A 56,595-nucleotide genomic window follows, 5' to 3' on the forward strand; every position below is an offset into this window, starting at 1 on the left:
GCGGCATCGTCGACCGCATCGGCGGCACCCCATACCGCGTCGGCGACAAGGCTTTCCACGTGCGCAGCTCGGTCGGCCTGATCGAGGTCGCGCCGGGCATGCCGATGAAGGATGCGGTGTCGACCGCCGACCGTGCCTGCCGCGAAGCCAAGGACGGCCACAGCGACGGGCTGGTGGTCTACGAGCGCGGCTCGACCGCCTTCCAGGAACGCGAGGCCGAGCTGAACCTGGTCGAGCGCCTGGCCGGTCCCAACGCCACCGAAGGCATGTTCCTGGAAATGCAGCCGATCATGTCGCTGAACGCGCCGATGGAATCGCTGAACTTCGAGGTGCTGCTGCGCATGCGCGAAGCGGACGGCCGTGTGTCGCCGGCCGGTCCGCTGATCGCCGCCGCCGAGAAGAGCGGCCGCGCCGGCGTGATCGACCGCTGGGTCCTGAATACGACCCTCGGCTGGATCGAGGACAACGTCGAGGGATTGAAGAACACGCGCTTCGTCTGCATGAACCTGTCCGGCGCCTCGCTCAACGATGAGCGCTTCGTGCAGGACACGCTGGAGATCCTGGCGCGCTACACCCACGTGGCGTCGCGCCTGTGCATGGAGATCACCGAGAGCGTGGCGCTGCACGACCTCGACAACACGCGCCGCTTCATCGACCAGGTGCGCAACTTCGGCGTCAAGGTCGCGCTGGACGACTTCGGCGCCGGCTACACCTCGTTCTCCTACCTGAAGGAACTGCCGGCCGACGTGCTGAAAATCGACGGCAACTTCATCGTCAACATCAATGCCCATCCGGCCAATGTCGCGATCGTCGAGGCGATCGTCAACCTGGCCGCCAACCTGGGCATGAAGACGATCGCCGAGTGGGCCGAGGACGCGGCCACGATCCGAACGCTGGCCGAGATCGGCGTCGACTACGTGCAGGGCTTCGCGATCGCGCGCTCGCAGCCGCCGGAAAAACTGCTGGCGGCCAGCTCGTCGGCCAGCTTCATCAAGGCGGAAGACGTGCTGCAGCTGGTACGCACACTGGGCGCGCCGGCCAACGAGCCGGCACTGCCCGAGTATTCACCGCGCTGGGACCGGCACTGACGCTCAGCTATGATGTTTAGTTGAGGCCCGCCAGCGCCGGCTTCGCATCCAGCATCAGCAGGGTCTGGCGCGCCGCCTTCAGGGTCGCGACATCGCGCGACAGCGCTGCCGGGCGCTCCACGGCAGGCCGCTTCCAGGCTTCATGGCGTAGGTCGACCGCCGGCAGCACGTAGCGCCGCGGCGTGGCCTGCTGTGCATTCTGCGCCATTTCCTGTCCCAGCCGCACCGTTACCGCACCGGCGTCGCAGGGCTGGTCGGTCAGGGTCACGTGACCGCTCGCATCCACGCATTTGACGATGTCGGCGCCGGCCATCGCGGCCGGTGCCGCCAGCACGGCGGCAGCGATCATGCTTATCAACTTGGCGGTACGCTTCATGGCAATCTCCTTATCGAAATTACATCGTGCGCCGCCAGGGCGGGGTGGTCTGTTAGGTGCCTCACCCTTTTTCGGGAGTCGGGCTGGTTCGCCAGAGGAAAAAACAGGCCGTACGACTGCGCCTACCGATCGGCGCGCCATCGATAACCCGTCGGGGTACTTGTAGATGTCCCGGCTGTCCCAATCTCTGTTTCGTAGCCATGCAGTGATGTGCTGGCTTTATCTCTGTCTCCTCCGGGCTTCTCCCGCCTGGATTATCGCCAGCCTTCGGGCTGGCGTTTTTTTTTGAATTTGAGGCAGACTACGGCATCGATGAACAGTCGGTTGCTGCTCTGCAACATGCAGGAGTAATTACCTTGCTTGTCAGTGGCTTTGTGGCGGACTATGCAGCTTGCACAACAAGCTGTGTAAAACTGAACAGTCGCATGGGTCGTTCATTGCATGGGAGCTTGTGCCTGGTTAGCCATCGCAAGCCCGTTTCAGTTTGACAGTGCAATGAATATCGATGAACCCACCCTGATGGTCGTGCTCGGCGTGACCTCGATCACGGCCAGCGTCATGTTCTTTACGCTGCATGCGGCGGCGCGCCATATTGCTGGCGTGCGCTTATGGGCTTTGGCCTGCCTGTCGGTGGGGTGCGCGGTGCTGCTCGATGCCCCGCGCCTGGTCGGCGACTGGCAGTGGGCTTCGCTGCTGTTCAACATCCCGTTCGATGCCGGCCACGCCTTGTTCCTGGCCGGGACCGCGCAGTTCGTAGGGCGACCACTTCGGCGACACAGCCTGTCCCTGCTCATCGCCATTGCCGTACTGCTGACCATCGCATTTACGCTGGTCGTGCCTGACAGCGTGACGCGCATCTTCACCCAATCGTTGTACCAGGCGGGCGTGAACGGGCTGACGGCATGGTATCTGTGGCGGTACCAGGAGCGGCAGTCCTCGCGCGCCTACCGGACCGCTTCCCTGGTCCTGCTGGCCGAAGCCGCAGCCTCGCTGGCACAGGGGTGCTTCGTCATCACGGCTGCCGCCCCCATCACCTACGCTGCGCCCGAGCTGCCGTTTGCGAATATCGTCACCTGGCTGGGGGTGATGGCGAATGCGCTGATCGGCAACTGGATACTTTTCCTGCTGGTGCTGCTTCGCCTGGTCGGCGAGTTGAAGGCCGTTGCCGGCCATGATCCGCTGACCGGACTATGCAATCGCCGCGGCCTTCGCGCCCACATCAATTCGCTGCTGGCGCCGGGGCGGCCGATCGGCTCGCTGGCCGTCCTGTTGCTCGATATCGACCATTTCAAGGCACTCAACGATCAGTACGGGCATGACGTCGGCGACAGCGTCCTGGTCATGATGGGAGACGTCATGCGCACGCTCGGCAGTCCGCACGTCATGCCATGCCGCTGGGGAGGCGAGGAGTTCTGTGTCGTCGTCGATGGCCATTCGGGTGCATCGCTCATCCAGCTCGCCAAGCGCGCCAGGCAGGAATTTCACCGGGCCAGCTGCGCCCATCCCGGCTTGCTTGCCGGCGCAACGGTCAGTATCGGCGTAGCGGTGATGCCGGTCGACGACAGCTTCGAGTTTTCCAGACTGGTTGCCCTGGCCGACGCCCAACTCTACCTGGCGAAACGCGGTGGCCGTGATCGGGTGTGCAGTGCGACCGAAACTGATTGTGCGACTACGCTGACAAGTTGACGCGCCCTGCATAACCTCGATAAGGACTTGTGGGAAAAGACCCCGGCCCAATGTGGAGCGGGTAGGGCAGCGCAGGGGTGTTGCCTGTCTCTCTGTCTCCTCCAAGTGAAAACTTGGATTCATCCGCCTGTTGCAGCAATGCGCAGGCGGTTTTTTTTGAGAAGCGCAAATAAAAAACGCAGTCCGTCGGACTGACAGGACTGCGTTCGTGCATGCGGCCCGTGCTGGGCGCACTCAGGGCAAGGATCAGCTGCGGTTCGGATTGTTCGGCCGCGCATCGTAACGGTTCGGCACGCCGTCGCCGTCACGGTCGCGCCGGCCGCCGCGGTCCCAGCGGCCGCCTTCCATCACCCAGCGGCCGTCGCGCTGGACCCAGGCCGGGGCCTGGTAGACGTAACCCGGACGTTCGCGATACCACTGGCCCGGCGTCCAGACATGGTGGCCGCGGCGCCATTCCCAATGGCCGGGCGACCAGACGTAGCCGTGGCGCGGGGCCGGCATGCGTTCGGCGCGTGGCGGCGGGGGCGGGGTGTCCACGTAGACGACCTGGGCGCCGGCCGGCACGGTGATGCTGCCGAAGGCGCCGGCCACGAGGGCGGCAAGAAGCAGGTGTTTCATGTTGGCCTCCTTGATCGAGTTATTGACGACAAGCTCACTCTAGATCAAGGAGGCAGGCACGACTGTGCGGCGCCTAACGCCGTTCAGGCGACCAGCTTGGCGAAGCGCGCCAGGTCGACGTTGCCGCCGCTGATCAGGATGCCGACCTTCTTGCCGGCCACCGGATAGACACCCTGCAGCGCCGCGGCGGCGGCCAGGCAGCCGGTCGGCTCGGCAACCATCTTCATGCGCTCGGCAAAGAATTTCATGGTCTCGACCAGCTGGTCATCGCTGACGGTGACGATGTCGTCCACCAGGCGCCGGATCACTTCGAAGTTGTGCTGCCCCAGGTGGCTGGTCTGGGCGCCGTCGGCGATGGTCTGGGGCACGCCGATGTCGACGATCTGGCCGGTGCGCAGCGATTGCTGGCCGTCGTTGCCGGCTTCCGGCTCGACCCCGATCACTTGACAGTTGGGCGACAGCGCGGACGCGGACAGCGCCGAGCCGGCCAGCAGGCCGCCGCCGCCGAGCGGTACCAGCAGCACGTCGAGTTCGCCGACGTCATCGAACAGTTCCTTCGCCGCCGTGCCCTGGCCGGCGATCACGTCCGGGTGGTCATAGGGCGGGATCAGGGTCATGCCGCGTTCCTGGGCCAGGCGGCGGCCGATCTCTTCGCGGTTTTCGGTGTAGCGGTCGTAGAAGATCACTTCGCCGCCGTATTCCCTGGTCGCGGCCACTTTCAGCGCCGGGGCGTCGTTCGGCATGATGATGGCGGCGCGGATGCCGGCCAACCGGGCCGACAGCGCGATCGCCTGTGCGTGGTTGCCCGACGAGTAAGTCAGGACGCCGGCACGGCGCTGTTCCTCGGTAAACCTGGCGATGGCGTTGTAGGCGCCGCGGAACTTGAACGCCCCCATGCGCTGGAAGTTCTCGCACTTGAAGAACAGCGTGGCACCGACTGCGGCATCGGCGGTGCGCGAGGTCAGGACCGGCGTGCGGTGGGCCGCGCCGTCGATGCGCGCGGCCGCCTGTTCGACGTCGCCGTACTGGAGTGGGGTTGCGTTTTCAAGCATGTCTGTCGCCCTCAGTTTGTAAAACGAAAGGCGCCAGTATACCGGGAGCTGCCTTGAAACGGACAGGGCTAGGCGCAGTGCCGAAGACAGTGCGAACGCATGGCGAGGCGCTGCAACGACGCCATGTCCGTTTTAAGGCAGCTCCTAGGCTGCCAGCGGCAGGGAAAAGGCGATGACCAGACCGCCGCCGTCGCGGTTGCGTACCGACAGCTCGGCATTGTGGCGCGTCACCACCCGCTCGACGATGGCCAGGCCCAGGCCGGCGCCGTTGGCCTGGCCGCGCGCGCTGTCCAGCCGCGTGAAGGGGCGCAGCAGCAGCTGGATCTGGTCTTCCGGCACGCCCACGCCGTGGTCGTTGATCTCGACCACGGCGCGCCGGCCATGGCCGCCGAGCTTGACGTGGCAGGCGATGTCGATCTCGGTAATGTCCTGACCCGGCGTCTTGCCGTAGCGGCGGGCGTTCTCGATGATGTTGTTGATCACGCGCCGCAGGTCGGTCGAATTGGCCGGCACGTGGATGTCGCCGTCGATGTCGGCGCTGACGCGCACGTCCTGCAGGCGCGCCGCTTCGCGCGCGCAATCCTCGAGCAGCTCGGACAGGTTGATCGGCACGAAGGTCGCGGCTTCGGTCGGGCGCGCGAAGTCGAGGAACTGGCCGATGATGGCGTCCATCTGCGCGATGTCCGACTGCATGCCGTCGCGTGCCTCGGTCGACAGGTTGGCCATTTCGAGTTCGAGCTGCATGCGCGCCAGCGGCGTGCGCAGGTCGTGCGAGATGCCGGCCAGGATCACCGCGCGGTCCTTTTCCAGCTGCTGCAGGTCGTCGATCATCTGGTTGAAGCTGCGGTTGGCCTCGACGATCTCCTTCGATCCTTTTTCCGGCAGCGGGGCAGGGCGCTTGCCCTGGGCGATGGCGCGCGCCGCCGCGGTCAGGCGCGCCAGCGGCAGGTTGACCAGGCTCGAGATCAGCGCCGCGCCCACCAGCGACAGCACGCCGACCAGGGTGGCCCAGCCCAGCCACTGGACGCCGGTCAGGCTGGCAATGCGCTCGCGTTCCAGCATCAGCCAGTACTTGTCGCCGTCGATGTCGAAGCTGACCCAGAAACCCGGCATGTCGTTCACGCGGCGCGAGAAGCGCGTGTCCTGGCCCAGCCGGCCACGCACCCTGGCCGCGATCTCGGGCAACAGCCAGGCCGGCGGCGGTTCCACGTGGTCGGTCGGTTCCAGGGTCAGCACGCGGATGCCTTCGTTCGACACCAGTTCCATCAGCAGTTCCAGCCGCAGGTCGGGCGCCGAGTGGGTCAGCGCCGCCTTGGTGATGGTGACCACGGACACCAGCAGCTCGGCGGTCTGCTCGGCCTGCGAGCCGCGCTGGAACACGCTGAGCATGCCGATCCAGGACGCCATCGACAGCGCGGTCAGCACGGACAGGAGGAAGAAGGTGCGCCAGAACAGGCCGCTGCGTATCCAGCCGAGGCGGCGCGGTGCGGCGCGCCGCTCGGTGCGCCCGTTGGCAAACATCGTCGACACTAGCGCGGCTGGCCTTCAGGAATGAACACGTAGCCCAGGCCCCAGACGGTCTGGATGTACAGCGGGCTGGATGGATCGGGCTCGATCAGCTTGCGCAGGCGCGAGATCTGGACGTCGAGCGAACGGTCGAAGACTTCGTATTCGCGGCCGCGCGCCAGTTCCATCAGCTTTTCGCGCGACAGCGGCTGGCGCGCATGGCGCGCGAACACCTTCAGCACCGAGAATTCGCCGGTGGTCAGCGGCACGGTCTCGCCGTTCTTCTTGAGGGTGCGCGTGCCCAGGTCGAGCACGAAGTCGCCGAACTCGAAGGTCTGCGGCGTCTCGCTCGGCGCGCCCGGGATTTCGTCCGGACCCTTGCGGCGCAGGACCGCGTTGATGCGTGCCACCAGCTCGCGCGGGTTGAACGGCTTGGGCAGGTAATCGTCGGCGCCCATCTCGAGGCCGACGATGCGGTCGACGTCTTCGCCCTTGGCGGTCAGCATGATGATCGGGGTCTGGTCGCCGGCGCCGCGCAGGCGGCGGCAGATCGACAGGCCGTCTTCGCCGGGCAGCATCAGGTCGAGCACCAGCAGGTCGTAGCGCTCGCGCAGCCACAGCTTGTTCATGGCCGGCGCGCTTTCGGCGGTGACGACCTGGAACCCTTGTTCGGTCAGGTAGCGGCGCAGCAGGTCGCGCAGGCGGACGTCGTCGTCGACGACCATGATCTTGGAGGCGTGGCCGCCGTTGTTGGCGGTACCGGGAGTCGGGCTTGTGGCGTTCATGATTCTGTCAAGATTTGTCAGATTAATGTCGCTATGGTAACTTCATATGGCCAGCTAGACAGGGCTTACTGTTGAGGCATTACATTGTGTTACAAACTTTACCCAATTGGGCTTATACCCACAGCGGAATACACATAAACTGACCTCATCGAATCACGACTTATCACCATCGTTTTACGCAGTACAGCTTAACTTTTAAATTGGCATCGCGGAAGAGGAACACCAATGAATAGCGCGTTCATCGACAACCAGGCAGCAACGAAGGCAGTGCGCATTGCGCGCGTCGCCCTTCGCGGTGCGCTGGCATGCGCTCTGGTCTTTGGCGCCGGCACCGCGTTCGCACAGCAATACGGCGGCGACCGCCGTGACGACCAGCAGCACCAGTCGGGCGGGCGCGAGCGGTTTTCGCTGCCTCAGCAAGACCGTGGCCAGCGCGACGCCGAGATGCGTGCCTACGAAGACCAGCGCCGCGCCCAGCAGCAGTATCAGCAACAGCAGGCGCAGCAGGACGGCCAGGGACCGCGCGACGACGGCCGCCGAGGCAGTGGCCGCCTGACCCCGGACGAGCGGCGCGACCTGCGCCGGCAGATCAACGAAGCCGGCATGGACCTGTACCAGCGTCGCCGCTGACTCCCTCCACACGGCCTTTCCCGGGCCGTTTTCAGTTCCACTTCAGCTCTACCGTTCCTTTAAAACAACGTTGTTGATCGATATTTATTTATCGTCAGCAACGTGATACGCTACCAAGCTTCTGTCCTGGCCCAAACCCCGCCTGCGTGACTGGAGCTTACCGTGTCCCCTGAACATTGCATCGTCAAGCGTGCCGATGGCGTGTATGCCGATCCCGCCGTGGCGGCCAGGCTGCTGGCCGACGCCGTCGACGGACTCTATCGCAGCGGCAGCCTGCTCGCCGGTCTCGATTACGCCGCCTTCCTGCAGGTCCTGTTCGGCGCCGGCGCGCAGGAAGGCGCCGCTCCCATGGTCCGCATCGCCGCCGACATCCGGCCCTTCGCGCCGGCGCGGCGCGCGCTGTACCGCCCGCTCAAGCTCGGCGGCGAACGCGCCGAATACTATGTTGAGCCGGTCTGGCTGCCCAATCCGGAGGAGCCCGGCGCGCCGGGCGAGCCGACCCGTCTCGACTTCGACGAATTCGTCGCCGACCTCTGGCTCAAGGGCATCCGCTTCGGCATCGAGGCCGCCGCCGTGCGGGCCGCCATCGCCTCCCCGAAAGCCGACCGCATCGTCGCCGCGCAGCGGCGCGAACCGGTGCCCGGCGTCGACGCCCGCATCGTCGAAGTCTCCGACGACATCCACCGCAGCAATGCGCCGCGCCAGCTGGCCAACGGCCGCCTCGACCTGCACAGCTTCCAGAACCGTTTCCCGCAGATCCAGGCCGGGGTGCGCCTGCTGCAGAAGATCGCGGCCGGCGCCGGCACCTACGGCATCGACCTGTCCGGCACCCGCCTGCCGGCCACGCCCGGCGCCGATACCGACCTGGCGTCGTACGCCGGCGCCGGCACCAAGGTCGAACGTGCCCGCGACGGCGAATTCCTGGTGGCGCAGCGCGCCGGCTTCCTGTCGGTGGACGCCAAGACCAGCCAGATGTCGATCGGCGACAAGATCGTCAGCCGCGACGGCGTCAGCGCCCGTACCACCGGCAACCTGCAGCTGACCGGCGACTACGAGGAATTCGGCGAGGTGCAGGAAAACCGCTCGATCGAAGGCGAGGGCATCACCGTCCACGGTGACGTCTATGGCCGCCTGGCCTCGCGCGGCGGCCGCATCCTGCTGCGCGCCAACCTGGTCGGCGGCAGCGCCCGCAACAAGCGCGGCGACATCCGCGTGTGCGGCGTGGCCTCCGGCGCCCTGATCCAGGCGCTCGACAGCGCCGTGGTGCTGGAGCGTGCCGAGAATTGCATCGTGGCCGGCACCCGCGTCACCATCGCGCACGCGGTCAATTGCGAGATCATCGGCGACGAAGTCGCGGTCGGGCAGGCCGAGGGCAGCGCCATCGCCGGCCGCCGCGTGACGGTGGACGGCGCCGCGCCGCGCAAGCAGGGCGAGATGCTGGTATGCGTGCTGCAGCCCGAGGGCCCCCCGGTGGCCGAGCTGATCGCGGCGGTAGCGCAGCGCATCGCCCAGTTCGGCGAGCTGGCCGCGCGCCACAAGGAAGAGATGGCGCGCCTGGCCGGGCGCCCCGACGTGCGCCGCTACCTGATGGTGGCATCCAAGGTGCGCAAGAAGGAAATCACCCTGTCGCCCGAGCAGGCGCGCCAGTTCCAGCACATGGCGCAGGAGGTGGCGCCGGCGCTGAAGGAAGTGGCCGACGCATCGGCCAGGGTCAAGGCGGTCGAGGCCGAGCAGCAGAAGGGCGCGCAGATGCTGGCCTGCCTCGAGGCGCAGCGCCTGGACGCCGCCTGCGTGGCCCAGGTCGAGGTAAAACACGTGCAGGGCGAGACCCAGGTGCGCGTGCTCGGCTTCAGCCCCACCGGCGGCAGTCCCTACCTGATGGCGCCGCGCGAAATCCGCGCGCGGCTGCGCGGTCCGCAACGCGGTGCGCAGCTGTTTGCCGGACAGGCGGGCAGCTTTGCGTGGAACAGCGAGTCGGCGGCCGCGGAAACCGTATAAATCATTACTACAGAAGAGAGATGTGAGGACCATGCTTCAGATTCGCCCCGGTATTGCCTTGATGCCTGCCCTGATCGCCGCCCTGTTCGCCGGCGCTGCGCTGGCTGTGCCAGCTTCCGCCGCCACCAGGAGCGGTGCCAAACCCACCGTCGCCGAAGCCGAGCGCTTCATCCTCGACGCCGAGCAGCGCCTGGAGCGCCTCGGCCTGGATGCCCAGCGCGCCGAATGGGTGGCCGAGAATTTCATCACGCTCGACACCGAGACGATGACCGCCCAGTCCAACGAGCAGTTCCTGACGCTCAGCGGCGAAGTGGCACTGCAGGCACGCCGCTTCAAGGACCTGAAGCTGCCGCAAGCCAGCGCGCGCAAGCTGCTGCTGATGCAGCGCACGCTGATGCTGCCGGAAGCCGCCGACAGGAGCAGCTACGCGCGGCTGGCGGCCGGCATGACCGGCGCCTACGGCAAGGCCAAGTACTGTCCTCCGGCAGCCGCCGGCGCCGCCAAGCCGGCATGCATGCCGCTCGGCGAACTGGAAAAAGTGCTGGCCACCAGCCGCGATCCGGCGCGCCTGAAGGAAGTCTGGCTCGGCTGGCATGCCCAGTCGCCGGCCTACAAGCAGGATTACGCGAAGTACGTCGCCGTGTCGAACAAGGGCGCGCGCGCGATGGGCGCGGCGGACACCGGCGCGCTGTGGCGTTCTTTCTACGACATGCCGCCGGAAACCTTCTCCGCCGAGATGGAGCGCCTGTGGCAGCAGGTCAAGCCGCTGTACGATTCGCTGCACACCTACACCCGCTACAAGCTGCGCCAGGCTTACGGCGCCGCCGCGGTGCCGGCGGATGGTCCGATCCCGGCGCACCTGCTGGGCAATATGTGGGCCCAGAACTGGGATAACCTGTATCCGCTGCTGAAACCCGCCGGCCTGGAAAAGAGCGAAGACCTGACCGCGCTGCTGGAAGAGCGCAAGACCGGCGCGGTCGACATGACGCGCTATGCCGAAGGTTTCTACACGTCGCTCGGCATGCGCGCGCTGCCCGCCACCTTCTGGGAGCGTTCGCTGCTGACCAAGCCGCGCGACCGCGACGTCGTCTGCCACGCTTCGGCCTGGGACCTGGACGGCAAGGACGACGTGCGGGTCAAGATGTGCATCACGCCGACCGCCGAGGACTTCCGCGTCATCCACCACGAACTCGGCCACCTGTACTACGACCTCGCCTACAACGTCCAGCCGCCGCTGTTCAGGAACGGCGCCAACGACGGCTTCCACGAAGCGATCGGCGATACCGTCGCGCTGTCGATCACGCCGGCCTACCTGAAGCGCGTGGGCCTGATGAAGAGCGAACCGGATCCTGCGCAGGACATCGGCCCGCTGCTGTACACGGCGCTGCAGAAGGTCGCCTTCATGCCGTTTGCCTACAAGGTCGATAAATGGCGTTGGCAGGTCTACGGCGGCCAGGTCCAGCCGGCCGACTACGACAAGGCCTGGTGGGCGCTGACCGAGCAGTACCAGGGCGTGGCGCGTCCGGCGCCGATCGACGGCGAGCGCGGCTTCGACGCCGGCGCCAAGTTCCACGTCGCCAGCGACACGCCGTACGCACGTTATTTCCTGGCCCATGTGCTGCAGTTCCAGTTCCACCGCGCGCTGTGTCGCGAAGCCGGCGACACCGGCCCGCTGTACCGCTGCTCGATCTACGGCAACAAGCAGGCCGGCGCCAAGTTCCAGCAGATGCTGGCAATGGGCACCAGCAAGCCGTGGCCGGAAGCCTTGAAGGCGGTGACCGGGGAAGAGCGCATGGATGCGACGGCGATGCTGGATTACTTTGCGCCGCTGAAGGCTTGGCTGGATGCGCAGAACCGGCAGTTGGCGGTGACGGACGGCGCCATCAAATAAAGAGCTTCAGTCGGCCTGCTCCGGCCATCGAACAACGTCGCCCCTGCGTAGGCAGGGGCCCAAGTCGTACGCGTAACGTTAGCGCCGGCAAACTTGGGCCCCTGCCTGCGCAGGGGCGACGGTCTTGAGGGTAACGCTGCAATTGCCGTGCTTGGCTCTCAGGCCGGAGCGGCTTGTTCGCGGCTCGCCGCAAAAGGGGAATTGGCGGCGAGCGGCTCTCAGGCCGGGGCGGCCTGTTCGCGGCTCGCCACAAAAGGGGAATTGGCGGCGAGCGGCTCTCAGGCCGGGGCGGCCTGTTCGCGGCTCGCCACAAAAGGGGAATTGGCGGCGAGCGGCTCTCAGGCCGGTGCGGCCTGTTCGCGGCTCGCCGCCAGTGCCGAATAACACTGCGCGGCATTCGGCGGCAATCCGGAGAACAGTTCCGGATTCGATTCGTCCAGCAACTCGTTTTCCACCAGCAGCCGCACCTTGCCGAGGTAGTCGGTGAGCTTCAGCAGGCGCCCGAGCGGCGACATCGGGGCGCCTCTGCGCATCTCGTCCTGTTCCGACAGCGCCTGCACCACGGTCTCGGGGAAATGCCATTCGCGCGCGATGCTGCAGGCCAGGCGGCGGGTGTCGCGTCCCAGCTGGGCCAGGAAGATGTCGGAGCCCAGCCGGCGTTCGCCACGCGCCATCTGGTCCATCAGGCGCAGCGAGACGATCAGGCCGACGTTGTGCAGCAGCCCGGCCAGGAAGGCATCGAAAGGCTCGATGCCCATCTCCGTCGCCAGCGGACGTGCGCTGATCGCGCAGCGCTCCGCATGCTCCCACAGGCGCGGCGCCAGCCGGCGCGTATAGAAACCGGAGTTCACGTCGATGATGGGGCGGAAGGCCACCGTCGTGATCAGCTGGCGCAGGCCTTCCTGGCCGATCAGGATCACCGCATGCTCGACGCTGGCGATCGCATTGGCCGCGCCCTGGTGGCTGCTGTTGGCGAGCCGGATCACGGCCGCGACCAGCACCACGTCCGACGAGATGGTGCGCGACAGCGCGGCGCCCGAGAAGCTGTCGCTGCGCAGGCTTTGCAGCAGCTGCGGTACCAGCCCGGGCATGCGCCGCACCAGTGCTGCCCCCGACTGCTGCGAAGACAGGATGGTGTCCAGCGACTCCAGCACGCGCGCCTCGGTATCGTTCATGTCCAGGCCGTGCTGGTCGTGGCGGTCGAACAGCCAGCTGTTCCAGGCGCCGTTGATATAGTCGAGCTGCTCGAAAGAGACCGGCGGCTGGACCCCGCGCGCAGCAGCGCCGGACAGCAGGGTAGCCGGTGCGTCGTGTTCGGGAATGCCGAGGGGGACGCCGGGAGGCGCCGGAATGGGTAGGCGCGCCGGTGACACATGTGGTCCGGCAGAGTGGGAAAAAAGCCTTTTCAGCCACCGAAACATTGTCGGCGTCCCTATAGTGTTAAATATGTTTATTGTAAGCCGACGCCGCTTGAATGCAAGGGTAGGAATGCATGCGCGAGGGTAGGAATGTATTTAGGAAAATTGACTGTACTCAAGATTTCTTTGCGGCATCTATCTTAGCATGGGGAACCCTTAGGAGAGAAATCGCCATGCACGACATGACCAGCAATGCAATCGAAGGCGGCACGCGCGCGACGCAGTACCTGAGCTTCACGCTCGGCGGCCTGGAGTACGGACTCGACTTCGCCAAGGTGCAGGAACTGCGTGTGCTCAAGGCGCTCGAGCGCTTCGCTTCCAGCGGCGAGATCATTGGCGGCGTGGCGGTGTCGCGTGGCGTGATCATGCCCCTGGTCGACATGCGCGCCGCCTTCGGCAGCACGCCGCGCGCGCCCGATCCGATGCTCGATGTAATCATCCTGCGTCTCACCAGCTGCGTGATGGGGATGGTGGTGGATGGCGTGACCGGCGTCGTGACCCTGCACCCGGACCAGATCGCGCCGGTGCCGGGCACCGAGTGCATCGATGTCGATTACCTGATCGGGATTGCGCAGAAGGGGGAACGGCGCCTGATCCTGGTCGATATCGACCGCTTGATGTCGGTACGGAAGGACGGGGCGCGCCAGGTGGCTTGATACTGCGCCTCATGGACGTGACCCGCGCCCATGAACGTCGCCCCCGCGAAGGCGGCGGCCCAAGTTGCACGCATGCCGATGATGCAAGCAGAACTTGGAGGTAAATAGCCCAGTGGGCTATTTACCGCCTGCGCGGGGGCGACGTTTACGGGCTAACGCTCATTCAAGCGGCCCGGTTTTCCTATAGCCGGTTTGCCAGCTCAAGCAGTCAACCCCTCCAGTTGCTCCTGCAGCTCCAGCCATTCATTCTCCAGGTTCCCCAGGTCGCGCGTCAGGAAAGCCTGGTCCGCCACCAGGTTCTTCAGCTCGTCCTTCTTGTCGGCCTCGTAGATGCCCGGCTCCAGCAGGCGCGCATCCACATCCGCCTTTTTCGCGTTCAGCTTGGCCATCTGCTCCTCGATGCGCTTGATGCGGTTCTCGAGCGGTTTCTTCAGGCCCGCCACGCGCTGGCGCTCCTCGGCATCCTGGCGTTTCTGTTCCTTGCGGTCGGCCGGCGCGACTGCCGCCGACGATGCGGCCGACGGTGCGGCCGGCGCCGAGGGCACTGGCGCCGGGGCCGCCGCCTTGGGTTCCTTGACCGGCAGCGCGGCTGCGGTCTTGCCGGCTTCGACGGCCTTCAGCTTGGTCTTGAACAGCCAGTCCTTGTAGTCGTCCAGGTCGCCGTCGAAGGGTTGCAGGCGGCCGTCGGCCACGATGATGAACTCGTCGGTAGTGGCGCGCAGCAGGTGGCGGTCGTGGGATACGACCACCAGCGTGCCCTCGAACTGGGCCAGGGCCAGCGTCAGCGCTTCGCGCGTTTCCAGATCCAGGTGGTTGGTCGGTTCATCCAGCAGCAGCAGGTTGGGGCGCTGCCACACGATCAGCGCCAGCGCCAGGCGCGCCTTTTCGCCGCCGGAGAAGGGCCGGATCGGGCTGGTCACCATGTCGCCCGGGAAGTTGAAGCCGCCCAGGAAGTTGCGCAGTTCCTGGTCGCGCACGGTCGGCGCGATCTTCTGCATGTGCCACAGCGGCGATTCGTCGTGACGCAGCATCTCCACCTGGTGCTGGGCGAAGTAGCCGACCACCAGGCCTTTGCCGAGGGTGGATTCGCCGGAGAGCGGCGCCAGTTCGCCGGCCACGGTCTTGATCAGCGTGGATTTACCGGCGCCGTTCACGCCCAGCAGGCCGATGCGCTGGCCGATCTGCAGCGAAAAGTTGATGCCGTGGACGATGGTCTTGGTATCGACCTTGTCGCCATGCTCGTCCACGATCGGGTAGCCGGCATCGACGCCGTCCAGTACCAGCAGCGGATTCGGCGCCGACACCGGGTCGCGGAACTCGAACGAGAACTCGGCGGCGGCGCGCAGCGGCGCCAGCTCTTCCATCCGGGCCAGTGCCTTCATCCGGCTCTGGGCCTGGCGCGCCTTGGTCGCCTGGGCCTTGAAGCGGTCAACGAACGACTGCAGGTGGGCGCGGGTGCGCTGCTGCTTCTCGAAGGCGGCGGCGGCCAGCACCAGGGCGGCGGCGCGCTGGCGCTCGAAGCCGCTGTAGTTGCCCGAGTAGCGTTTCAGCTTGCGGTCCTCGATGTGCACCACCACGTTCACGACTTCATCGAGGAAGTCGCGGTCGTGGGAGATGATGATCAGGGTGCCCGGATAACGCTTCAGCCAGTCTTCCAGCCAGATGATCGCGTCCAGGTCCAGGTGGTTGGTCGGCTCGTCCAGCAGCAGCAGGTCGGAAGGGCACATCAGGGCCTGGGCCAGGTTCAGGCGCATGCGCCAGCCGCCCGAGAAGCTGGCCACCGGCTGCTGCATCTGGGCCAGCGTGAAGCCCAGGCCCAGCAACAGCTGCTCGCCGCGCGACTGCACGGTGTAGGCATCGGCGTCGGCCAGCTGGCCGTGGATCTCGCCGAGGGCGATGCCGTTTTCTTCCGTGTATTCCAGCGCCTCGACCCGTTCCAGTTCGGCCTGCAGCTTGCGCAGGTTGACGTCGCCGTCGATCGCGTACTCGAGCGCCGGACGATCCAGTGCGGGCGTTTCCTGGGCCACGTAGGCCATGCGCCAGCGCTGCGGGAAGTCGATCGCCCCCTGGTCCGGGTGGAGTTCGCCCCTCAACATGCCGAACAGGCTGGATTTGCCGGCGCCGTTGGCACCGATCAGGCCGATCTTGTCGCCGGGGTTGAGGGTGAGGTCGGCGTCCTGGAGCAGCGGCTTGGTGCCGCGCATGAGGCTGACGTTGGAGAATCGGATCATGTGAAAACCAGGTTATCGTATGAGCCGTCGCCCCTGCGCAGGCAGGGGCCCAATTTATGCGATATGCCGCTAACTTGGGCCCCTGCCTGCGCAGGGGCGACGGTTTTTAAGCAAACTTATTTTGCCAGTTGATCGGCAGTCAGCAGGAATACCGTATCGTCCCCGGCACTGGTGGTCAACCAGGTCAGCCCCAGCGCCCCGAACGCCGCTTCCGCGAATTCGCGCTCGTTGCCGATCTCGACCACCAGCACGCCTTCCGGCGTCAGGCGCTCGGCGGCGCCGTCGACGATTTTGCGCACCAGGTCCATGCCGTCCAGGCCACCGGCCAGGGCGATCTGCGGCTCGCGCAGGTATTCCGGCGGCAGCTTGCCCATCGAATCCGCATTCACGTACGGCGGATTGCTGACGATCAGGTCGTACTTCTTGAACGGCACGTTCTCGTACAGGTCGGACTCGACCGGGTTCACGCGGCCTTCCAGCTTGTAGTCGCGGATGTTGCGCTCGGCCACGGCGAGGGCGTCCTTCGAGATGTCGATGGCGTCGACCACCGCGTTCGGGAAGGCGTCGGCCAGCATGATCGCCAGGCAGCCGGAACCGGTGCACAGCTCGAGCACGTTCTCGACGCCGTCCGGATCGGCGATCCACGGGCTGAACTGGTTCGGGATCAGCTCGGCGATGAAGGAACGCGGCACCAGCACGCGCTCGTCGACATAGAAGTTGTAGCTGCCCAGCCAGGCTTCATTGGTGATGTAGGCGGCCGGCACGCGCTCGTTGACGCGGCGTTCGATCACGGCCAGCACCTGCAGCACCTCATCCTGCAGCAGGCGCGCATCCAGGAAAGGGTCCAGCTTGTCGAGCGGCAGCTTGAGGGTATGCAGGATCAGGTAGGCCGCTTCGTCGAAGGCTTCGGCGCTGCCGTGGCCGAAGAACAGCTTGGCGGCGTTGAAGCGGGTAACGGCGTAGCGCAGCAGGTCGCGCGGCGTGGAAAAATTCGTCGTGGTCATGTCGTATCCTTTAGGCTGCCGGCGTGGCCGCCAGCAGGCGTTCCAGCGTGCGGCGGTAGATGTTCTTGAGCGGATCGATGTAGCGCAGTTCGATGTGCTCGTCGATCTTGTGGATGCTGGCGTTGGGTGGCCCGAATTCTATCACCTGGGGGCAGATGCGGGCGATGAAGCGCCCGTCCGAGGTCCCGCCGGTGGTCGACAGTTCGGTCACCACGCCCAGCTCGTCGTGGATGCTGCCGCAGATCGCATCCGACAGCGTGCCCTTCGGGGTCAGGAAGGGCTGGCCCGACAGCGTCCATGTCAGGTCGTAGTCGAGACCGTGCTTGTCGAGGATCGCATGGACGCGCGCTTCCAGCCCGTCGGCGGTGCTGGCGGTCGAGAAGCGGAAGTTGAAGTCGATCTTCAGCTGGCCCGGGATGACGTTGGTGGCGCCGGTGCCGGCCGCAATGTTCGACACTTGCCAGCTGGTCGGCGGGAAGTACTCGTTACCGTCGTCCCATTTTTCAGCGGCCAGCTCGGCCAGCGCCGGCGCCGCCTGGTGGATCGGATTGCGCGCCAGGTGCGGGTAGGCGATGTGGCCCTGCACGCCCTTGACGACCAGGCAGCCCGACAGCGAGCCGCGACGGCCGTTCTTGATCATGTCGCCCAGTACGTGGCTGGAAGTCGGCTCGCCGACCAGGCAGTAGTCGAGCTTTTCGCCGCGCTCTTCCAGCATCTCGCAGACGATCACGGTGCCGTCCAGGGCCGGGCCTTCCTCGTCGCTGGTGATGAGCAGGGCGATCGAGCCGGCATGGCCGGCATGCTCGGCCACGAATTCCTCGACCGCGACCACGAAGGCGGCGATCGAGGTCTTCATGTCGGAGGCGCCGCGGCCATACAGCTTGCCGTCGCGCCAGGTCGGCGTGAACGGAGCGGAGTGCCACTGCTCGACCGGGCCGGACGGCACCACGTCGGTGTGGCCGGCAAACACGAACAGCGGCGCCTCGGTACCGCGGCGTGCCCACAGGTTGGTCACGCCGTTCGAGGCGATGGTCTCGCATTGGAAGCCGAGCGGCTCGAGCAGCTCGATCAGGCGCTGCTGGCAGCCCTTGTCCTGCGGGGTGACGGAATCCAGTGCGATCAGCTCTTCGGTCAGTTCCTGGGTGCGCGATGGTTTCATGCCGCATCTCCCTTGTCAGCGCCGAACTTGGCGGCGTACTGGTCGGCCGAGAAACCGACCGACAGCGGGCCGCTGCCAACCAGCACCGGGCGCTTGATCACGGACGGATTTTCCAGCATCAGCTCGAGCGCGCTGGCGCTATCGACGATGGCCGCACGGCGCTCGTCGGACAGCTTGCGCCAGGTCGTGCCCTTGCGGTTGACCAGGGTTTCCCAGTCGAGCTGTTCGAGCCAGCCGGCGACCGTGGCGCGGTCCAGGCCCTGCTTCTTGAAATCGTGGAAGTCGACGTCATGGCCGTTGTCGGCCAGCCAGGTGCGCGCTTTTTTGACGGTGTCGCAGTTGGGAATACCGTAGAGGGTTGTTTTCATGAACAGAATCGCTGTGTCGGTCGCGGTGACCGCAGGTGTTGCTGATAAATAAGGCGCGAAGGATAGCACAGGCTGCTTATCCAAACAGCCAGTTTAGCAATCCGGAGGGAGGGGCGGCGTCACCGTGGACGACGGCGCGCCGGGTCGGCGAATCAAGCGATCAGTTATCCAGCGTGAACTCGGTGAACGACGCCCCGGCAGGCGGCTCGGCCGGCTTGGCGGGTTCCTCGGCCTTGGCCATCTGGCTGTCCGGCCCGTTATTGATCAGCCACAGCAGGTTGGTCGCCGAATCGGCATTCGCCAGCGCCTCGTCCTGGGTGATCAGGTCGGCCTGCACCAGTTCCAGCAGCGCCTTCTCGAAGGACTGCGAGCCCGGCGACAGGCTCTTGTCCATCGCTTCCTTGATCTGGCCGATGTCGCCCTTTTCGATCAGGTCGGCAACGTAGCGCGTGTTGACCATGATCTCGACCGCGGCTTGGCGCCGCCCGCCGGCCTTGGCGCGCACCAGGCGCTGGGAGACGATCGCTTTCACGGCGGACGACAGGTCCTGCAGCAGGGCCGGGCGGTTTTCGATCGGGTAGAAGCTGATGATGCGGTTCAGCGCGTTGTAGCTGTTGTTGGCGTGCAGCGTCGCCAGCACCAGGTGGCCGGACTGGGCGTAGGCGAGGGCGGCGGCCATGGTGTCCTTGTCGCGGATCTCGCCGATCAGGATGCAGTCCGGCGCCTGGCGCATCGAATTGCGCAGGGCGATGTCGAAGCTGGCGGCGTCGCTGCCGATTTCCCGCTGGTTGACGATCGACTTCTTGTTCTTGAACAGGTATTCGATCGGGTCTTCCAGCGTCAGGATGTGGCCGGAACGCTGCTCGTTGCGGTGGTCGAGCATCGACGCGATCGTGGTCGACTTGCCGGAGCCGGTAGCGCCGACGATCAGCAGCAGCCCGCGCTTTTCCATGATCAGATCAAGCAGCACCGGCGGCAGGCCGAGTTCGCCGAGGGGCGGGATGCTGGCCGGTACGAAGCGGAACACGGCCGAGACGCTGCCGCGCTGGCGGAAGGCCGACAAACGGAAGCGGCCGAGGTTGGGCACCGAGATACCCATGTTGAGCTCGTTGTCGCGCGCAAGGTCGGCCATCTGCTCGGGCGTGGCGATTTCGGACAGCAGGGAATCGATGTTTTCCGGCTCCAGCTTGTGCTGGTTGATCGGGATCAGGTTGCCGTTGATTTTGATGTGAACTGGGGAATTGACCGCGAAGAACATGTCGGACGCGTTCTTTTCCTTCATCAATTGGAACAGGCGTTCCATGGCCATGGTGGTCGCTCCCTTGCTGTGCGGTAATTTTTTGGTGCTGGGAGGATTCTAACCTGTCGCAGAAACTTAGGGCAGTCGATCGATACTGGCTGTGGCAGAAATGCGTAGGGTGGGCACATTGTGCCCACGCGCAATGTCGACATGATGCCAGCTTCCGCGTGGGCACGGGGTGCCCGCCCTACGATACAGCGTACGTTGACGTATTAAATACCGCGCAGCAGCTCGTTGATACCGGTCTTCGAACGCGTCTGCGCATCCACACGCTTGACGATCACCGCGCAGTACAGGCTGTACTTGCCGTCGGCGGACGGCAGCGAACCCGACACGACGACCGAACCCGACGGCACGCGGCCGTAGGTGACTTCGCCGGTTTCGCGGTTGTAGATCTTGGTCGACTGGCCGATGTACACGCCCATCGAGATCACCGAATTTTCTTCGACGATCACGCCTTCGACGATTTCCGAGCGGGCGCCGATGAAGCAGTTGTCTTCGATGATGGTCGGGTTGGCCTGCATCGGTTCCAGCACGCCGCCGATGCCGACGCCGCCGGACAGGTGGACGTTCTTGCCGATCTGGGCGCAGGAGCCGACGGTGGCCCAGGTGTCGACCATGGTGCCTTCGTCGACGTAGGCGCCGATGTTGACGTAGGACGGCATCAGTACCACGTTCTTGCCGATGAAGGAACCGCGGCGGGCCACGGCCGGTGGCACCACGCGGAAGCCGCCCTTGGCGAAGTCTTCAGCGGTGTAATCGGCGAACTTGGTCGGGACCTTGTCGTAGAACTGGATGCCGCCGCCTACGTCACCTAAACTAAGCGGCACGTTGTTCTCGAGGCGGAACGACAGCAGCACGGCCTTCTTGATCCACTGGTTCACGACCCAGCTGCCGCTGTCCTTCTGCGCCACGCGCAGCGAGCCGTCGTCAAGGCCTTTGATGACGGTGGCGACTGCTTCGCGCACGTCGGCCGGTGCGTTCGATGGGCTGATCTCGGCGCGCTGTTCCCACGCGTTGTCGATGAGGGTCTGGAGTTGTTGAGTCATGATGTCGGTTTCAGGTTCAGTGATGGATAAAACGGTATTCAGGCGGACTCGAGGTCCTTGCAGAACTGGACGATGCGGTTCGCTGCTTCCAGTCCCTCGTCGACGCCGGCGACCAGCGCCATGCGGATGCGGTTGCGTCCCGGATTGGTCCCGTGCGCGTCGCGCGCGAGGTAGCTCCCCGGCAGAACCGTGACATTATATGCGGCGTACAGGCCCTTGGCGAACTCGGTGTCCGACAGCCCGGTACGGCGCACGTCGGCCCACAGGTAGAAGCCGGCGTCCGGCAGTTCGACGTCCATCACCTGTTTCAGGAGCGGCGTGATCAGGCTGAACTTTTCCTTGTACAGGTTGCGGTTCTCCTGCACGTGGGCTTCGTCGCCCCAGGCTGCGACCGAGGCCGCCTGCACGATCGGCGACATCGCGCCGCCGCTGTAGGTGCGGTACAGCAGGTAGGTTTTCAGCAGGGCCGGGTCGCCGGCCACGAAGCCCGAGCGCATGCCCGGCACGTTGGAGCGCTTGGACAGGCTCGAGAACACGATCAGGTTCTTGTATGGCTGCTTATTGTCCCCACTCGCGCTGCTGCGGCCGAGCTGGTGCGCGGCTTCGAGCGCGCCCAGCGGCGGCGTGGCGCCGAAATAGATCTCGGAATAGCACTCGTCGGCCGCGATCACGAAGCCGTGGCGGTCGGACAGCGCGAACAGTTCGCGCCAGTCGTCCAGGGTCAGCACGGCGCCGGTCGGGTTGCCGGGCGAGCAGACGAACAGCAGCTGCACGCGCTGCCACACCTCGTCGGGCACGCTGCCGTAGTCGCAGCCGAAGTTGCGCGCCGGTTCCGAATTCACGAAGTAGGGCTCGGCGCCCGACAGGTAGGCGGCGCCTTCGTAGATCTGGTAGAACGGGTTCGGGCACACCACCAGCGCGCCGGCCTTGCTGGCGTCGATGGTGCAGTGGGCGATCGCGAACAGCGCTTCGCGCGAGCCGTTGACCGGCAGCACCATCGTGGCCGGATCCAACGGCGGGACGCCGTAGCGGCGCTCCAGCCAGCCCGCGATCGCGCCGCGCAGCGCTTCGCCGCCGTGCGTGGTCGGGTACACGGCCAGGCCGGCCAGGCTGTGCGTCAGCGCTTTCTGGATGAAGGCGGGCGTCGGATGCTTGGGCTCGCCGATGCCGAGGCTGATATGCGCATGCTCTGGGCTGGGCGTGACGCCGGCAAACAGTTGGCGCAGTTTTTCGAACGGGTAGGGGTGGAGGCGGTCGAGATGTGGATTCACGGTGGTCCAGACTGGTCGATGTGGGCGAGCAGGATCAAATAAGGTTGTCAATTATAGCCACGTGAACGAGAAGGCGCTGTTGCCGTTCAATGTCCGGTCCGATTGGATTAGTATTGACAATATGCACTACGTCCATACCCTGACCGCCCACGTGCGCACTCGCCGCGCCGACCGCCACCTCGGCCTGGCCCTGGCCTTCGTGGCCGGCGCCATCAACGCCGGCGGCTTCCTGGCCGTGCACCGCTATACCTCGCACATGACCGGCATCGTTTCCGGCGCGGCCGACGACCTGGCGCTGGGGGCGGCCGGGCTGGCGCTTGACGCGCTCGGCGCGATGCTCTCGTTCCTGGCCGGCGCCGCCTGCACCGCGCTGATGGTCAACCACGCGCGCCGCCACGCGCTGGCCAGCCTGTACGCCTTGCCGCTGCTGCTGGAGGCGCTGCTGCTGCTGGTGTTCGGCCTGCTGGGCGCGCGCCTGGCCGGCGTCGACGGCCTGTTCGTGCCGGCCACGGTGATGCTGCTGTGCTTCATGATGGGCCTGCAAAATGCGCTGATGACCAAGCTCTCGCACGCCGAGATCCGCACCACGCACATGACCGGGATCGTCACCGACATCGGGATCGAGCTGGGCAAGCTGCTGTACTGGAATGCGGACGGCGAACGCCTGCCCAGGGTCGGCGCCAACCATGCGCGGCTGGCGCTGCTGTGCGGGCTGCTGGGCAGCTTCTTTGCCGGCGGGGTGGTGGGCGCGCTGGGGTTCAGGCAGGTGGGGTGGATGGCGACGGTGCCGCTGGCGGTGTTGCTGATGGTGCTGGCGCTCGGGCCGGCGCTGGAGGATGTGCGGGCGCTTCATAAGCGCTTGTCACGTCGTTGGCTTTGAGACCGTCGTCCCTGCGCAGGCGGAATGGCGCCACTGGCGCTATTCCCCTAGGTTTTGCGCATGCCGCCGGCGTACACAGGCCTAGCGTCAGCGCACCGAACTTGGGCCCCTGCCTTCGCAGGGGCGACGTTCATCTGGCGCAGGGCAAGGGCATTGCGCGTAGCCTGCCTAGATGACAGCCGCGTCCTTGACCACGTCCCAAGCCGCCCCCACCAGCGTCGCTTCCACCCGGTTGCGACCACCCGCCTTGGCCGCATACATGGCGCGGTCGGCGCACACGAACAGGTTCTCGATCTCGTCCAGCTGGGTCGGCACGATGGTCGCCACGCCCACCGACACCGTCAGCCACGGCGAGCTCGGCGAGCGCGGGTTCGGCAGTTGCAGCGCTTCCACCGCGCTGCGGATCATTTCGGCCAGGCGGGTGGCGGCGTCGAGCGGGGTTTCGCCGAACAGCAGCACGAATTCCTCGCCGCCGTAGCGCGCCGCCAGGTCGGTCGGACGGGCCGCGTGGCATTGCAGCGCCTGCGCCACCTGTTGCAGGCAGGCGTCGCCGGCGGCGTGGCCGAGGGTGTCGTTGTACAGTTTGAAGTGGTCGACGTCGAGCACCACCAGCGACAGCGGCTGGGCGTTGCGGATCGCGCGCTGCCACTCTTTTTCCAGGAAGGCGTCGAACTGGCGGCGGTTGGCGATCTTGGTCAGCGGGTCCAGCATGGCGGCGCGCTGCAGCGCATCCTCGGACTGCTTGTGGTGGGTGATGTCGTGCAGCAGGGCGACGAACAGGCCGGACTCGGCGTGCATCGGGGGCAGGGTCAGCGGGGTGACAGTCAGGTCCATCGCGCGCAGGCTGCCGTCGTGGTGGCGGATGTTGACTTCGCGCGTGCCCTGGCCGATGGCCTGGCCGGCCACGGCATCGGCCTGCACGTCGGTCTGCTCCAGCAGGTCGGCCAGGCGGCGGCCGACCAGGTCTTCCGGCTTGCAGCCCAGGTAGCGGTCGCAGGCCGGGTTGGCGTACTGGATGCGCCCTGACGCCTCGACGATCAAGAGGCCCTGGTCCATGCTGTTGACGATCATGCGCAGGCGGTCGGCCTGCGCGGTCTGGGTCTCGCTGGTGGTGCGCATGCGCAGCTGGGCGCGCACGCGCGCGCAGACTTCTTCCATGCGCAGCGGCTTCGGGATGTAGTCGGCGGCGCCGATGTCGAAGCCGGCGACGATGTCGGCGGTCTCGTCGCGCGCGCTGATGAAGATCACCGGGATGCGCGCGGTGGCCGGATGCGCCTTCAGCCTGCGGCAGGCTTCCAGGCCATCCATGCCGGGCATGACGATGTCGAGCAGCACCAGGTCCGGTTTCACGCGCAGCGCAATGTCGAGCGCGCGCTCGCCGGAGGTGGCGACGAAGGTTTGATAGCCCTGGCGCAGCATGATCGTGCGCAGCGCACCGAGGCTGTCGGGCGCGTCGTCGACGATCAGGATGGCTGGCTTGTGCGTGTCGGACAAGGACACGCTGACGGTGTTGGTCATACTTGGCCTGCAGCTGCACGAGGGAAATCGAACAAAATGATACACCTGTTGTGATTTGCTGTGTAACAATTGTTGATCATTAGGAAAAAAATTGTGCCTTCGATGCAACCGACATTTGTTTGCCTCTTTAGACAATTGTTCGAGAGACGACGACACATGGCGGCGTAAAAAAGGCCGCGCAAGTGGGCGCGGCCTTGTCGGCGGTGTCCGCATGCAGGCCTGTTGGCCTGCACGGATCACATCTGCTCTTTGATCAGCTTGCCGAGGATGGCGATGCCTTCGCGGATGCGTTCCGGCGGCACGGTCACGAAGGACAGGCGCAGCGTGTGGGTGTCCGGGTCGTTGGCGTAGAACGGCGCGCCCGGCACGAAGGCGACGCGCGCGGCGATTGCCTGGTCGAGCAGCTTGGTGGCGTCGATCTGCTTCGGCAGCTCGACCCAGATGAACATGCCGCCTTCCGGACGGGTCCAGGTCACGCCGGCCGGGAACTGCTCCTCCATCGCATCCAGCATCGCCTGGCACTGGTTGGCGTACAAGGTGCGGATGGTCGGGATGTGCTCGTTCAGGAAACCGTCCTTGACGACTTCGTGCACCACCATCTGGGTGAGTGTCGCGGTGTGCAGGTCGGCGGCCTGCTTGGCCAGCTCGAGGCGGCGCACCAGCGGCAGCGGGGCGCACACGTAGCCGAGGCGGATGCCCGGGGTCAGCACTTTCGAGAACGAACCCATGTAGATCACGCCGTCCGGGTTCATGTTCAGCATGCGCGGCATCGGCTCACCCTTGTACGACAGCGCGCCGTACGGGTCGTCTTCGATCAGCGGCAGGCCGAGGCGGGCGCAGGTTTCCACCAGTTCCTGGCGGCGCTCGAGCGACAGCGAACGGCCGGTCGGGTTCTGGAAGTTCGGCAGCGAGTACAGCAGGCGGGCGCCTTCGGCCAGGCCTTCGATCGAGGACGGCACCAGGCCGTGGTCGTCGGTCTCGACCGAGTGGAATTCGGGACGGTACACCGAGAACGCCTGCAGCGCGCCCAGGTAGCTCGGGGTCTCGACCAGCACCTTGCTGCCTTCGTCGATCAGCACCTTGCCCAGCAGGTCGAGCGCCTGCTGCGAGCCGGACACCATCAGGATCTGCTCGGGCACGATCTTGCAGTCCGGCGTGGACAGGTAACCGGCAATCCATTCGCGCAGCGGCGCGTAGCCATCGGTCGGGCCGTATTGCAGCGCCTGCTTGCCGGTTTCGCTCAGCACCTTGTCGTATGCCGCCTTCATGCGCTCGACGGGGAAGGTCAGGGGCGACGGCAGGCCGCCGGCAAAGGAAATGATTTCCGGGCGCTGGGTAATCTTCAGGATCTCGCGGATCGCCGAGCTTTGCAGCTGCGATGCGCGTTCCGAAAACTGCCACTGGATGGGGTTTGGATTTTCGATTTTCATACTGATCTCACGTGAAGGACCGCTAGTGGGTGCGTCGGTCATTATAAAGCAGTCGGGTAGACTGCTCCTCTATATAAGAGTCCGCCGGGTAGGCGGACCCGTAGGGTGGGCACACTGTGCCCACACGAATGTTCGCGGACTGCTACGTCTGCGTGGGCTCAGGGAGCCCACCCTATGCAATCAGGCTACCTCGACGATCATCTCGATTTCGACGCAGGTGCCGCGCGGCAGCGAGGCGACGCCAAAGGCCGAGCGCGCATGCTTGCCGGCGTCGCCGAACAGCTCGCCGATCAGTTCCGAGGCGCCGTTGGTGACCAGGTGCTGTTCGTTGTATTCCGGGGTCGATGCCACCAGGCTCATCACCTTGACGATGCGCTTCACGCGCGACAGGTCGCCCCCTACGGCTTCCTGCAGCGTGCCGACCAGGTCGATCGCGACCGAGCGCGCCGCTTCCTGGCCCTCGGCGGTGGTCTTGTCCTTGCCCAGCAGGCCGGTGTTCGGCGAACCGTCGGCGTTCTTGGCGATGTGGCCGGAGATGAAGACCAGGTTGCCGGTCTGTACGTACATGACATAGGCGGCAGCCGGGGTGGCCGGCGCGGCCAGCGTGATGTTCAATTCTTTCAGTTTGTCGTAGACGGACATGGAATCCCCTGGTTGTGTTGCTTGAAAAAGAGCCGGTATTGTACGACTTGAAAGCCGGCCCAGCCATGCGATTTTAACGATCCGTCGCCGCTGCCAGCACCGGCGCGAACAGCGCGGCGTCGATGTTGCCGCCGCTGAGCGGCAGGCCGAGGCGGGCGCCGTCCAGCCGGCCCGCCGCGCGCAGCTGCAGCGCCCCGGCCAGCGCCCCCGCCCCGGCGCCCTCGGCCAGGTTGTGCGTGCAGCGGTAGTACAGGCGCATTGCCGCGGCCACCTCGTCGTCGCTGACGGCGATCACGTCGTCGGCATGGGCCAGCACGACCGGCAGCGACAGCGGATCCGGGGTGCTGCACGCCAGGCCGTCGGCCAGCACCGTGGTCGCCGGCGCCGCCACCGCCTGCCCGGCCTGGAACGACAGCCGGTAGCCTGGCGCATGCGCCGACACCACCCCGATCAGGCGCAGGTCGCGGCCGAGCGCGTTGCGCGCCGCCACCGCCGCGCAGAAGCCGGACCCCTGGCCGATCGGCACCAGCAGCGTGTCCAGCTCGGGCTGGGCGCGCAGCAGCTCGAGCCAGCCGGTGGCCACGCCCGCCACCAGGTCCAGATGGTAGGAGGGGACCATGTGCAAGCCTTCTTCCCTGGCCAGCGCATGGGCGTATTCGCGGCTGGCCTGGTAATCGGCGCCGTGTTCGATCAGGCGGGCGCCGAAGGCGCGCATCGCCGCATTCTTTTCGCGGCTGTTCCCGTGCGGGACCACGATCGTCGCCGCGACGCCATGGCGGCGCGCGGCCAGCGCCACCGATTGGCCATGGTTGCCGCGGGTGGCGGCAATCACGCCCTGCACATCCGGCTGGCGCCGCAGCAAGGCATCCAGGTAGACCAGGCCGCCGCGCACCTTGAAGGCGCCGGTCGGCGCATGGTTCTCGTGCTTGATCCAGGCTTCGATGCCGAGTGCTTCGTTCAGCAGCGGCCAGCTGTACTGGGGCGTGGGCGGCATGGCCGCATACACCACGCGCGCGGCGGCGTCGATGTCGGCGAGGGTGGGCAATTGCATGTAACAGGTCTCCAGTGGGTCGACGAATCCGGTGAATCGGGCATCAGCGCTTTACTTGCATGCGGCGTCCCAGCGCCACCACGGCGATCACGGCCAGCGCAAACGCGCAGTTGGCCAGGGTAAGCGGCTCGCCCAGCAGGAGGGCGGCGCCGGCCAGCGACAGGAAAGGCTGCAGCAGCTGCACCTGGCCGACACGGGCGACACCGCCCAGCGCCAGGCCGCGGTACCAGAAGATGAAGCCGACGAACATCGAAAATACCGTGACGTAGCCGAAGGCCAGCCAGGCACCCGCGCCGGCCGCCGCCAGGCGCGCCGCCTGGCCGGCATCGAGCGTCAGCGCCAGGGCCAGGGCGATCGGCGGCGCGGCCAGCAGCAGCGCCCAGCCGATCGTTTCCGGGCCGCCGATGCGGCGCGCCAGGCGCCCGCCTTCGGCATAGCCGGCCGCCGCCGACGCGACCGCGCCGAACATCAGCAGGTCGTCCAGGAGCAGGCTGCCGCCGCCCTGGGCCAGCGCGAAGCCGACGACCAGCGCGGCCCCCGCTGCGGCCAGCAGCCAGAACCCGCGCGACGGCCGTTCGTGGCCGCGCAGCGCCGCGTACAGCGCCGTGCACAGCGGCAGGACGCCGACCAGCACCGCACCGTGCGACGCCGGCAGCGAACGCAGCGCGATCGAGGTCAGCAGCGGAAAGCCGATCACGCAGCCGCCCGCCACGATGGCCAGGCTCGGCAGGTCGGCACGGGCCGGCAGCGGCGCCCGGGCCCGGCGCAGCCAGCAGGCGGCCAGCAGCGCGGCACCGAGCGCGCGGCCGAGCGTCAGGAACAGCGGGTCGAAGGCGGCCACCGCCATCCGCGTGAACGGCAAGGTCAGGCTGAAGATGGCGACGCCGGCCAGCCCGAGCAGCAGGCCGCGGCTGTCGTCGCTCATCCGCAGGGAGGGTACGAGAGTGGACAAGGCAGGGTGGCGCATGGCGGCTCCGAGGTTGATGGTGAGGTGATTGCAGCAGGGGATGACCAGGGGTATGCTAGACCTGGCTGTCGATACAGTCCCGATACACTTCACCCGATAAATATTGCACTGTTATGGCGAAATGACCAACACACCCACGCTGCATCTGCTGTCGCGCGAATCGGGCGAAGCGCTGCCCGACCAGATCGTGCGCTCGATCGCCGCCCGCATCGACGACAGGCAGTTGCGCGCCGGCGCGCGCATGCCCTCGATCCGCAGTTTCGCCGCCAGCTGCGGGGTGTCGCCGTTCACGGTGGTGGCCGGCTACGACAAGCTGGTGGCCCAGGGCTACCTGGAATCGCGCCGCGGCGCTGGCTTCTTCGTGCGCGAGCGTTCGGTGCTGAATGCCAGCCTGCATATCGGTCTGAAGGCGGCGCAGGACGCCGCGGCCGTGCCCGAGACGCGTACGCTGGACGTGGTCTGGCTGATCCGTAACATGTTCCGCCAGTCGCCCGGGCAGCCGTCGAGCGGGTCGGGCGTCATGCCGGCCGACTGGCTGGACGGTCCCGGCATCGCGGGCGCGCTGCGCGCAGTCAGCCGCCAGCACAGCAGCCTGCTGCTCACCTACGGCACGCCGCAGGGCTACGCGCCGCTGCGCCAGCAGCTGCAGCGCAAGCTGGCCGCACTCGACATCGAAGCGCCGCCGGAACAGATCGTCACCACGCTCGGCGCAACCCAGGCGCTGGACTTGGTGGCGCGCGAATTCTGCCGCCCCGGCGACACCGTGTTCGTCGACGACCCGGCCTGGTTCCTGATGTTCGGATCGTTCGCGGCGATGGGCCTGCAGGTGGTGGGCATCCCGCGCCTGGCCGACGGTCCCGACCTGGAACGCCTGGCGCTGCTCGCAGCCGCGCACAAGCCGCGTCTGTACATCATCAATTCGGTGCTGCACAACCCGACCTCGACCACGCTGTCGGCGGCCAAGGCCTTCCAGCTGCTGCGCATCGCCGAGCAGCACGACATGATCGTGGTCGAGGACGACATCTACTGCGACCTGCATCCCGGCCCCGCGGTGCAGCCGGTGACGCGCCTGGCCGCGCTCGACCAATTGCGCCGCGTGATCTACATTGGCGGCTTTTCCAAATCGCTGTCGCCCAACCTGCGCGTCGGCTTCATCGCCACCTCGCCGGACTATGCGGAGCGCCTGGCCGACCGCAAGATGCTGTCCACGCTGACCACCAGCGACATCGGCGAGCGCGTGGTCTACAAGATCCTGTCGGAGGGCCTGTACCGCAAGCACCTGGAGCGCATCCGCGCGCGCCTGGACGCGGTACGGCCCGGCGTGCTGCGCCGCCTCGAAGGGCTGGGACTGCGGATGGCGCCGGCGCCGGCGGCCGGCATGTTCGCCTGGCTCGATGCCGGCCGCGACACCAACGTGCTGGCGGCGCAGGCGATGGAGCAGGGCCTGCTGCTGGCGCCGGGCAGCCTGTTCTCGCCGCGCCAGCTGCCGACCACCATGATGCGGGTAAACATCGCGTCGATGGAGGACGAGGCGCTGTGGACTTTCCTGGAACAGGCGCGTTAGGACCTGGCCGGGCCTGTGCCCATTCCTGCAGCACCGCCGAAGTTGGCGATGGTTTCCAGCAGCACCTTGGCACGGAAGGGTTTCAGGATCACGCGGCTGATGCGGCGTTCGCGTAGCTCGGCCAGCAGGTCGGGTGTAGCCTGGTCGGCCATGATCGCGATCGGCATTCCTTGCCCGCCCGGCGTTTCGGCAGCGCGCAGCTGGTCGATCAGGCCAAGGTCGTAGCGGCGCCCGGCGCCGATGCCCTTGCACTCGACCGCGATGACGGCGCCGTGGAAGGTCCGCTGGCGGGCCATACGCAGCGCCACGTCGGCGCCAACCGCCTCGTGCACCTGGCTGATCCCGAGGCTGCGCGCCGTCATCGCCACCGTGCGGCGCAGCAGCGCTTCCGGTTCCACCAGCAGGATGTGGCAGTTTTCAGCCATAGTTACCCGCGCCGCTGCCGCTCAGTTCCATCACTGCCAAGTCGCGCAGGGTGCCGAGGATGCCGAGGTCGAAGGCATCGAGAGTGCGCGGCTGGTGGTCGATCAGGCACAGCGTACCCAGGCGCAGGCCGGACGCCATCGCCAGCGGCGCGCCTGCGTAGAAACGCACGTTCATCGCGCCCGTGACCAGCGGATTGTCGGCGAAGCGCGGGTCTTCCAGCGTATTCGGCACGACCATGATGTCGGGTCGCAGGATCGCGTGCGCGCACATCGAGGTGTCGCGCCCGGTCTCGCATATCTCGACGCCTGTGCGCGCCTTGAGCCACAGGCGGTCGGCGTCGACCAGCGAGATCATCGCGATCGGGACGTCGAACTCGGTGGCGGCGAACTGGACGATCTTGTCGAAGCGTTGTTCCGGCGGCGTATCGAGGATCAGCAGCGCGTGCAGGGCGGCCAGTCGTTCCGCTTCGTTGTCGGGAATGGGCGCAGCTTGCATCGATGCGGGCCGGATGGCCCGGCGGACAGTGAATGTGCAATAAATATAGCAGATTCAGTGGGTACATTACCCAGCGGTGTTTGCGGGTGCCGGATGACAATGCGCGTATTTTCGTAGGGTGGGCCGGTGTTACATTAGGTGTTCCACTGTCCGTCGAGCGCACCGGTGGGTATCTTCAAGAGAACATGTCAGATGCACCTGGAAAAATTCCTCCTATCCGCACTGTTGACCTGGCCTTTGCTCTCGCATGCCTGTTTATTCGCGCCTGGATACAAGCCATTCAAACCTGCCGTCGCTTCATTCCAGGCCAAACTGGACGGTGACAGGATCGCGCCGCTGCCGGCGCCACGGGTCGGTGCCATTCGCCTCCGGCGTGGCACGGCATCGCCCGGATCGTCCTGCGACGATGCCGGTTCGCTCGTGCTGGAACTGCACTGGCCAGAATTCAGCGTCTACAAGCTCAAGGACATCGGTTTTTACTTCCGTGTGGTGGGCGGCAAGCAACCGGACCGGATCTTTCCTCGCGGACCTGTTACCGGAACGATCGATGGCCGGACCGCGCGCTTTTTCTTTGCCTGGATCGACGGTCATCCCTCGGCCCAGACCCCGCTCAAGCTCGACGTGGAAGTCTTTGCCGTGAATAAGGCGCGCCGGACCGGCGCGGTGCGGCGGTTCCGGATCGACGAGGCCGTGCACAAGGCGGACCTGGCCGAATCGTTGCCGGGCACCGAATATCGAGCGGCAAGGACGAAGATCGTCGCGGCCGGATGGCAACCGGATTATCGAAAGGCGACCATGGAGTGGAACCGGCTGCTGCAGGAATGGTATCCGGAGCTGCACGACTGTGCGAGCGACCGCCCGGTCTGCGCGATGTTCTTCAGGCGGGAACAAGGAAGCTGCCTGAAAGTGGTCGTCCGCGGCGAAGTGCCGGCGCTGTACTGGGTGGACCACGTCGCGCGCGAATGCGATGAGGCCGGATAGACAGGCTAGCGAACCGCCCGCGCCAGCAGCAGCGCCCGTTCCCGTTCATTGCGCGTCATCCCCGCCGCGCGCCGGAACTCGGCCCGCGCTTCCTCATGCCGCCCCAGCTTGGCCAGCAAATCCCCGCGTACGCTGGGCAGCAGGTGGTAGTTGCGCAGCATCGGCTCGGCCAGCAGCGTATCGGCCAGCGCCAGCCCTTCGGCCGGTCCGTACGCCATCCCGACCGCCACCGCGCGGTTGAGTTCCACCACCGGCGAGGGCAGCAGCTGGGCCAGCGCATCGTACAGCGCGGCGATGCGCACCCAGTCGGTCGCTTGCGGACTCAGGGCGCGCGCATGGCAGGCGGCGATGGCGGCTTGCAGCGCGTACGGTCCCAGGCTGCCGCAGCCGGCCGCGCGCTCGAGGGCGTCGAGGCCGCGCCGGATCAGCAGCCTGTCCCAGCGCGTGCGGTCCTGTTCCAGCAGCAGGATCGGCGCGCCATCCGGCCCGGTGCGCGCCCGCTCGCGCGAGGACTGGATTTCCATCAGCGCCACCAGGCCGTGGACTTCGCCCTCCTCGGACATCAGCTCGGCCAGCACGCGGCCCAGGCGCAGTGCCTCGCGGCACAGGGCGGGACGCAGCCAGTCGGCGCCGGCACTGGCGGCATAGCCTTCGTTGTAGATCAAATAGATCACCTGCAGCACCGACGCCAGGCGTGGCTTGCGCTCAAGGCCGGACGGCACCTCGAACGGCACCTGTGCCGCCCCCAGCGTGCGCTTGGCACGCACGATACGCTGGGCGACCGTGGCTTCGGGCACCAGGAAGGCGCGTGCGATCTCGAGCGTGGACAGGCCGCCGACCAGTTTCAGCGTGAGCGCGGCGCGCGCCTCGCTGGAGAGCACCGGGTGGCAGGCGACGAAGATCAGGCGCAGGACATCGTCGGCGATGCCGCCGCGCGCTTCCTGCGCCAGTTCCGCCAGCTCGTCGGGCTGGCGCTGGCCGGCGCGTAGTTGTTCGTCGAATTCCCAGGATAGCTCGCCTTCCTTGCCGGCGCGCATGGACTGGTGGCGCAGATGATCGAGTGCGCGGTGCTTGGCCACCTGCATCAGCCAGGCGCCGGGGCGGTCCGGCAAGCCGTCCGCCGGCCAGGATTCCAGCGCCTGCAGCATGGCGTCCTGGGCCAGCTCCTCGGCCAGGCCGACGTCGCGCAGCATGCGGGTCAATGCCCCGACGATGTGCGCCGACTCCATGCGCCAGACCGCTTCGACGGTGCGGCCGACGCTATGGCCCGCAGCGGCTTCGCTCATGCGCCGACCAGTTCATCCATCGTCAGCACTTCGCGGATCTCGACCTCGACCTCCGTCCCGGCATCGAGGCGGGTGGGGTAGGGCAGCTTGCGCGCCCACGCGATCGCTTCGTCGAGGGAGCCGGCGCGGATCATCCAGAACCCGGCGATCAGCTCCTTGGCTTCGGCAAACGGGCCGTCGATCACGTTGACGTCCACCTTGCCGCCGCTACCGGACAGCGTGACCCGCGCCCCACGCGCGCTCGACATCAGGCCGTCGCCGGCCAGCAGCACGCCGGCCGCCGCCTCGGCCATGTTGAAGGCGTCCAGCGCATCGAGCTTTTCCTGCGCTGACACGGCGTCGCGTTCGGAGCCGGCGTTGGAACGCAGCAGGATCACGTAGCGGCCGGCGCTGTCGTCGTTGCCGGCCAGGCTGGACGCGACTTCGGCGCAGCCGCCCGGGCAGCCGGTCTCGCGCAGCTCCAGCGTGACCTGGCCGGTGGCGTCGGCGTCGGCCGCCGGCCACCGGCGCAGGCGCTCGATGGCGGCTTCCTTCGAATCCGCCTCGATGATGGTGAAGCCGGCCACCAGCTCCTTGGTCTCGGCAAACGGACCGTCGGTGATGCGCTCGCCGCTTGGCCCCATCTTCAGGCGCACGGCGTGCCCGCTCGGACGCAGCCCCAGCGCCAGCCCGAGCCGGCCCTCGTCGGCGAACTGCTGGTGAAAATGTTCCATGTCTTCGATCAGCCCCGGTGCCGGCGGCAGGAGGGCTTCGGTGGCGGCATCGGCCTTGCGGATGATCATGAACTGCATGGCCGGCCCCTTAGCGCGCGTGTTGTTCGCGCATGGTGCGCATTTGCTCTTGCTCCTGCGCGCGCAGCTCGGGCGTGAACGCCTCGCCGAAGTCGGCTTCGCTGAAGACCTGGCGGATTTCGATCTCGCTGTCGACGCCGTCGTGCGGGTTCGGGGCGCGCTTCATCCACTCGATCGCTTCTTCCTTGGAGCTGACCTCGATCAGCCAGTAGCCGGCGATCAGCTCCTTGCTCTCGGCGAAGGGACCGTCGATCACGCTGCGCTGGTCGCCCTTGAAGCCGATGCGCGCGCCCCGGCTGCTGGGGTGCAGGCCCTCTGCGGACAGCAGCACGCCGGCCTTGACCAGCTCGTCGTTGAACTTGCCCATGTCGGTGAGCAGTTGGGTGCTCGGCATGACGCCGGCTTCGGAGGCCACACTGGCCTTGACGATGACCATGAATTTCATTGTGCGTTCCCTCCGCATGCCGATGCCGCCATCTCTTTCAGCGCTGCCTGCATGTCTTCCACGGGGACCTCGCGCTGGTGGGTGGCGATCGACCAGCGATGGCCGAACGGGTCCTGGACCTGGCCGTAGCGGTCGCCCCAGAAGGCGTCGGACAGCGGCATGATCGGCGTGGCGCCGGCGGCGGTGGCACGCGCCCAGGCGGCGTCGGCGTCCTCGACGTACAGATGGATCACGACCGGCGACCCCTTCAGTACCAGTGGGTCGTTGCTGCCGTATTCGGGAAAGGCGTCGGCCAGCATAAGGCGGGAATCGCCGATGCGGAGTTCGGCATGTCCGATCTTGCCGTTGGGCATGTTCATGCGGCCGATTTCGGTGGCGCCGAAGGCCTGCTGGTAGAACGCGATGGCCGCCGCGGCGTCGCCGCACACGAGATGGGGCGTGACGGTGCGGAAGCCTTCGGGGATGGGACGGACTGCTTCACTCATGATAGATCTCCCTGGTCTGGTTTTGTGGGTGCTGCTATCACTACGACGAATGGCGCTTGCAGGTTTCGACACCGGGCACGAAAAAAAATCCACTGCGCCGATACGGTATGTCGACTGCGTCATGAAGTCGAGAAAAATATCAAAAGATTATGTATATGGCATACGACAGCCATGCAATATTGCTTATCAAAAAGACCCTTGAAATAATTTTCGTTATCCCAATATTGGCCCGGTCTGTTCAACCAACGCACTAAACGAGGACACAAGATGGCTGTTGCCGAAAAAGAAACCCTTGGATTCCAAGCAGAAGTCAAGCAGCTGCTGCAGTTGATGATCCATTCCCTGTACTCGAACAAGGAAATCTTCCTGCGCGAACTGATCTCGAACGCGTCCGACGCGGCCGACAAGATGCGCTTCGAGGCCATCAACAACGATGCGCTGTACGGTAACGACCACGAACTGAAGATCAAGGTGGCGTTCGACAAGGATGCCAGGACCGTCACCATCTCGGACAACGGCATCGGCATGAGCCGCGACGAAGTCATCTCGCACCTGGGCACGATCGCCAAGTCCGGCACCAAGGAATTCTTCAGCAAGCTGTCGGGCGACCAGCAGGCCGACGCGGCCCTGATCGGCCAGTTCGGCGTCGGCTTCTACTCGGCCTTCATCGTGGCCGACCGCGTCACCGTCGAGACCCGCCGCGCTGGTGCGCCGGCGTCGGAAGCGGTGCGCTGGGAATCGGCCGGCGAGGGCGACTACACGCTCGAACCGATCGACAAGGCCAGCCGCGGCACCGACATCATCCTGCACCTGCGCGAAGGCGAGGACGAGCTGCTGTCGTCGTGGAAGCTGAAGTCGATCATCCGCAAGTACTCCGACCACATCTCGCTGCCGATCGTGATGCAGAAGGAAGAGTGGGACGAGGAAAAGAAGGAGACCGTCGTCAAGGATGAATTCGAGACCGTGAACCAGGCGTCGGCGCTGTGGGCGCGCTCGAAGTCGGACATCACGAAGGAACAGTACGAAGAGTTCTATAAACACGTCTCGCACGACTTCCAGCCGCCGCTGGCCTACACCCACAACCGCGTGGAAGGCCGCAGCGAGTACACCCAGCTGCTGTACGTGCCGAGCGCCGCGCCGTTCGACCTGTGGGACCGCAACAAGCGAGGTGGCATCAAGCTGTACGTCAAGCGCGTGTTCATCATGGACGACGCCGAGCAGCTGATGCCGATCTACCTGCGCTTCGTGAAGGGCGTGATCGACTCCGCCGACCTGCCGCTGAACGTCTCGCGCGAGATCCTGCAGGAGTCGCGCGACGTGCGCGTGATCCGCGAAGGCTCGACCAAGCGCGTGCTGGGCATGCTGGAAGAAATGGCCAACAGCGACGAGCAGGAAGGCAAGGACAAGTACGTCACCTTCTGGAAGGAGTTCGGCCAGGTGCTGAAGGAAGGCATCGGCGAGGACGCCACCAACAAGGACCGCATCGCCAAGCTGCTGCGCTTCGCCTCGACCCACGTCGATTCGGATGAGCAGACCGTTTCCTTCGCCGATTACGTGGCGCGCATGAAGGAAGGCCAGGACAAGATCTATTACGTCACCGCCGACAGCTATATCGCGGCCAAGAACAGCCCGCACCTCGAGATCTTCCGCAAGAAGGGCGTCGAAGTGCTGCTGCTGACCGACCGCGTCGACGAGTGGATGCTGTCCTTCCTGACCGAATTCGAGGGCAAGGAACTGGTGTCGGTGGCCAAGGGCGGCCTCGACCTCGGCAAGCTCGAAGACGAAGCCGAGAAGAAGGAACATGAAGAGACCGAGACCCAGTACAAGGACCTGGTCGAGAAGATGAAGGGTGCGCTGGCGGACAAGGCCAAGGACGTGCGCGTGACCTTCCGCCTGACGGATTCGCCGGCCTGCCTGGTGGCGGACGAGCACGAACTGTCGGCCAACCTGGTGCGCATGCTGAAGGCGGCCGGCCAGAACGCGCCGGACAGCAAGCCTATCCTCGAGATCAACCCGAACCACCCGCTGGTGACGCGCCTGAAGTACGAAGACGCGGCCAGCCCGCGCTTTGCCGACTGGGCGCACATCCTGTTCGACCAGGCCATGCTGGCCGAAGGCGGCAGCCTGCTTGATCCGGCGGCGTTCGTGAAGCGTCTGAACGAGATGCTGCTGGGTGGGGCGAAGTAAATAGTAAGGTACGAGTCTGCATACCGACACGTCATCCCCGCGCAGGCGGGGATCCAAGTTTAGCTGAGTCTCCGCCAGCAACTACCCGTGGCCCGCGACGAACTTGGGTTCCCGCCTGCGCGGGAACGACGGGGACGGGGCGCGGGGCTAGGTCCAGGTGCGTTGCAAATCAAACGGCCGGTGCAGCAATGCCCGGCCGTTTTTTTCATCCGCATCAAACTTCATGCATGCTGGATGACTGTCCAGCTGCCCGTGAGTGTTAGCGAACAGACCACACGGCCCAGCTGCGTTTAGATGAGGCACTCACGAAATTCTTGCTTCAGACGCACATGGACAACGATAAACGCAGCGCGCAGCCCACGGCCGCCTGGACCCGTGCCCAGGACCGGTTATGGCTGCTGGCGCGCGAACTGCTGGTGGTCGCGCTCCCGGATGGGACGATCGAGACCGTCAACCCGATGTGGACCGAGCTGCTCGGCTATGAAGCGCACGAGATCATCGGCACCACCTTCCTCGCCTACACCCATCCCGACGACCTGGATGCCACCGTCGACGCCTTCGCCGGCATCTTCGAACAGCCCCTGCACGTGCCTTTCGAATACCGCTTCCGCCACAAGGACGGGTCCTACCGCTGGATCGCCTGGACCGGCAACTGCAGCGAGGGCCGCGTGTATGCGGCCGGGCGCGACCTGGCGCCCGAGCGCCTGCGCGAAAAAGTCGTCAGCGATCCCGAGGAAGTCTCGCGGCTGGCCTTCAATTCAGTGGGCGGCATCGGCGCCTGGCGCGCCGACCTGGTGCAGGGCCGCTACGTCGCCGACGCCGCCATCGCCAAGCTGTACGGCCTCGATCCGGTGCGCGCGGCCGCCGGCGTGCCCACCGCCGAATTCCTGGGCAACGTCCATCCGGACGACCGGCCGGCGCTGCAGGCCGAGATCGCGCGCAGCCTGGTGTCGGGCAGGGACATGGCGCTGGAATACCGCCTGCGCCATCCGGACGGCACGGTGCGCTGGGTGCTGTCGCGCTGGCGCACCCACCTCGATGCCGAGGGCAAGCCGGTGCGCCGCACCGGCGTCGGCGTCGAGACCACCGCCCAGCGCAACATGGAAGAACAGCTGCGCCAGGCCCAGAAGATGGAAGCCGTGGGCCAGCTCACCGGCGGCCTGGCGCACGACTTCAACAACCTGCTGGCCGGAATCACCGGCGCGCTCGGCCTGATGCAGATCCGCATGCGCCAGGGCCGCATCGACGACCTCGAACGCTACATGACGGTGGCGCAGGGCGCGTCGCGGCGGGCGGCGGCGCTGACCCACCGCCTGCTGGCGTTTTCACGGCGCCAGACGCTCGACCCCAAGCCGACCGACGTCAACGGCCTGATCGCGGGGATGGAAGAGCTGATCCGGCGCACCATCGGGCCGCACATCGCGCTGGAAGTGGTGGGCGCGGTCGGGCTGTGGCCGTCCCTGATCGACCCGGGCCAGCTCGAGAACGCGCTGCTGAACCTGTGCATCAATGCGCGCGACGCCATGCCGGACGGCGGCCGCATCACCATCGAGACCGCCAACAAATGGCTCGATTACGCGGCGTCGAGCACCCACGACATCCCGGAAGGCCAGTACCTGTCGGTGTGCGTGACCGACACCGGCACCGGCATGACGCCCGAGGTGGTGGCGCGCGCCTTCGAACCCTTCTTCACCACCAAGCCGCTGGGCGAGGGCACCGGGCTCGGGCTGTCGATGATCCACGGTTTCGCGCGCCAGTCCGGCGGCCATGTGCGCATCTATTCGGAGGTGGGCGACGGCACCACGGTCTGTTTGTACCTGCCGCGCTACTACGGCGACGTCGAAAGCGAGGACGTGGCGCAGCGCGCGGCCGAGGTGGCGCGCGCGGGACAGGGCGAGACCGTGCTGATCGTCGACGACGAACCCTCGGTGCGCATGCTGGTGACCGAGGTGCTGGCGGACCTCGGCTATGCCGCGATCGAGGCGACCGACAGCGCGGCCGGCCTCAAGATACTGCAGTCGGAGGCGCGCATCGACCTCCTGATCACCGACGTCGGCCTGCCCGGCGGGATGAACGGGCGCCAGATGGCCGATGCCGCGCTGGTGCGCCGGCCCGGCCTGCAGGTGTTGTTCATTACCGGCTATGCCGAGAACAGCCTGATCGGCAATGGGCGCCTGCAGCCGGGCATGCAGATACTCACCAAGCCGTTCGCGGTGGAGACGCTGGCGATGCGCATCCGCGACCTGATGACGATTCAGAGGGTAAATGGATCGTTATAATAATGCTTCAAGACATTAACCTGGTCGGGCGCCCGGCCGTCCTGCGAGTAACGCCATTTTTATGCACAGTTTTACATCTGAGCAACGTTATCAGCTGCTGGCCAGGCATGCCGTCGAACATGCCATGATTGTGATGGATCGCCACGGCAACATCCTCGAATGGTCCGCCGGCGCCGAACGGCTGCTGGGGTGGCCTGCCGGCGAAGCGGTCGGCCAGCCGGCCGCCATCATCTTCACCGAGGAAGACCGCCGCGCCAACGCCCCGGCCGAGGAGTTGCATGTCGCGCTGACGATGGGCCGCTCGATGGATGCGCGCTGGCATCTGCGCAACGATGGCAGCACGGTGTTTTGCGACGGCGTCGTCAGCCGGATCATGGACGAGGACGGCGGCACGGTGCTCGGCTTCGGCAAGGTCGTCCGCGAAGCGTATGCCATGCGCAAGGCGCCGCCGGACGAGCCTGCGCATGCGCGCTCAGAACAGCGCTCCTTCCTGGCCGCCGTGCTGGAAAGCGTGGACAACGGGATCGTTGCCTGCGACCGCCAGGGCAAGCTGACCTTCTTCAACGACGCCGCCCGGGAAATCCATGGCCTCGAGGAACGGCCGCTGGGCTTCGACCAGTGGGCCGAGCATTACCGGCTGTACCGCGCCGATGGCAGTGCGCTGCTGGCGGTCGGCGAGATGCCACTGTACCGCGCGCTGCAGGGCGAGCTGGTACAGGACGCCAAGCTGGTCGTGCAATCGGCGGATGGACGGCGCCGCCACGTCGAGGTGTCGGGGCGTCCGCTGACGGACGGCGCCGGCCAGGTCCTGGGGGCGGTGATCTCGATGAACGATGTGACCGCGCTGCACGAGGTCCGGGCGGCGCGTGACCAGATCGCCCATGAACAGGGCAAGCGGGCCGCGCTCGAGGCGGCGCAGCTGCGCCTGCGCAGCGCGGAAGCGCAGCTGCGCCTGGCCACCGAAGCCGCCCGTCTCGGCATCTGGACCTGGGATGTCGAATCCGACCAAGGCACCTGGGAAAACGAGGAGATGTACCGTATCTTCAACCTCGCGCCGGGCGCGGAGATCGTCAACGCCGCCAGGCTGATGGCTGACTACCTGCACCCGGACGACGTCGGTGGGTTCCACGACGCGGTGCACAGCACGATGCGCGACGGCGCGCGCTTTTATTTCATCGGCCGTTTCTACCGCCTGCCCGATCGCGAACTGCGCTGGATCGAACTGACCGGCATGATGCAGGCGGCGCCCGCCGGCGGGTCGGTGGCCATGACCGGCACCGCGGCCGACGTCACCGAGCGCAAGTGCACCGAGGAAACCCTCGAGGAAGCGCGGCTGCGCCTGGCGGCGACGCTGGCGGCGGGCGAAGTCGCCACCTGGATCTGGGACCTCCACGACGACCGCGTCATCGGCGACCACAACCTGATTCAGCTGTTCGGCTTGCCCGCGGCGTTCGTGAGCGGGGCGCCCTGGCTCACGTATGCGCAGGCGATCCACCCGGACGACAGGCCGGAGGTCGAGCGCCAGCTCGCCCGGGCGCTCGACGGCGACGAACCGTACCGCGCCACCTATCGCATCGTGCTGGACGGCGGCGGCCAGCGCTGGGTCAGCGCCCGCGGCCGGATCGAGCGCGATGGCGCGGGGCGGCCCGAATTCCTGGCCGGCGTGATGCTCGACATCACGCGCCAGAAGGCGGCACAGGATGCGCTGCGCGTGACCGAGGAACGCTACCGTACCCTGATCACCTCGATCGACGAAGCCTTCGCCATCGTGCAGGTGCTGCTCGACGACGAGGGCCGGCCGCGCGACTACCGCTTCGAGGAAGTCAACCGCGGCTTCGAGCAGCAGTCGGGATTGGTCGAGGCGGCCGGCAAGACCATCCGCGAGATGGTGCCCGACATCGAGCCGCGCTGGATCGAGCTGTATGGCCGCGTCGCCCTGAGCCGCGAGCCGGCCCGCTTCGTCGAGCACTCGGCCGCGATGGGCTATTGGTGGGACGTGTACGCGATGCCGATGGGGGCGCCGGAGGAGCGTCGTATCGGCATCCTGTTCACCGACATCACGGCGCGCAAGCAGGCCGAGGAAAACCTGCGCCTGCTGGCGGACGACCTGTCCGAGAGCGACCGCCGCAAGACCGAATTCCTGGCGACCCTTGCACACGAGTTGCGCAACCCGCTGGCGCCGATGCGCACCGGGCTCGACCTGATGCGCATGGGCGCCAGCCCGGCGCCCGGCGGCGGCCGCGTGCTGGACATGATGGACCGGCAGCTCAGGCAGATGGTGCACCTGATCGACGACCTGATGGACGTCTCGCGCATCAACAGCGGCAAGATCGTGCTGCAGAAGGCGCGCGTCGACCTGAAGGCAGCGATCGCCAACGCGGTCGAAACGGCCCTGCCGGCGGTCGAGGCGGCGCATCACCGGCTGCAGGTGGATGCCGGCACCGAGCCGCTGGCGGTCGATGCCGATGCGACGCGGCTGGCGCAGATCCTGAGCAACCTGCTGACCAACGCCGTGAAGTACACGCCCAAGGGCGGCGAGATCGTGCTGGCGGCGCGGCGCGAGGCGGGATCGGTGGTGGTCTCGGTGACGGACAACGGCATCGGCATTCCGCTCGAGGAACAGGGCAGGGTGTTCGACATGTTCAGCCAGGTATCGCGCAACATGGGCCATGCGCAGGGCGGACTGGGCATCGGCCTGTCGCTGGTGCGTAGCCTGGTCGACATGCATGGCGGGTCGATTGCGGTGGCCAGCCGGGGCGCCGGGCAGGGCAGCACCTTCACGGTGACCTTGCCGGCCGCCGCCCAGGCCGATGCCGAAAGCGGGACGGCCGGCGGCGCTGCCGGCGCGGTGGCCATGAAGCGCCTGCGCATCCTGCTCGCCGACGACAACGTCGACGCCGCCGAGATGCTGGCCAGCCTGCTGCAGGCGTCCGGCCACGAGACCGACACGGTGCACGACGGCCTGCGCGCCGTCGACCGCATTCGCGCGACCCGGCCGGACATGGCGATACTGGATATCGGCATGCCGGGCATGAACGGCCACGAAGTGGCGGGCGCGGTGCGCGATACGCCGGGGTTGCAGGATGTGGTGCTGGTGGCGCTGACCGGCTGGGGCGGTGAGCTCGACCGCGAGCGCTCGAGCGCAGCCGGCTTCGATGCCCACCTCACCAAGCCCGCAGGCATGGACGAGATCAACCGGCTGATCACCGGCGTGATGGGGGCTGAATCACGCCGCACCCCGGGCCGCTGACAGGCCGCTCCCGGCTCAGGGAATCGGGTGCAGCGTGCGCCCGCGTGCGGCGAACAGCGCGGACAGGCGCGCGTGCAGCACGCGCTGCAGCGCCTCGGTGAGGGGCTGCAGGCACAGCGTGGTGACGGCGATGGCGAACCCGATGGTGGCGATATCGAGCCAGTGGCCGCGTTCGACCGGCAGCGCGGCCATCCAGGCGCCGATCACCAGCGCGTGCGACAGGTACAGCGTGAAGGTGTGCGCCGACAGGCGCCGGATCGCGGGCCCGACGCGCAGCAGCGCGCCAAAGCCGGCATGGCGCGCGCAGGCGAAGTTCACCAGCACCATGATGCAGACCGCATAGTCGGCCAGCACGCGGTCGGCGCTGCCCATGCGGATGCCCGGGAAGGGCCAGGCGGCATTGGCCAGCGTGCGCAGGTAAGGCTCCGGATCGAACCAGCCCCACAGCGCGACCGCCAGCACCGACAGCAGCCAGCCGGCGCGGGCCAGGCCTGCCGGCAGCGTGGCGGTCTTTTGCCAGCGGTACAGCATGACGCCGCTCAGCCAGATCGGCAGCAGCAGCCACAGGCGCGGCCCGACCAGCGCCAGCACGGCGGCCAGCGCCAGGGTGCGGCGGCGCCCGCGCAGGTAGCAGGCGGCGCCGAACAGCACGTAATACCAGGCTTCGTAATCGAGCGACCAGTATGGCAGCAGCCAGGGCGGGCGCTCCGAGAAGCCCCAGGCGTCGCCCAGGAACAGCAGGTGGAAGGGCAGGTAAGCCCATGGCTTGTGAAACTGGTAAGCATCGTCGAGCGGCGTGTGGGTGATGCCCGCGGCGAGCGGCGCCAGCAAGAAGGCCAGCAGCAGTACCGGCAGCACCACCGAGTACAGGCGGGCGCAGCGCGCCGCCGCGTAGCTGGCCAGCGTCGTGTTCTTGGTATCGGCGCTGTACGCGATCACGAACCCGGACAGCACGAAAAAGGCAATCACCGCCTCGCGCCCGAAATCCGGCAGCTGCGCGACCTGGCGCGCATCGAAGATGCGGAAATAGCCGAAGTGGGCAACCACCACCGCCAGCGCCGCGGCGATGCGCACCAGGTCGAGGTAGAGCGAGAACCGCTGGTCGAGGGCGGGCGCGGGGCGCATGGCGGGCGGGGACGGGTCAGGGCGTCAGCACGCGGCAGAATTCCTCGAGCAGCGCTTCGCCCTCGGACCATTCGCCGTAGCCGGTGTCGGCGTTGATGTGGCCGGCCGCGCCGATTTCCACCACGCGGCTGCCCCAGGCCGCCGCAAAGGCGTGCGCGCGGTCGAGGGTGACAAAGGGATCGTCGCTGCTGGCGACGACCAGCGATGGGAAAGGCAGCGGCGCCATCGGGATCGGCTTGAAGCCGTTGGCGTCGATCGGGTAGGAAGGCGCTTCGGTGTCGCTCGGCGCCACCAGGAAGGCGCCGGCCACCTTCAGCGCCGAGCCGGATTGCGCCCACTGCGCCACCAGCATGCAGCCCAGGCTGTGTGCTACCAGGATCGGCATGCCCTGGCAGGCGGCGATGGCGGCGTCCAGCTCGGCCACCCACTCGTCGCGCTCGGGATTGTTCCAGTCGCGGTGTGCCACCCGCTCCCATTTGGAGTACTTGCCTTCCCAGTGCGTTTGCCAGTGGTCCGGGCCAGAATTCCACAGGCCGGACAGGATCAGGATGTCGCACTTCATGGGAGGTCCTCGGGTTGATTGATTGGCATGATTGTACATGCAATGTGTGGGGCTGCCGCTTTTTCGGGCAGCCGTGCGCTACAGCTTCGTGCGCAGCGCGAACAGCTCGGGGAACAGCACCACGTCCAGCATCTTGCGCAGGTAGCTGACCCCCGCGGTGCCGCCGGTGCCGGTCTTGAAGCCGATGATGCGTTCCACCGTCGATACGTGGCGGAAGCGCCAGAAGCGGAAGGCGGTCTCGAGGTCGACCAGCTTTTCTGCCAGTTCGTACAGCGCCCAATGGTGCTGCGGGTCACGGTAGACGGCGAGCCAGGCCGCCATCACCGAGTCGTCGTGCGCCGTCGGCTGCGTGGGGTCCGCCACCAGGCGCGCGGGCGCGATGGCCAGGCCTGAACGCGCCAGCAGCAGCACCGCCTCGTCGTAGATCGAGGGCGCGTGCAATTCCCGTTCGAGCGCCGCATGGTGTTCGGGATGCGGCTGGTGTACGGCCAGCAGGCTGGCGTTCTTGTTCCCGAGGATGAATTCCAGCTCGCGGTACTGGTAGGACTGGAAGCCGGACGAGGCGCCGAGATAGGGCCGGATGGCGCTGTATTCGGGCGGCGTCATGGTGGCCAGCACGTCCCAGGCATGCACCAGCTGGTCCATGATGCGCGCCACTCGCGCCAGCATCTTGAAGGCCGGGGCCAGCTCGCCCGCCCGGATCTGGCGCCGCACCGCCTGCAGCTCGTGCAGCATCAGCTTGATCCACAGCTCGCCCGTCTGGTGCTGGACGATGAACAGCATCTCGTTGTGGTCGGGCGAGAGCGGATGCTGGGCCGACAGGATGCGGTCCAGGCCCAGGTAGTCGGCGTAGCTCATGCTGCGGCTGAAATCCATCCGGGCGCCGTGCCACTCGGCTGGCTTGTCCAGGTCGCTCATGGGTTCTCCTCAAGTCACCGCGCCGCGCCTCGCGTGAATATCATAACGTTCGTTGTCGAGGATGTCGCGCAGCACCTCGACCGCATCCCAGACGTCGCTGAAGCGCGTGTACAGCGGCGTGAAGCCGAAGCGCATGATCTCCGGCTCGCGGTAGTCGCCGATCACGCCGCGTTCGATCAGCGCCGCCATCACCGCGTAGCCATGCGGATGGGTGAAGCTCACGTGGCTGCCGCGCTCGGCATGCGCGCGCGGCGTCACCAGGCCGAGCGGATGGCGGGCGCAGCGCGTTTCCACCAGCGCGATGAAGAGGTCGGTCAGCGCCAGCGACTTGGCGCGGATCGCGGCCATGTCGGTCTGCTCGAAGACGTCCAGCCCGCATTCCACCAGCGCCAGCGACAGCACCGGCTGGGTGCCGCACAGGGCGCGCCCGATGCCGTCGGCGGCGGCGAAGCCGTGGTCCATCGCGAACGGCCTGGCGTGGCTCCACCAGCCGGTGAGCGGATGGCTGAACGCGGCCTGGTGCCGTTCCGGCACCCAGATGAAGGCCGGGGCGCCGGGGCCGCCGTTCAGGTATTTGTAGGTGCAGCCGACCGCGAAGTCAGCGCCGCTGTCCTTGCCATCGCCGTGCAGGTCGAGCGGCACCGCGCCGGCCGAATGGGCCAGGTCCCAGACCGCCAGCGCGCCGCGTGCGTGGGCCAGGGCGGACAGGGCCGCCATGTCATGCTGGCGCCCGCTGCGGTAGTTGACGTGGGTCAGCATCAGCACGGCGCAGTCCTCGTCGATCGCGGCCGCCAGTTCGTCGTGCGCATCGACCAGGCGGATGCGGTAGCCCCGGTCCAGCCAGCGGGTCAGGCCGTCCGCCATATAGATATCGGTAGGGAAGTTGGCGCGCTCGGTGACGATGGTCCTGCGCGCCGGGTCTTTCCCTTCCTGGATCGCCAGCGCCGCGGCCAGCGCCTTGAACAGGTTGAGCGAGGTGGTGTCGGTGACCACGACTTCGCCGGCATGGGCGCCGATGAGCGGGGCCAGGCGGTCGCCCAGGCGTTTCGGCATGTCGAACCAGCCGGCGCTGTTCCAGCTGCGGATCAGGTCCTGGCCCCATTCCTGCGCCACCACCTGCTGGCTGCGCGCCAGCGCGGCGCGCGGGCGGGCGCCGAGCGAATTGCCGTCGAGGTAGATAACGCCGTCGGGCAGGTCGAAGTGGGCGCGCAGCGGCGCCAGCGGGTCGCGCGCGTCCATGGTCAGGCAGTCATCGCGGGAATTGAGGTGGGTCATGCGCTTTCCTTCGGGTTTTGAGCGGACGCAAGCGAGCGTAAGATGGCACGTACTGGACTGGCATCCATGCCGGCGAGTTTCAGGGGCAGGGCGATCAGTTCGTAGTCGCCGGGTTCGACCGCATCGAGCACCACGCCTTCCAGGATCGCCATGCGGTGGCGGTGCACGGCGTGGTGGGCGTCCAGCGTCTTGGAATCCTGCGGGTCGAGCGAGGCGGCGTCGGTGCCGACCAGGATCACGCCGTGGGCCGCCAGCAGCGCGATGGTGGCGGGCGCGATGGCGGGGAAGGCCGGGTCCCAGGCCTGCTGCGGGGCGCTGGCGTAAGTCCGCAGCAGCACGCGCGGCGGCGTGCCGTGCAGCCAGTGCGCCACGTGTGCCGGCTCCACCTGCCTGGCGCCGATGCAGTGGATCACGCGGCAGGGGCCGAGATAGGGATCGAGGGCAACGGCGTCGATGGCCGCACCGCCCGGGTCGAAGTGGGAAGGCGCATCGGTATGGGCGCCGAGATGGGTGGTCATCGTCATGCGGCTGACGTGGACCGGGCAGCCATCCTTGATTTCCCAGGTGGGGCCGGCCGCGAACGGCGTATCGCCGGGCCAGACCGGGATGGCAGCCGAGATCGTCGGGCTGATGTCCCAGAGTTGAGGAGTATGCATGGGGCGCAGTGTAGCAAGCAATGCCGGGGTGCTGCTTTTTTGGCATCGAAAAAATTTTTAAAAATATTTTGAAACAACCCTAAAGTTCGCAAAAACCCTTCCGATAACCAACCCAGATGCCCGGGATTGTGTGTCGGACGGGCATCCGGGGAGGTGGTTGGTGCGAAAAAATATTTTCAAACAGCCCTAAAGTTCCCCAAAAGGTTGACGATAACCAACATAAGATGCATTTCTTTACGGCGTCTTGGGGTGGAAAAATCACCCGGTATCACACTTCATCATTCGCCCCTTTTCATAGGGGCGAGACCACTATTCGGAGGCGTTTGTCAGACAAACTCCTACGGATGTCTTCGCCATTGGCGGACGAAAAATACAGACTCCCTCTGATACTCAAAAAGTTTCCTCACGGTCAGAATCTATCTCATCGGCAACACACAACGCTGCCGGAACAGATCAAACGGAGAGAGAAAATGACTGCGAACGACATGATGGCTGAAATTCGTGATGCCAACCTGAGCTACCTGATGCTGGCTCAGCAGATGATCCGCGCCGACAAGGTCACCGCGATTTTCCGACTCGGTATTTCGGCTGACATCGCCGACCTGATCGAAGGCATGAGCAATGCCCAGATCCTGAAGCTTGCCGGCGGCAACATGATGCTGGCCCGCTTCCGCTTCGACGACGCCGCCATCCTGGGCATGCTCACCAGCCACAGCAAGGACCGCGCCCTGGCGCAGTCGCACGCCGCCATCCTAATGGCCGGCCAGCCTGCCGAAGAAATCGCTTGAAAACCGGCGCTGTTACTGGTTTTACCGATTCTCGCTCAACCAGTGTATGCTAGAGACATAGCCCTGAGGCTTTTGCCGAAGATCGGGCGCTGACCCCGGTCTGGCTGTGGGGTCGGAGCGCGAATCTGCCTTTGTGCTCTGACCCCGAATTTAGTTAGCATTGCCGCAGCCTGGCTGGAGTGAATCATGAGTAAGAAAAGCGTCGTCTCGGAAGCCCAGGAAATCCAGCTGGCCATCGAACTGATCCAGCTCGGTGCCCGTCTCCAGCTGCTGGAGAGCGAAGTCTCGCTGTCGCGCGAGCGCTTGATCAAGCTGTACAAGGAACTCAAGGGCGTGTCGCCGCCGAAGGGCATGTTGCCGTTCTCGACCGACTGGTTCCTGACTTGGCAGCCGAATATCCATTCCTCCCTCTATATTAATATCTACCGGTTCCTGGTCGAGAATGCCGGCGCCACCGGCGTGCAGGCGGTGATGAAGGCCTACCAGCTCTACCTGGAACAGATGCCGCCGGAGCCGGGCGAAGAACCGCTGCTGTCGCTGACCCGGGCCTGGACCCTGGTGCGTTTCTTCCAGGGCAACATGCTGGTGCTGGCACCCTGCGCCAAGTGCCAGGGCAAGTTCGTCGTCAATCCGCTCGACCTGAACGACAGCTACCACTGCGGCCTGTGCAACATGCCTTCGCGCGCCGGCAAGACGCGCAAGGCCAAGGATGCCGCGGCCTCCGCATCTTGAGCCGTAACCAATTCCGATCTCTCCCACCGAGGGGCAGGCCATGAACACGCCTGCCCCTCGGCGTTTGCTGCAGCTGCCGGCGATCCGGGCGCTGCTGGTCCAGTTACTCAGCTTTCCGTTGACCCTGGGCGTCGTCTGGCTGCTGGCGCGCGCCGGCGTGCCGATGTCCTACCTGGTCGTGGCGCTGCTGCAGGGTGCCTGGGCGGCGCTGCTGTCGTGGCGCGCCGGCCTGGCGAGCTGGTGGCGCCTCATCGGTTTCGGGTTCGCGCCGGCGCTGCTGCTGGCGCAGTCGCTGCGGCTGCCGCCGGGCCTGTTCCTGGCCGCCTTCCTGGTCTTCCTGCTGGTGTACTGGTCGACCTTCCGCACCCAGGTACCGTACTACCCGTCCGGGCGCGCGGTGTGGGACACCGTTGCCGGCCTGCTGCCGCCCGGCCGGCCCGCGCGGGCGATCGACATCGGTAGCGGCCTCGGCGGCCTGGTGCTGGAACTGGCGCGGCGCCGCCCCGACTGCGAGATCGACGGCATCGAACTGGCGCCGCTGCCGTGGCTGGCCAGCCGCCTGCGGGCGCGCCTGGCAGGCAGCCGTGCCCGCTTTTTGCGCGGCGACTACAACCGTCTCGACTTCGGCCAGTACGACCTGGTGTTCGCCTACCTGTCGCCGGCTGCGATGAGCGCCTTGTGGCGCAAGGCCGAGGCGGAAATGCGGCCGGGCAGTGTACTTGTCAGTTACGAATTCGGCATTGTCGATAGAGAACCGAATCTTAGTTTTGTCACACCAGATAGCACAAAAATGCTCCATCTTTGGCACTTTTGAACCACATCCGGCCAGTTTTACTTGCCCGTAGGCCATTCAACAGCTAATCTATTCCCGTAAGTAAATATTTCTCTCTGGATTTATTAGACCGATCCAGGCCGGGCACACCGCGGTCCGGATTCACGCCATCGGGAGTCCCGTGTTTGTCATTATTGGTTACATCGTCATCGTCGCGTCCGTGCTCGGCGGTTTCGCCCTGGCCGGTGGCCACCTTGCGGCGCTCATGCAGCCGCTCGAAGTCCTGATGATCGGCGGCGCCGCGATCGGCGCATTCTTTGTCGGTAACACGCCCAAGGCCGTGAAGGCCACCGTGAAAGCCCTCCCGAGCGTGCTCAAGGGTTCGGCCTATACACGCGAGATGTACATGGAACTGATGTCGCTGATGTTCGATGTGCTGTCCAAGGTCCGCAAGGAAGGCCTGATGTCGATCGAAGGCGACATCGAGAGCCCGGAGCAGAGCCCGGTGTTCTCGAAGTACCCGATGATCCTGGCCGACCACCATATCGTCGAATTCATCACCGACTACCTGCGCCTGATGGTTTCCGGCAACATGGACGCCTTCCAGATCGAAAACCTCATGGACAACGAGATCGAGACCCACCATCATGAAGGCCATGTCCCGGCCGCGTGCATCAACAAATTGGCCGACGGCCTGCCGGCGTTCGGTATCGTGGCGGCGGTGATGGGCGTGGTGCACACGATGGAATCGGTGGGTGCGCCGCCGGCCGAACTGGGCATGCTGATCGCCCACGCGCTGGTCGGTACCTTCCTCGGCATCCTGCTGGCCTACGGCTTCGTGGCGCCGCTGGGCAGCTTGCTGGAACAGAAACTGGAGGAATCGAGCAAGATGTTCCAGACCGTGAAAGTCACGCTGCTGGCCAGCCTGAACGGCTATGCGCCGGCGCTGGCCGTCGAATTCGGCCGCAAGGTGCTGTACTCGACCGAGCGCCCGACCTTCTCCGAACTCGAAGACCACATCAAGAAAGCGAAGAGCAAGTGATAACGCTGCGCTACGCCGGAGGCTCGCATGGCTGACGAAGGCCAGAAGCCCATCATCGTCAAGCGTATCAAGAAGGGCGGCCATGGTCACCATGGCGGCGCCTGGAAGATCGCGTACGCCGACTTCGTGACCGCGATGATGGCGTTCTTCCTGCTCATGTGGCTGCTCGGCTCGACCACCAAGGGCGACATGGAAGGCATCGCCAACTTCTTCAAGACGCCGCTGAAGGTCGCGATGCAGGGCGGCTCCGGCAGCGGCGACAGTTCGTCGATCCTGCAGGGCGGCGGCCAGGACTTGACACGCCGTAACGGCGAGGTCAAGAAGGGCGACACCCCGGCCGACAAGAAGACCTACGACCTGAAGGCGGCCAAGGCCGCGGTCGAAGCGGCGGAAGCCGAGCGCCTGAACAAGCTCAAGCAGAAGATCGAGTCGACCATCGACGCCAATCCGCAGCTCAGGAAATACAAGAACCAGCTGCTGCTGGACATTACCCAGGAAGGCCTGCGCATCCAGATCGTCGACGAGAAGAACCGGCCGATGTTCGAATCGGCGAAGGCCGAGCTGCAGCCGTACACGCGCGACATCCTGGACGTGCTGGCGCTGGTGCTGAACGACGTGCCGAATAAATTGAGTCTCTCGGGCCACACCGATTCGACGCCCTACATGACGGAAACCGGCTACAGCAACTGGGAACTCTCGGCCGACCGCGCCAACGCCTCGCGCCGCGAAATGGTGCGCGGCGGCCTGGCCGAGAACAAGGTGCTGCGCGTGGTGGGCCTGGCCGGCGTCAACCACCTCGACCGCAAGGATCCATTCAGCCCGGTCAACCGCCGCATCAGCATCCTGGTGATGAACCAGCGCACCGAGGAAGCCCTGCTGCGCGACGGCGCCGCGGCACTCGACGTGCCGGGTGACGATGCCGATGCCGCAGTAAAAGCGGTGGCCGGTGCGACCGGTGGCGGTATTGCACCGCCGGCGGACGGCGCCACGGTCAAAAAGTAAGGCAGCAGGAACGGAGGATCGAATGACAAGAAAAAAGATACTCGGCTCACACGTCAAGCGCCTGCTGTCGGGCGTGTCGGACCACGGGCGGCGCCACCTGAACGAGGTCGAGACCGACCTGGTGCAGACCAATCTGCTGCTCGAGGAAGCGATCGACAAGCTGACCGGCAGCTTCATGGCGATCCACCGGACCGTCGACGCGCGCCAGGAGGCGATCGACCGCCTGCTGGCCGGCGGCGCGGCGTCGCCCGAAGACAGCGCGCACCTTGCCGCCATGTCCGGCGAGATCGCGGGCCACGTCAACGCGGCGGTGACCAGCCTGCAGTTCCAGGACATGACCAGCCAGCTGCTCGACCGCACGCTGCGCCGCGTGAACGGCCTGCGCGAGTTCCTGGCCACGCTGAGCGCGCACGGCGACGACATCGTGCCCGAGAGCGGGGGCGAGGAAATCGTCGAGGGGCTGGGCAAGGTGAGCATGGCGCTGGCGATCCAGTCGCTCGAACTGCGCAGCATGCTGCGCAAGTCGGTGGAACAGCGGCATCTGGAAAGCGGCGATGTAGAGCTGTTCTGACGATAACGCATTAAATTCGGGGTCAGAGCCCCTAAAAGAAGAACCGGGCTCTGACCCCTCGATAGAACAAGATCAGGAGTACGAAATGGCTAAAACAATTCTTGCAGTCGACGATTCGAGTTCCCTGCGCCAGATGGTGGCGTTCAGCCTGAAGGCCGCCGGCTACCAGGTGGTGGAGGCGGTCGATGGCCAGGATGGCCTGGACAAGGCGCGGCAGCAGACCGTCGACCTGGTCCTGACCGACCAGAACATGCCGAAGATGGATGGCCTCACCCTGATCAAGTCGCTGCGCGGCCTGCCGACCTATGCCAAGGTGCCGATCCTGATGCTGACCACCGAATCGTCCGACGAGATGAAGGCCAAGGGCCGCGCCGCCGGCGCCAACGGCTGGCTGGTCAAACCCTTCGATCCGCAGCGCCTGATCGAGGTGGTCAAGAAGGTGATCGGCTGATCCTGCAGCGAGCAAGTACACCACCATGACCATCGACATCAGCCAGTTCTACAAGGTCTTTTTCGACGAGGCCGAAGAGCTTCTCGCCGAGAAGGAGCGTCTGCTGCTGGCCGTCGATATCGCATCGCCGGACCCGGAAGACCTGAACGCCATCTTCCGCACCGCCCACTCGATCAAGGGCGGCGCCTCCACCTTCGGCCTGAACGACATGAGCGAAGTGACGCACGTGCTCGAGTCGCTGCTGGACCGCATCCGCAAGGGCGAGATGGCGCTCACCGCGCAGCACGTGGACGCCTTTTTGGCGGCCAAGGACATCCTCAAGATGCAGCTCGACGGCCACCGCAACGGCGCCGAGGTGGACCAGGAGGAAGTCGCCAACGTGCGCATGATGCTGCACGAGCTGTCCGAAGGCGTGATCGTGCCGACGCACCAGCCGACCGTGCCGTCCTTCCTGCACGCCGAGCAGAAGCAGGAAGTGCGCGAAGGCGCGCACCGCTACAAGATCGAGCTGCCGGAACTCGGCAAGCGCGACGTCGACGCACTGGTCGACGAACTCGGCCTGCTGGGCCGGGTGTCGGTGACGCCGCTGGACGGCGGCCGCACCGCCCTGGTCATCACCACCCACGAAAGCCTGGACGACATCGTCGCCATCTGCTCGTTCGTGCTGGAACCGGACGACCTGAAGATCTTCGAGGCGCCGCCGCTGACCCCCGAGCAGCGCGCCATCGAGGCCGCCGAACGGGCGCGCATCGAGGATGCGCAGGGCTACGGCTTCTTCGACCCGGCCGACGCCGCCAGTACCGCGGCCGCGCCGTCCGAGAACGACCTCGGCTACGGCTTCTTCCAGCCGATCGAAGAGATCCGGCGCGAAGCCGGCATCACGGCCGGTCATGGCGCCGAGATCGCGGCCGAGGCGGCGCCGGCGACGGTACTGGCGCAGGCCGAAGCCGAGGCCGAAAAGAAAACCGAAAAGCAGGCCGCCAAAAAGGCCGAAGCCGCCGCCCACGCGCACGCCGAAGCCGGCTCGATCCGCGTCTCGATCGAAAAGGTCGACCAGCTGATCAACCTGGTCGGCGAGCTTGTGATCACCCAGGCCATGATCGAGCAGCGCAGCGCGGGCCTGGATCCGATGCTGCACCAGAAGCTGATGCAGTCGGTGTCGCAGCTGACCCGCAACACGCGCGATTTGCAGGAAGCGGTGATGTCGATCCGCATGATGCCGATGGACTTCGTGTTCTCGCGCTTCCCGCGCATGGTGCGCGACCTGGCCGGCAAGCTCGGCAAGAAGGTCGACTTCATCACCAACGGCGCCGCCACCGAACTGGACAAGGGCCTGATCGAGCGCATCGTCGATCCGCTGACCCACCTGGTGCGCAATTCGATCGACCACGGCATCGAGATGCCGGCCGCGCGCGTGGCCGCGGGCAAGTCGGAATCGGGGCGCCTGTTCCTGTCGGCGGCCCACCAGGGCGGCAACATCGTGATCGAGGTGGCCGACGACGGCGGCGGCCTGAATCGCGACAGGATCCTGGCCAAGGCGGCCTCGAACGGCCTGCCGGTGTCAAGCAACATGACGGATGCCGAGGTCTGGCAGCTGATCTTCGCGCCGGGCTTCTCGACCGCCGAGATCGTCACCGACGTCTCCGGGCGCGGCGTCGGCATGGATGTCGTCAAGCGCAACATCACGGCGATGGGCGGCACCATCGACATCCGCTCGGCCAAGGGCTTCGGCACCACGATCCTGATCTCGCTGCCGCTGACGCTGGCGATCCTGGACGGCATGTCGATCCGCTGCGGCGAAGAAATCTACATCCTGCCGCTCGGCTTCGTGGTGGAGTCGCTGCAACCCGCGTGCGAGGACATCAAGGAGATTGCCGGGCGCGGCCGCGTGGTCAAGGTGCGCGGCGAATACCTGCCGCTGATCCCGCTGTACCAGATGTTCAACATCGAACCGCGCATCATCGATCCGACCGAAGGCATCCTGGTGATCCTCGAGACGGAAGGGCGCAAGGCCGCGCTGTTCATCGACGAACTGGTCGGCCAGCAGCAGGTCGTGGTGAAGAACCTCGAATCGAACTACCGCAAGGTGGCCGGGATCTCCGGCGCCACCATCCTCGGCGATGGCGGCGTGGCGCTGATCCTCGACGTGGCCGCGCTGCTGCGCTCGTCGCGTCAACTGACCGACGATCCGGTCGTCCAATAACACCAACGATTGAACCCATCCGACTAGGAATCCCATGTCCACTCAAGCGACCAACAAGACCCACGACACCGGCGACGGTGGTAGCGAATACCTGGCCTTCACCCTCGGTTCCGAGGAGTACGGCATCGACATCCTGAAGGTGCAGGAAATCCGCGGCTACGAGGCCGTGACCCGCATCGCCAACGCCCCGGAATTCATCAAGGGCGTGATCAACCTGCGCGGCATCATCATCCCGGTGGTCGACATGCGCATCAAGTTCAAGCTGGGTACGCCGACCTACGACCAGTTCACCGTCGTCATCATCCTGAACATCGGCGGCCGCATCATGGGCATGGTGGTGGACAGCGTGTCGGACGTCACCACGCTCACCCCCGATCAGATCAAGCCGGCCCCGGAAATGGGCAGCGCCTTCAACGGCGAATACCTGATGGGCCTGGGTACCGTCGACGAACGCATGCTGATCCTGATCGACATCGACCGCCTGATGTCGTCCAGCGAGATGGGCCTGGTCGACCGGATGGCTGCCTGACCAACCGCAGCGGCGCAAGGATGCACGAGGGCCGTGTCTCCGGCTCGCAGAACTACCAATCAAGGGTTATATAAAAGTGCCGCTCACGACCAAGCAGGAAACCGGCAAGGAATTCGAATTCACGCGCCACGACTTCGAGCGTGTGCGCGGCCTGATCTACAAGCAGGCCGGCATTTCGCTGGCCGACAGCAAGCAGGAAATGGTGTACAGCCGCCTGGCGCGGCGCCTGCGCGCGACCGGCATCGCTTCCTTCGTCACCTACCTCGACGCGCTCGAGGCCGGACGCATGGACGGTGAGTGGGAATCCTTCACCAACGCGCTGACGACGAACCTGACCTCGTTCTTCCGCGAGGCGCACCACTTCCCGCTGCTGGCGGAACACGCGCTCAAGGCGCGCCGCCAGCACGGCGGGAACCTGACGATCTGGTGCTCGGCCAGTTCCACCGGCGAGGAACCGTACTCGATCGCGATGACGCTGTGCGAAGCCTTCAACACGCTCACGCCGCCGGTGTCGATCGTCGCCACCGACATCGACACCAACGTGCTGGCCACCGCCAGCGCCGGCGTGTACCCGATGGAGCGCGTCGACAAGCTGGAGAGCGAGCGCCTGCGCCGCTTCTTCATGAAAGGGAAGGGCAGCCAGGAAGGCCTGGTGCGGGTGCGCCAGGAATTGCGCAACCTGGTCACCTTCAAGCAGCTGAACCTGCTGGCCGACGGCTGGCCGGTCCAGGGCCAGTTCGATGCGATCTTCTGCCGCAACGTGATGATCTACTTCGACAAGGCGACCCAGCGCCGCATCCTGTCGCGCTTCGTGCCGCTGATGAAGCCGGACGCGCTGCTGTTCGCCGGCCACTCCGAGAACTTCCTGTACGTGTCCGACGCGCTGCGCCTGCGCGGCAAGACGGTCTATGAATTGAGCCAGGGCTGAGCATATATATCATGGAGTCGAACAGCCATTTCGCCACCAACGTCTATTACGACCGGACCTTCGACTGCGACGCGGCCAAGATCCTGCCCGGCGAGTACTACTACACCGGCAAGGACATGCTGATCGTGACCGTGCTCGGTTCCTGCGTCTCTGCCTGCATCCGCGACCGCGTGAAAGGCCTGGGCGGCATGAACCATTTCATGCTGCCGGACGGCGGCGGCGATGGTGCCAGCCCGGTGTCGGCCTCGATGCGCTACGGGACCTATGCGATGGAAGTG

Annotated in this window: 52 protein-coding genes (2 of these 52 cut by a window edge); 23 read left to right on the forward strand and 29 right to left on the reverse strand. The window is 66.1% G+C overall.

From position 1 onward, the window contains the following. Positions 1–1,088: the end of a putative bifunctional diguanylate cyclase/phosphodiesterase gene (locus U1H99_RS07140; RefSeq protein WP_323141019.1), read on the forward strand. Its footprint begins 1,888 nt before the window's first position; only the last 1,088 of its 2,976 coding nucleotides appear in the window; its start codon lies off the left edge, out of view; the stop codon is at positions 1,086–1,088. Between the two features lie 16 nt (positions 1,089–1,104). Here the strand turns inward: U1H99_RS07140 and U1H99_RS07145 are convergent, their stop codons facing one another. Continuing rightward, positions 1,105–1,464, reverse strand: a complete 360-nt coding sequence (locus U1H99_RS07145) for a DUF4124 domain-containing protein (protein WP_323141020.1) — start codon at positions 1,462–1,464, stop codon at positions 1,105–1,107. Positions 1,465–1,959: 495 nt separating this feature from the next. Between U1H99_RS07145 and U1H99_RS07150 the strand changes: the two genes are divergently transcribed. Then, entirely contained in the window at positions 1,960–3,150 is a 1,191-nt protein-coding gene (locus tag U1H99_RS07150) for a GGDEF domain-containing protein (protein ID WP_323141021.1), read from the forward strand. 246 nt (positions 3,151–3,396) lie between these two features. Here U1H99_RS07150 and U1H99_RS07155 read toward each other — a convergent pair whose 3' ends face one another. From U1H99_RS07155 to ompR, 4 genes are all read right to left on the reverse strand, one after another. Beyond that, entirely contained in the window at positions 3,397–3,768 is a 372-nt protein-coding gene (locus U1H99_RS07155) for a YXWGXW repeat-containing protein (protein ID WP_323141022.1), read from the reverse strand. A gap of 83 nt (positions 3,769–3,851) precedes the next feature. Further along, complete coding sequence (locus U1H99_RS07160) at positions 3,852–4,820, reverse strand: threo-3-hydroxy-L-aspartate ammonia-lyase (RefSeq protein ID WP_323141023.1); 969 nt, start codon at positions 4,818–4,820, stop codon at positions 3,852–3,854. A 144-nt stretch (positions 4,821–4,964) separates the two neighbouring features. Further along, complete coding sequence (locus tag U1H99_RS07165; protein WP_323141223.1) at positions 4,965–6,341, reverse strand: sensor histidine kinase family protein; 1,377 nt, start codon at positions 6,339–6,341, stop codon at positions 4,965–4,967. A gap of 8 nt (positions 6,342–6,349) precedes the next feature. Beyond that, a complete protein-coding gene (gene ompR, locus U1H99_RS07170) occupies positions 6,350–7,111 on the reverse strand; it encodes an osmolarity response regulator transcription factor OmpR (RefSeq protein ID WP_141833669.1) in 762 nt (253 codons plus the stop codon). Between the two features lie 225 nt (positions 7,112–7,336). Here ompR and U1H99_RS07175 point away from each other — a divergent pair, with 225 nt between their 5' ends. From U1H99_RS07175 to U1H99_RS07185, 3 genes are all read left to right on the forward strand, one after another. Next, on the forward strand, positions 7,337–7,741 hold the full coding sequence (locus U1H99_RS07175; RefSeq protein ID WP_323141024.1) for a hypothetical protein: 405 nt from the start codon (positions 7,337–7,339) through the stop codon (positions 7,739–7,741). Between the two features lie 162 nt (positions 7,742–7,903). Further along, on the forward strand, positions 7,904–9,739 hold the full coding sequence (locus tag U1H99_RS07180; protein ID WP_323141025.1) for a flagellar assembly protein A: 1,836 nt from the start codon (positions 7,904–7,906) through the stop codon (positions 9,737–9,739). A gap of 31 nt (positions 9,740–9,770) precedes the next feature. Next, complete coding sequence (locus tag U1H99_RS07185; protein WP_323141026.1) at positions 9,771–11,630, forward strand: M2 family metallopeptidase; 1,860 nt, start codon at positions 9,771–9,773, stop codon at positions 11,628–11,630. Between the two features lie 338 nt (positions 11,631–11,968). On the opposite strand, the gene U1H99_RS07190 is transcribed toward U1H99_RS07185, so the two are convergent. Next, entirely contained in the window at positions 11,969–13,003 is a 1,035-nt protein-coding gene (locus tag U1H99_RS07190) for an HDOD domain-containing protein (RefSeq protein WP_323141027.1), read from the reverse strand. A 218-nt stretch (positions 13,004–13,221) separates the two neighbouring features. On the opposite strand from U1H99_RS07190, the gene U1H99_RS07195 reads away from it, so the two are divergent. Further along, positions 13,222–13,704 carry a chemotaxis protein CheW gene (locus U1H99_RS07195; RefSeq protein WP_323141028.1) on the forward strand — a complete coding sequence of 161 codons (483 nt, stop codon included), beginning with the start codon at positions 13,222–13,224 and terminating at the stop codon, positions 13,702–13,704. A gap of 200 nt (positions 13,705–13,904) precedes the next feature. On the opposite strand, the gene U1H99_RS07200 is transcribed toward U1H99_RS07195, so the two are convergent. The 7 genes from U1H99_RS07200 to dapC all read right to left on the reverse strand — a co-directional run bounded on the left by U1H99_RS07200 (position 13,905) and on the right by dapC (position 22,086). Then, positions 13,905–15,935 (reverse strand): ATP-binding cassette domain-containing protein, encoded by a 2,031-nt coding sequence (locus U1H99_RS07200; RefSeq protein ID WP_323141029.1) that lies wholly within the window; start codon positions 15,933–15,935, stop codon positions 13,905–13,907. A gap of 116 nt (positions 15,936–16,051) precedes the next feature. Next, positions 16,052–16,939, reverse strand: a complete 888-nt coding sequence (gene prmB, locus U1H99_RS07205; protein WP_323141030.1) for a 50S ribosomal protein L3 N(5)-glutamine methyltransferase — start codon at positions 16,937–16,939, stop codon at positions 16,052–16,054. Positions 16,940–16,949: 10 nt separating this feature from the next. Beyond that, positions 16,950–18,098 carry a succinyl-diaminopimelate desuccinylase gene (dapE, locus tag U1H99_RS07210; protein ID WP_323141031.1) on the reverse strand — a complete coding sequence of 383 codons (1,149 nt, stop codon included), beginning with the start codon at positions 18,096–18,098 and terminating at the stop codon, positions 16,950–16,952. Further along, complete coding sequence (locus U1H99_RS07215; protein WP_323141032.1) at positions 18,095–18,466, reverse strand: ArsC family reductase; 372 nt, start codon at positions 18,464–18,466, stop codon at positions 18,095–18,097. The genes dapE and U1H99_RS07215 overlap by 4 nt, the downstream gene beginning before the upstream one ends. Before the next feature lie 160 nt (positions 18,467–18,626). Further along, entirely contained in the window at positions 18,627–19,775 is a 1,149-nt protein-coding gene (locus U1H99_RS07220; protein WP_323141033.1) for a PilT/PilU family type 4a pilus ATPase, read from the reverse strand. A gap of 203 nt (positions 19,776–19,978) precedes the next feature. Then, on the reverse strand, positions 19,979–20,815 hold the full coding sequence (gene dapD / locus U1H99_RS07225) for a 2,3,4,5-tetrahydropyridine-2,6-dicarboxylate N-succinyltransferase (protein ID WP_323141034.1): 837 nt from the start codon (positions 20,813–20,815) through the stop codon (positions 19,979–19,981). Between the two features lie 38 nt (positions 20,816–20,853). Continuing rightward, the gene (dapC, locus tag U1H99_RS07230) at positions 20,854–22,086 is read right to left on the reverse strand and encodes a succinyldiaminopimelate transaminase (RefSeq protein ID WP_323141035.1); all 1,233 of its coding nucleotides are present in this window, start codon (positions 22,084–22,086) and stop codon (positions 20,854–20,856) included. 121 nt (positions 22,087–22,207) lie between these two features. Here dapC and U1H99_RS07235 point away from each other — a divergent pair, with 121 nt between their 5' ends. Continuing rightward, positions 22,208–22,966, forward strand: coding sequence for a YoaK family protein (locus tag U1H99_RS07235; RefSeq protein WP_323141036.1), 759 nt, complete (start codon positions 22,208–22,210; stop codon positions 22,964–22,966). A 168-nt stretch (positions 22,967–23,134) separates the two neighbouring features. Here the strand turns inward: U1H99_RS07235 and U1H99_RS07240 are convergent, their stop codons facing one another. The 5 genes from U1H99_RS07240 to U1H99_RS07260 all read right to left on the reverse strand — a co-directional run bounded on the left by U1H99_RS07240 (position 23,135) and on the right by U1H99_RS07260 (position 28,574). Continuing rightward, positions 23,135–24,484, reverse strand: a complete 1,350-nt coding sequence (locus U1H99_RS07240) for a diguanylate cyclase domain-containing protein (RefSeq protein ID WP_323141037.1) — start codon at positions 24,482–24,484, stop codon at positions 23,135–23,137. A 236-nt stretch (positions 24,485–24,720) separates the two neighbouring features. Then, positions 24,721–25,914, reverse strand: a complete 1,194-nt coding sequence (locus U1H99_RS07245) for an aminotransferase-like domain-containing protein (protein WP_323141038.1) — start codon at positions 25,912–25,914, stop codon at positions 24,721–24,723. Positions 25,915–26,094: 180 nt separating this feature from the next. Further along, a complete protein-coding gene (locus tag U1H99_RS07250) occupies positions 26,095–26,556 on the reverse strand; it encodes a RidA family protein (RefSeq protein WP_323141039.1) in 462 nt (153 codons plus the stop codon). 73 nt (positions 26,557–26,629) lie between these two features. Continuing rightward, positions 26,630–27,607: a threonine dehydratase gene (locus U1H99_RS07255; protein WP_323141040.1), complete on the reverse strand. Its 978-nt coding sequence runs from the start codon at positions 27,605–27,607 to the stop codon at positions 26,630–26,632. A 43-nt stretch (positions 27,608–27,650) separates the two neighbouring features. Beyond that, a complete protein-coding gene (locus U1H99_RS07260) occupies positions 27,651–28,574 on the reverse strand; it encodes a DMT family transporter (protein ID WP_323141041.1) in 924 nt (307 codons plus the stop codon). 121 nt (positions 28,575–28,695) lie between these two features. On the opposite strand from U1H99_RS07260, the gene U1H99_RS07265 reads away from it, so the two are divergent. Next, positions 28,696–30,138 (forward strand): aminotransferase-like domain-containing protein, encoded by a 1,443-nt coding sequence (locus U1H99_RS07265; protein ID WP_323141042.1) that lies wholly within the window; start codon positions 28,696–28,698, stop codon positions 30,136–30,138. Here the strand turns inward: U1H99_RS07265 and U1H99_RS07270 are convergent. Further along, a complete protein-coding gene (locus tag U1H99_RS07270; protein WP_323141043.1) occupies positions 30,135–30,563 on the reverse strand; it encodes a DNA-binding transcriptional response regulator in 429 nt (142 codons plus the stop codon). The genes U1H99_RS07265 and U1H99_RS07270 overlap by 4 nt on opposite strands. Then, positions 30,556–31,059 (reverse strand): GAF domain-containing protein, encoded by a 504-nt coding sequence (locus U1H99_RS07275; protein ID WP_323141044.1) that lies wholly within the window; start codon positions 31,057–31,059, stop codon positions 30,556–30,558. Before U1H99_RS07275 ends, U1H99_RS07270 begins: the two co-directional genes overlap by 8 nt. A gap of 192 nt (positions 31,060–31,251) precedes the next feature. On the opposite strand from U1H99_RS07275, the gene U1H99_RS07280 reads away from it, so the two are divergent. Further along, positions 31,252–32,040 (forward strand): hypothetical protein, encoded by a 789-nt coding sequence (locus tag U1H99_RS07280; protein ID WP_323141045.1) that lies wholly within the window; start codon positions 31,252–31,254, stop codon positions 32,038–32,040. 5 nt (positions 32,041–32,045) lie between these two features. Here U1H99_RS07280 and U1H99_RS07285 read toward each other — a convergent pair whose 3' ends face one another. The 4 genes from U1H99_RS07285 to U1H99_RS07300 are packed head-to-tail and all read right to left on the reverse strand — an operon-like array spanning position 32,046 to position 35,047. After that, positions 32,046–33,326 (reverse strand): RNA polymerase sigma factor, encoded by a 1,281-nt coding sequence (locus U1H99_RS07285; protein WP_323141046.1) that lies wholly within the window; start codon positions 33,324–33,326, stop codon positions 32,046–32,048. Then, on the reverse strand, positions 33,323–34,117 hold the full coding sequence (locus U1H99_RS07290) for a YciI family protein (protein WP_323141047.1): 795 nt from the start codon (positions 34,115–34,117) through the stop codon (positions 33,323–33,325). The genes U1H99_RS07285 and U1H99_RS07290 overlap by 4 nt, the downstream gene beginning before the upstream one ends. Positions 34,118–34,127: 10 nt before the next feature. Beyond that, positions 34,128–34,562: a YciI family protein gene (locus tag U1H99_RS07295; RefSeq protein ID WP_323141048.1), complete on the reverse strand. Its 435-nt coding sequence runs from the start codon at positions 34,560–34,562 to the stop codon at positions 34,128–34,130. After that, positions 34,559–35,047, reverse strand: coding sequence for a VOC family protein (locus tag U1H99_RS07300; protein WP_323141049.1), 489 nt, complete (start codon positions 35,045–35,047; stop codon positions 34,559–34,561). The genes U1H99_RS07295 and U1H99_RS07300 overlap by 4 nt, the downstream gene beginning before the upstream one ends. 267 nt (positions 35,048–35,314) lie before the next feature. Here U1H99_RS07300 and htpG point away from each other — a divergent pair, with 267 nt between their 5' ends. From htpG to U1H99_RS07315, 3 genes are all read left to right on the forward strand, one after another. After that, on the forward strand, positions 35,315–37,234 hold the full coding sequence (htpG, locus tag U1H99_RS07305; RefSeq protein ID WP_323141050.1) for a molecular chaperone HtpG: 1,920 nt from the start codon (positions 35,315–35,317) through the stop codon (positions 37,232–37,234). Positions 37,235–37,563: 329 nt separating this feature from the next. Next, positions 37,564–39,513, forward strand: a complete 1,950-nt coding sequence (locus tag U1H99_RS07310) for a hybrid sensor histidine kinase/response regulator (RefSeq protein WP_323141051.1) — start codon at positions 37,564–37,566, stop codon at positions 39,511–39,513. Between the two features lie 61 nt (positions 39,514–39,574). Continuing rightward, on the forward strand, positions 39,575–42,763 hold the full coding sequence (locus U1H99_RS07315) for a PAS domain S-box protein (protein ID WP_323141052.1): 3,189 nt from the start codon (positions 39,575–39,577) through the stop codon (positions 42,761–42,763). 15 nt (positions 42,764–42,778) lie between these two features. On the opposite strand, the gene U1H99_RS07320 is transcribed toward U1H99_RS07315, so the two are convergent. From U1H99_RS07320 to kynB, 5 genes are all read right to left on the reverse strand, one after another. Next, positions 42,779–43,888, reverse strand: coding sequence for an acyltransferase family protein (locus U1H99_RS07320; protein WP_323141053.1), 1,110 nt, complete (start codon positions 43,886–43,888; stop codon positions 42,779–42,781). Positions 43,889–43,904: 16 nt separating this feature from the next. After that, positions 43,905–44,450: an RBBP9/YdeN family alpha/beta hydrolase gene (locus U1H99_RS07325; protein WP_323141054.1), complete on the reverse strand. Its 546-nt coding sequence runs from the start codon at positions 44,448–44,450 to the stop codon at positions 43,905–43,907. Positions 44,451–44,528: 78 nt separating this feature from the next. Further along, entirely contained in the window at positions 44,529–45,368 is an 840-nt protein-coding gene (gene kynA, locus U1H99_RS07330; RefSeq protein WP_323141055.1) for a tryptophan 2,3-dioxygenase, read from the reverse strand. Positions 45,369–45,377: 9 nt separating this feature from the next. Continuing rightward, a complete protein-coding gene (gene kynU, locus U1H99_RS07335) occupies positions 45,378–46,643 on the reverse strand; it encodes a kynureninase (RefSeq protein ID WP_323141056.1) in 1,266 nt (421 codons plus the stop codon). Then, complete coding sequence (gene kynB / locus U1H99_RS07340) at positions 46,640–47,299, reverse strand: arylformamidase (protein WP_323141057.1); 660 nt, start codon at positions 47,297–47,299, stop codon at positions 46,640–46,642. The genes kynU and kynB overlap by 4 nt, the downstream gene beginning before the upstream one ends. Before the next feature lie 470 nt (positions 47,300–47,769). Between kynB and flhD the strand changes: the two genes are divergently transcribed. From flhD to cheD, 11 genes are all read left to right on the forward strand, one after another. Continuing rightward, positions 47,770–48,087, forward strand: a complete 318-nt coding sequence (gene flhD, locus U1H99_RS07345) for a flagellar transcriptional regulator FlhD (RefSeq protein WP_036230363.1) — start codon at positions 47,770–47,772, stop codon at positions 48,085–48,087. A gap of 186 nt (positions 48,088–48,273) precedes the next feature. Further along, complete coding sequence (gene flhC, locus U1H99_RS07350; RefSeq protein ID WP_323141058.1) at positions 48,274–48,819, forward strand: flagellar transcriptional regulator FlhC; 546 nt, start codon at positions 48,274–48,276, stop codon at positions 48,817–48,819. A gap of 40 nt (positions 48,820–48,859) precedes the next feature. After that, positions 48,860–49,633 carry a class I SAM-dependent methyltransferase gene (locus U1H99_RS07355; protein ID WP_323141059.1) on the forward strand — a complete coding sequence of 258 codons (774 nt, stop codon included), beginning with the start codon at positions 48,860–48,862 and terminating at the stop codon, positions 49,631–49,633. A 139-nt stretch (positions 49,634–49,772) separates the two neighbouring features. Beyond that, entirely contained in the window at positions 49,773–50,633 is an 861-nt protein-coding gene (gene motA / locus U1H99_RS07360; protein ID WP_323141060.1) for a flagellar motor stator protein MotA, read from the forward strand. 27 nt (positions 50,634–50,660) lie between these two features. Continuing rightward, positions 50,661–51,635: a flagellar motor protein MotB gene (gene motB / locus U1H99_RS07365; RefSeq protein ID WP_323141061.1), complete on the forward strand. Its 975-nt coding sequence runs from the start codon at positions 50,661–50,663 to the stop codon at positions 51,633–51,635. Between the two features lie 22 nt (positions 51,636–51,657). Beyond that, the gene (locus U1H99_RS07370; protein WP_323141062.1) at positions 51,658–52,206 is read left to right on the forward strand and encodes a chemotaxis protein; all 549 of its coding nucleotides are present in this window, start codon (positions 51,658–51,660) and stop codon (positions 52,204–52,206) included. Between the two features lie 85 nt (positions 52,207–52,291). Further along, the gene (locus U1H99_RS07375; RefSeq protein ID WP_141833817.1) at positions 52,292–52,657 is read left to right on the forward strand and encodes a response regulator; all 366 of its coding nucleotides are present in this window, start codon (positions 52,292–52,294) and stop codon (positions 52,655–52,657) included. Positions 52,658–52,682: 25 nt separating this feature from the next. Next, positions 52,683–54,860, forward strand: a complete 2,178-nt coding sequence (cheA, locus tag U1H99_RS07380) for a chemotaxis protein CheA (RefSeq protein ID WP_323141063.1) — start codon at positions 52,683–52,685, stop codon at positions 54,858–54,860. Positions 54,861–54,894: 34 nt separating this feature from the next. Further along, on the forward strand, positions 54,895–55,389 hold the full coding sequence (locus tag U1H99_RS07385) for a chemotaxis protein CheW (RefSeq protein ID WP_323141064.1): 495 nt from the start codon (positions 54,895–54,897) through the stop codon (positions 55,387–55,389). A 76-nt stretch (positions 55,390–55,465) separates the two neighbouring features. After that, positions 55,466–56,317 carry a CheR family methyltransferase gene (locus U1H99_RS07390; RefSeq protein WP_141833826.1) on the forward strand — a complete coding sequence of 284 codons (852 nt, stop codon included), beginning with the start codon at positions 55,466–55,468 and terminating at the stop codon, positions 56,315–56,317. A gap of 11 nt (positions 56,318–56,328) precedes the next feature. Next, positions 56,329–56,595, forward strand: the beginning of a protein-coding gene (gene cheD, locus U1H99_RS07395; protein ID WP_141833829.1) for a chemoreceptor glutamine deamidase CheD. Its footprint extends 336 nt past the window's final position; 267 of the gene's 603 nt are visible here — the first part of the coding sequence; it begins with the start codon at positions 56,329–56,331; its stop codon lies off the right edge, out of view.

Source organism: Massilia phyllosphaerae (assembly GCF_034659755.1).
In the GTDB taxonomy this organism is placed as follows: domain Bacteria; phylum Pseudomonadota; class Gammaproteobacteria; order Burkholderiales; family Burkholderiaceae_D; genus Telluria; species Telluria phyllosphaerae.

What these genes read in the sequence shown, in the direction of transcription:
- U1H99_RS07145 (WP_323141020.1), bottom strand. Translation starts at nt 1,464, where the DNA reads ATGAAGCGTACCGCCAAGTTGATAAGCATGATCGCTGCCGCCGTGCTG.
- U1H99_RS07150 (WP_323141021.1), top strand. Translation starts at nt 1,960, where the DNA reads ATGAATATCGATGAACCCACCCTGATGGTCGTGCTCGGCGTGACCTCG.
- U1H99_RS07155 (WP_323141022.1), bottom strand. Translation starts at nt 3,768, where the DNA reads ATGAAACACCTGCTTCTTGCCGCCCTCGTGGCCGGCGCCTTCGGCAGC.
- U1H99_RS07160 (WP_323141023.1), bottom strand. Translation starts at nt 4,820, where the DNA reads ATGCTTGAAAACGCAACCCCACTCCAGTACGGCGACGTCGAACAGGCG.
- U1H99_RS07165 (WP_323141223.1), bottom strand. Translation starts at nt 6,341, where the DNA reads ATGTTTGCCAACGGGCGCACCGAGCGGCGCGCCGCACCGCGCCGCCTC.
- ompR (WP_141833669.1), bottom strand. Translation starts at nt 7,111, where the DNA reads ATGAACGCCACAAGCCCGACTCCCGGTACCGCCAACAACGGCGGCCAC.
- U1H99_RS07175 (WP_323141024.1), top strand. Translation starts at nt 7,337, where the DNA reads ATGAATAGCGCGTTCATCGACAACCAGGCAGCAACGAAGGCAGTGCGC.
- U1H99_RS07185 (WP_323141026.1), top strand. Translation starts at nt 9,771, where the DNA reads ATGCTTCAGATTCGCCCCGGTATTGCCTTGATGCCTGCCCTGATCGCC.
- U1H99_RS07195 (WP_323141028.1), top strand. Translation starts at nt 13,222, where the DNA reads ATGCACGACATGACCAGCAATGCAATCGAAGGCGGCACGCGCGCGACG.
- U1H99_RS07200 (WP_323141029.1), bottom strand. Translation starts at nt 15,935, where the DNA reads ATGATCCGATTCTCCAACGTCAGCCTCATGCGCGGCACCAAGCCGCTG.
- prmB (WP_323141030.1), bottom strand. Translation starts at nt 16,939, where the DNA reads ATGACCACGACGAATTTTTCCACGCCGCGCGACCTGCTGCGCTACGCC.
- dapE (WP_323141031.1), bottom strand. Translation starts at nt 18,098, where the DNA reads ATGAAACCATCGCGCACCCAGGAACTGACCGAAGAGCTGATCGCACTG.
- U1H99_RS07215 (WP_323141032.1), bottom strand. Translation starts at nt 18,466, where the DNA reads ATGAAAACAACCCTCTACGGTATTCCCAACTGCGACACCGTCAAAAAA.
- U1H99_RS07220 (WP_323141033.1), bottom strand. Translation starts at nt 19,775, where the DNA reads ATGGCCATGGAACGCCTGTTCCAATTGATGAAGGAAAAGAACGCGTCC.
- dapD (WP_323141034.1), bottom strand. Translation starts at nt 20,815, where the DNA reads ATGACTCAACAACTCCAGACCCTCATCGACAACGCGTGGGAACAGCGC.
- U1H99_RS07235 (WP_323141036.1), top strand. Translation starts at nt 22,208, where the DNA reads ATGCACTACGTCCATACCCTGACCGCCCACGTGCGCACTCGCCGCGCC.
- U1H99_RS07240 (WP_323141037.1), bottom strand. Translation starts at nt 24,484, where the DNA reads ATGACCAACACCGTCAGCGTGTCCTTGTCCGACACGCACAAGCCAGCC.
- U1H99_RS07245 (WP_323141038.1), bottom strand. Translation starts at nt 25,914, where the DNA reads ATGAAAATCGAAAATCCAAACCCCATCCAGTGGCAGTTTTCGGAACGC.
- U1H99_RS07250 (WP_323141039.1), bottom strand. Translation starts at nt 26,556, where the DNA reads ATGTCCGTCTACGACAAACTGAAAGAATTGAACATCACGCTGGCCGCG.
- U1H99_RS07255 (WP_323141040.1), bottom strand. Translation starts at nt 27,607, where the DNA reads ATGCAATTGCCCACCCTCGCCGACATCGACGCCGCCGCGCGCGTGGTG.
- U1H99_RS07260 (WP_323141041.1), bottom strand. Translation starts at nt 28,574, where the DNA reads ATGCGCCACCCTGCCTTGTCCACTCTCGTACCCTCCCTGCGGATGAGC.
- U1H99_RS07265 (WP_323141042.1), top strand. Translation starts at nt 28,696, where the DNA reads ATGACCAACACACCCACGCTGCATCTGCTGTCGCGCGAATCGGGCGAA.
- U1H99_RS07270 (WP_323141043.1), bottom strand. Translation starts at nt 30,563, where the DNA reads ATGGCTGAAAACTGCCACATCCTGCTGGTGGAACCGGAAGCGCTGCTG.
- U1H99_RS07275 (WP_323141044.1), bottom strand. Translation starts at nt 31,059, where the DNA reads ATGCAAGCTGCGCCCATTCCCGACAACGAAGCGGAACGACTGGCCGCC.
- U1H99_RS07280 (WP_323141045.1), top strand. Translation starts at nt 31,252, where the DNA reads ATGCACCTGGAAAAATTCCTCCTATCCGCACTGTTGACCTGGCCTTTG.
- U1H99_RS07285 (WP_323141046.1), bottom strand. Translation starts at nt 33,326, where the DNA reads ATGAGCGAAGCCGCTGCGGGCCATAGCGTCGGCCGCACCGTCGAAGCG.
- U1H99_RS07290 (WP_323141047.1), bottom strand. Translation starts at nt 34,117, where the DNA reads ATGCAGTTCATGATCATCCGCAAGGCCGATGCCGCCACCGAAGCCCTC.
- U1H99_RS07295 (WP_323141048.1), bottom strand. Translation starts at nt 34,562, where the DNA reads ATGAAATTCATGGTCATCGTCAAGGCCAGTGTGGCCTCCGAAGCCGGC.
- U1H99_RS07300 (WP_323141049.1), bottom strand. Translation starts at nt 35,047, where the DNA reads ATGAGTGAAGCAGTCCGTCCCATCCCCGAAGGCTTCCGCACCGTCACG.
- htpG (WP_323141050.1), top strand. Translation starts at nt 35,315, where the DNA reads ATGGCTGTTGCCGAAAAAGAAACCCTTGGATTCCAAGCAGAAGTCAAG.
- U1H99_RS07310 (WP_323141051.1), top strand. Translation starts at nt 37,564, where the DNA reads ATGGACAACGATAAACGCAGCGCGCAGCCCACGGCCGCCTGGACCCGT.
- U1H99_RS07315 (WP_323141052.1), top strand. Translation starts at nt 39,575, where the DNA reads ATGCACAGTTTTACATCTGAGCAACGTTATCAGCTGCTGGCCAGGCAT.
- U1H99_RS07320 (WP_323141053.1), bottom strand. Translation starts at nt 43,888, where the DNA reads ATGCGCCCCGCGCCCGCCCTCGACCAGCGGTTCTCGCTCTACCTCGAC.
- U1H99_RS07325 (WP_323141054.1), bottom strand. Translation starts at nt 44,450, where the DNA reads ATGAAGTGCGACATCCTGATCCTGTCCGGCCTGTGGAATTCTGGCCCG.
- kynA (WP_323141055.1), bottom strand. Translation starts at nt 45,368, where the DNA reads ATGAGCGACCTGGACAAGCCAGCCGAGTGGCACGGCGCCCGGATGGAT.
- kynU (WP_323141056.1), bottom strand. Translation starts at nt 46,643, where the DNA reads ATGACCCACCTCAATTCCCGCGATGACTGCCTGACCATGGACGCGCGC.
- kynB (WP_323141057.1), bottom strand. Translation starts at nt 47,299, where the DNA reads ATGCATACTCCTCAACTCTGGGACATCAGCCCGACGATCTCGGCTGCC.
- flhD (WP_036230363.1), top strand. Translation starts at nt 47,770, where the DNA reads ATGACTGCGAACGACATGATGGCTGAAATTCGTGATGCCAACCTGAGC.
- flhC (WP_323141058.1), top strand. Translation starts at nt 48,274, where the DNA reads ATGAGTAAGAAAAGCGTCGTCTCGGAAGCCCAGGAAATCCAGCTGGCC.
- U1H99_RS07355 (WP_323141059.1), top strand. Translation starts at nt 48,860, where the DNA reads ATGAACACGCCTGCCCCTCGGCGTTTGCTGCAGCTGCCGGCGATCCGG.
- motB (WP_323141061.1), top strand. Translation starts at nt 50,661, where the DNA reads ATGGCTGACGAAGGCCAGAAGCCCATCATCGTCAAGCGTATCAAGAAG.
- U1H99_RS07370 (WP_323141062.1), top strand. Translation starts at nt 51,658, where the DNA reads ATGACAAGAAAAAAGATACTCGGCTCACACGTCAAGCGCCTGCTGTCG.
- U1H99_RS07375 (WP_141833817.1), top strand. Translation starts at nt 52,292, where the DNA reads ATGGCTAAAACAATTCTTGCAGTCGACGATTCGAGTTCCCTGCGCCAG.
- cheA (WP_323141063.1), top strand. Translation starts at nt 52,683, where the DNA reads ATGACCATCGACATCAGCCAGTTCTACAAGGTCTTTTTCGACGAGGCC.
- U1H99_RS07385 (WP_323141064.1), top strand. Translation starts at nt 54,895, where the DNA reads ATGTCCACTCAAGCGACCAACAAGACCCACGACACCGGCGACGGTGGT.